This window comes from Tardiphaga sp. P4_G1, from assembly GCF_056401215.1.
Genome location: NZ_JBFUJU010000009.1, coordinates 50,325 through 104,744 on the forward strand (window position 1 = coordinate 50,325; position 54,420 = coordinate 104,744).

60 protein-coding genes and 1 tRNA gene (2 of these 61 running past the window's edge) are annotated in these 54,420 nt (G+C 59.1%); 37 read left to right on the forward strand and 24 right to left on the reverse strand.

The features are described from left to right. Positions 1-469, reverse strand: partial view of a 23S rRNA (guanosine(2251)-2'-O)-methyltransferase RlmB gene (gene rlmB / locus AC1DUY_RS21690; RefSeq protein WP_478116965.1) — the 5' portion only. The gene continues 383 nt to the left of window position 1, outside the view; 469 of the gene's 852 nt are visible here — the first part of the coding sequence; its start codon is at positions 467-469; the stop codon falls past the left edge of the window. 244 nt (positions 470-713) lie between these two features. Between rlmB and AC1DUY_RS21695 the strand changes: the two genes are divergently transcribed. From AC1DUY_RS21695 to AC1DUY_RS21710, 4 genes are all read left to right on the forward strand, one after another. Beyond that, positions 714-799, forward strand: a tRNA-Tyr gene (locus AC1DUY_RS21695). Between the two features lie 84 nt (positions 800-883). Next, positions 884-1,615, forward strand: a complete 732-nt coding sequence (locus AC1DUY_RS21700) for a hypothetical protein (RefSeq protein WP_478116967.1) — start codon at positions 884-886, stop codon at positions 1,613-1,615. Positions 1,616-1,620: 5 nt separating this feature from the next. Continuing rightward, a complete protein-coding gene (locus AC1DUY_RS21705) occupies positions 1,621-2,457 on the forward strand; it encodes a hypothetical protein (RefSeq protein WP_478116969.1) in 837 nt (278 codons plus the stop codon). A gap of 339 nt (positions 2,458-2,796) precedes the next feature. Next, positions 2,797-2,988: a hypothetical protein gene (locus AC1DUY_RS21710; RefSeq protein ID WP_478116971.1), complete on the forward strand. Its 192-nt coding sequence runs from the start codon at positions 2,797-2,799 to the stop codon at positions 2,986-2,988. Positions 2,989-3,351: 363 nt separating this feature from the next. Here the strand turns inward: AC1DUY_RS21710 and AC1DUY_RS21715 are convergent, their stop codons facing one another. Beyond that, positions 3,352-3,570: a hypothetical protein gene (locus AC1DUY_RS21715; protein WP_478116973.1), complete on the reverse strand. Its 219-nt coding sequence runs from the start codon at positions 3,568-3,570 to the stop codon at positions 3,352-3,354. Between the two features lie 196 nt (positions 3,571-3,766). On the opposite strand from AC1DUY_RS21715, the gene AC1DUY_RS21720 reads away from it, so the two are divergent. Continuing rightward, on the forward strand, positions 3,767-4,054 hold the full coding sequence (locus tag AC1DUY_RS21720) for a hypothetical protein (RefSeq protein ID WP_478116975.1): 288 nt from the start codon (positions 3,767-3,769) through the stop codon (positions 4,052-4,054). Positions 4,055-4,222: 168 nt separating this feature from the next. On the opposite strand, the gene AC1DUY_RS21725 is transcribed toward AC1DUY_RS21720, so the two are convergent. Both AC1DUY_RS21725 and AC1DUY_RS21730 read right to left on the reverse strand, forming a co-directional pair. Next, on the reverse strand, positions 4,223-5,239 hold the full coding sequence (locus AC1DUY_RS21725; RefSeq protein ID WP_478116976.1) for a hypothetical protein: 1,017 nt from the start codon (positions 5,237-5,239) through the stop codon (positions 4,223-4,225). 123 nt (positions 5,240-5,362) lie between these two features. Further along, a complete protein-coding gene (locus tag AC1DUY_RS21730) occupies positions 5,363-6,004 on the reverse strand; it encodes a hypothetical protein (RefSeq protein ID WP_478116978.1) in 642 nt (213 codons plus the stop codon). 366 nt (positions 6,005-6,370) lie between these two features. On the opposite strand from AC1DUY_RS21730, the gene AC1DUY_RS21735 reads away from it, so the two are divergent. Continuing rightward, on the forward strand, positions 6,371-10,324 hold the full coding sequence (locus tag AC1DUY_RS21735) for an NACHT domain-containing protein (RefSeq protein WP_478116980.1): 3,954 nt from the start codon (positions 6,371-6,373) through the stop codon (positions 10,322-10,324). A gap of 178 nt (positions 10,325-10,502) precedes the next feature. Here the strand turns inward: AC1DUY_RS21735 and AC1DUY_RS21740 are convergent, their stop codons facing one another. The 8 genes from AC1DUY_RS21740 to AC1DUY_RS21775 all read right to left on the reverse strand — a co-directional run bounded on the left by AC1DUY_RS21740 (position 10,503) and on the right by AC1DUY_RS21775 (position 18,823). Continuing rightward, positions 10,503-11,609 carry a phage major capsid protein gene (locus AC1DUY_RS21740; protein ID WP_478116983.1) on the reverse strand — a complete coding sequence of 369 codons (1,107 nt, stop codon included), beginning with the start codon at positions 11,607-11,609 and terminating at the stop codon, positions 10,503-10,505. 19 nt (positions 11,610-11,628) lie between these two features. Further along, on the reverse strand, positions 11,629-12,183 hold the full coding sequence (locus AC1DUY_RS21745) for an HK97 family phage prohead protease (RefSeq protein ID WP_478116985.1): 555 nt from the start codon (positions 12,181-12,183) through the stop codon (positions 11,629-11,631). 7 nt (positions 12,184-12,190) lie between these two features. Then, positions 12,191-12,676 carry a hypothetical protein gene (locus AC1DUY_RS21750; RefSeq protein ID WP_478116987.1) on the reverse strand — a complete coding sequence of 162 codons (486 nt, stop codon included), beginning with the start codon at positions 12,674-12,676 and terminating at the stop codon, positions 12,191-12,193. 151 nt (positions 12,677-12,827) lie between these two features. After that, positions 12,828-13,877, reverse strand: coding sequence for a hypothetical protein (locus tag AC1DUY_RS21755; RefSeq protein ID WP_478116989.1), 1,050 nt, complete (start codon positions 13,875-13,877; stop codon positions 12,828-12,830). A 436-nt stretch (positions 13,878-14,313) separates the two neighbouring features. Next, positions 14,314-15,777 (reverse strand): AAA family ATPase, encoded by a 1,464-nt coding sequence (locus AC1DUY_RS21760; RefSeq protein ID WP_478116991.1) that lies wholly within the window; start codon positions 15,775-15,777, stop codon positions 14,314-14,316. Positions 15,778-15,824: 47 nt separating this feature from the next. Further along, entirely contained in the window at positions 15,825-16,151 is a 327-nt protein-coding gene (locus tag AC1DUY_RS21765) for a hypothetical protein (RefSeq protein WP_478116993.1), read from the reverse strand. A gap of 451 nt (positions 16,152-16,602) precedes the next feature. Further along, positions 16,603-17,763, reverse strand: a complete 1,161-nt coding sequence (locus tag AC1DUY_RS21770) for a tyrosine-type recombinase/integrase (protein WP_478116995.1) — start codon at positions 17,761-17,763, stop codon at positions 16,603-16,605. Between the two features lie 694 nt (positions 17,764-18,457). Then, the gene (locus AC1DUY_RS21775; RefSeq protein ID WP_478116997.1) at positions 18,458-18,823 is read right to left on the reverse strand and encodes a hypothetical protein; all 366 of its coding nucleotides are present in this window, start codon (positions 18,821-18,823) and stop codon (positions 18,458-18,460) included. 471 nt (positions 18,824-19,294) lie between these two features. Here AC1DUY_RS21775 and AC1DUY_RS21780 point away from each other — a divergent pair, with 471 nt between their 5' ends. From AC1DUY_RS21780 to AC1DUY_RS21790, 3 genes are all read left to right on the forward strand, one after another. Beyond that, positions 19,295-20,344 (forward strand): YeeE/YedE family protein, encoded by a 1,050-nt coding sequence (locus AC1DUY_RS21780; RefSeq protein ID WP_478116999.1) that lies wholly within the window; start codon positions 19,295-19,297, stop codon positions 20,342-20,344. A gap of 88 nt (positions 20,345-20,432) precedes the next feature. Further along, positions 20,433-20,906 carry a DsrE family protein gene (locus tag AC1DUY_RS21785; protein ID WP_478117001.1) on the forward strand — a complete coding sequence of 158 codons (474 nt, stop codon included), beginning with the start codon at positions 20,433-20,435 and terminating at the stop codon, positions 20,904-20,906. A 30-nt stretch (positions 20,907-20,936) separates the two neighbouring features. Next, a complete protein-coding gene (locus tag AC1DUY_RS21790; protein WP_184518027.1) occupies positions 20,937-21,389 on the forward strand; it encodes a DsrE family protein in 453 nt (150 codons plus the stop codon). Between the two features lie 9 nt (positions 21,390-21,398). Here the strand turns inward: AC1DUY_RS21790 and AC1DUY_RS21795 are convergent, their stop codons facing one another. The 3 genes from AC1DUY_RS21795 to AC1DUY_RS21805 form a co-directional block, all read right to left on the reverse strand. Then, positions 21,399-22,508, reverse strand: a complete 1,110-nt coding sequence (locus tag AC1DUY_RS21795; protein WP_478117004.1) for a YeeE/YedE family protein — start codon at positions 22,506-22,508, stop codon at positions 21,399-21,401. Positions 22,509-22,577: 69 nt separating this feature from the next. Beyond that, positions 22,578-22,955 carry an ArsR/SmtB family transcription factor gene (locus tag AC1DUY_RS21800; protein WP_068731992.1) on the reverse strand — a complete coding sequence of 126 codons (378 nt, stop codon included), beginning with the start codon at positions 22,953-22,955 and terminating at the stop codon, positions 22,578-22,580. A gap of 35 nt (positions 22,956-22,990) precedes the next feature. After that, entirely contained in the window at positions 22,991-23,389 is a 399-nt protein-coding gene (locus AC1DUY_RS21805) for a thioredoxin fold domain-containing protein (RefSeq protein ID WP_441230048.1), read from the reverse strand. A 49-nt stretch (positions 23,390-23,438) separates the two neighbouring features. Between AC1DUY_RS21805 and AC1DUY_RS21810 the strand changes: the two genes are divergently transcribed. Next, positions 23,439-24,182, forward strand: coding sequence for a cytochrome c biogenesis CcdA family protein (locus tag AC1DUY_RS21810; protein ID WP_441230047.1), 744 nt, complete (start codon positions 23,439-23,441; stop codon positions 24,180-24,182). Positions 24,183-24,203: 21 nt separating this feature from the next. Next, positions 24,204-24,791: a SoxW family protein gene (locus AC1DUY_RS21815; RefSeq protein ID WP_441230046.1), complete on the forward strand. Its 588-nt coding sequence runs from the start codon at positions 24,204-24,206 to the stop codon at positions 24,789-24,791. Positions 24,792-24,804: 13 nt separating this feature from the next. Here the strand turns inward: AC1DUY_RS21815 and AC1DUY_RS21820 are convergent, their stop codons facing one another. The 3 genes from AC1DUY_RS21820 to soxA are packed head-to-tail and all read right to left on the reverse strand — an operon-like array spanning position 24,805 to position 26,789. Next, entirely contained in the window at positions 24,805-25,305 is a 501-nt protein-coding gene (locus AC1DUY_RS21820; RefSeq protein ID WP_478117008.1) for a GlcG/HbpS family heme-binding protein, read from the reverse strand. Positions 25,306-25,327: 22 nt separating this feature from the next. Further along, on the reverse strand, positions 25,328-25,954 hold the full coding sequence (gene soxX, locus AC1DUY_RS21825; protein ID WP_441230044.1) for a sulfur oxidation c-type cytochrome SoxX: 627 nt from the start codon (positions 25,952-25,954) through the stop codon (positions 25,328-25,330). Between the two features lie 10 nt (positions 25,955-25,964). Then, positions 25,965-26,789 (reverse strand): sulfur oxidation c-type cytochrome SoxA, encoded by an 825-nt coding sequence (soxA, locus tag AC1DUY_RS21830; protein ID WP_089264797.1) that lies wholly within the window; start codon positions 26,787-26,789, stop codon positions 25,965-25,967. Positions 26,790-26,954: 165 nt separating this feature from the next. On the opposite strand from soxA, the gene soxY reads away from it, so the two are divergent. From soxY to AC1DUY_RS21860, 6 genes are all read left to right on the forward strand, one after another. Next, entirely contained in the window at positions 26,955-27,419 is a 465-nt protein-coding gene (gene soxY, locus AC1DUY_RS21835) for a thiosulfate oxidation carrier protein SoxY (RefSeq protein WP_068732003.1), read from the forward strand. A gap of 48 nt (positions 27,420-27,467) precedes the next feature. After that, the gene (gene soxZ / locus AC1DUY_RS21840; protein WP_089264796.1) at positions 27,468-27,797 is read left to right on the forward strand and encodes a thiosulfate oxidation carrier complex protein SoxZ; all 330 of its coding nucleotides are present in this window, start codon (positions 27,468-27,470) and stop codon (positions 27,795-27,797) included. Between the two features lie 102 nt (positions 27,798-27,899). Beyond that, complete coding sequence (soxB, locus tag AC1DUY_RS21845; RefSeq protein WP_478117011.1) at positions 27,900-29,597, forward strand: thiosulfohydrolase SoxB; 1,698 nt, start codon at positions 27,900-27,902, stop codon at positions 29,595-29,597. A gap of 41 nt (positions 29,598-29,638) precedes the next feature. Next, entirely contained in the window at positions 29,639-30,919 is a 1,281-nt protein-coding gene (gene soxC / locus AC1DUY_RS21850; protein ID WP_478117013.1) for a sulfite dehydrogenase, read from the forward strand. After that, positions 30,903-31,604, forward strand: coding sequence for a c-type cytochrome (locus AC1DUY_RS21855; RefSeq protein WP_478117015.1), 702 nt, complete (start codon positions 30,903-30,905; stop codon positions 31,602-31,604). The genes soxC and AC1DUY_RS21855 overlap by 17 nt, the downstream gene beginning before the upstream one ends. Positions 31,605-31,677: 73 nt before the next feature. Beyond that, the gene (locus AC1DUY_RS21860) at positions 31,678-32,067 is read left to right on the forward strand and encodes a c-type cytochrome (protein ID WP_478117017.1); all 390 of its coding nucleotides are present in this window, start codon (positions 31,678-31,680) and stop codon (positions 32,065-32,067) included. A gap of 14 nt (positions 32,068-32,081) precedes the next feature. Here AC1DUY_RS21860 and AC1DUY_RS21865 read toward each other — a convergent pair whose 3' ends face one another. Further along, complete coding sequence (locus AC1DUY_RS21865) at positions 32,082-34,049, reverse strand: methyl-accepting chemotaxis protein (RefSeq protein WP_439064257.1); 1,968 nt, start codon at positions 34,047-34,049, stop codon at positions 32,082-32,084. Between the two features lie 383 nt (positions 34,050-34,432). Between AC1DUY_RS21865 and AC1DUY_RS21870 the strand changes: the two genes are divergently transcribed. The 3 genes from AC1DUY_RS21870 to AC1DUY_RS21880 all read left to right on the forward strand — a co-directional run bounded on the left by AC1DUY_RS21870 (position 34,433) and on the right by AC1DUY_RS21880 (position 36,343). Then, positions 34,433-34,726, forward strand: a complete 294-nt coding sequence (locus tag AC1DUY_RS21870; RefSeq protein ID WP_478117019.1) for a hypothetical protein — start codon at positions 34,433-34,435, stop codon at positions 34,724-34,726. A 235-nt stretch (positions 34,727-34,961) separates the two neighbouring features. Further along, a complete protein-coding gene (locus AC1DUY_RS21875) occupies positions 34,962-35,417 on the forward strand; it encodes a type II 3-dehydroquinate dehydratase (protein ID WP_439064256.1) in 456 nt (151 codons plus the stop codon). Continuing rightward, complete coding sequence (locus AC1DUY_RS21880; RefSeq protein WP_478117022.1) at positions 35,414-36,343, forward strand: 2-hydroxyacid dehydrogenase; 930 nt, start codon at positions 35,414-35,416, stop codon at positions 36,341-36,343. The genes AC1DUY_RS21875 and AC1DUY_RS21880 overlap by 4 nt, the downstream gene beginning before the upstream one ends. Here the strand turns inward: AC1DUY_RS21880 and AC1DUY_RS21885 are convergent. Next, positions 36,311-37,258, reverse strand: coding sequence for a LysR family transcriptional regulator (locus tag AC1DUY_RS21885; RefSeq protein ID WP_478117024.1), 948 nt, complete (start codon positions 37,256-37,258; stop codon positions 36,311-36,313). The genes AC1DUY_RS21880 and AC1DUY_RS21885 overlap by 33 nt on opposite strands. Positions 37,259-37,348: 90 nt before the next feature. On the opposite strand from AC1DUY_RS21885, the gene AC1DUY_RS21890 reads away from it, so the two are divergent. From AC1DUY_RS21890 to AC1DUY_RS21920, 7 genes are all read left to right on the forward strand, one after another. Further along, on the forward strand, positions 37,349-38,809 hold the full coding sequence (locus AC1DUY_RS21890) for a 4-hydroxyphenylacetate 3-hydroxylase family protein (protein ID WP_478117026.1): 1,461 nt from the start codon (positions 37,349-37,351) through the stop codon (positions 38,807-38,809). Next, positions 38,806-39,309: a flavin reductase family protein gene (locus tag AC1DUY_RS21895; protein ID WP_478117028.1), complete on the forward strand. Its 504-nt coding sequence runs from the start codon at positions 38,806-38,808 to the stop codon at positions 39,307-39,309. Before AC1DUY_RS21890 ends, AC1DUY_RS21895 begins: the two co-directional genes overlap by 4 nt. 11 nt (positions 39,310-39,320) lie before the next feature. Then, on the forward strand, positions 39,321-39,731 hold the full coding sequence (locus AC1DUY_RS21900; protein WP_089264770.1) for a RidA family protein: 411 nt from the start codon (positions 39,321-39,323) through the stop codon (positions 39,729-39,731). A gap of 175 nt (positions 39,732-39,906) precedes the next feature. Further along, positions 39,907-40,944, forward strand: a complete 1,038-nt coding sequence (locus AC1DUY_RS21905) for an ABC transporter substrate-binding protein (protein ID WP_478117030.1) — start codon at positions 39,907-39,909, stop codon at positions 40,942-40,944. 78 nt (positions 40,945-41,022) lie between these two features. Beyond that, positions 41,023-41,877 (forward strand): ABC transporter permease, encoded by an 855-nt coding sequence (locus tag AC1DUY_RS21910; RefSeq protein WP_093762116.1) that lies wholly within the window; start codon positions 41,023-41,025, stop codon positions 41,875-41,877. Beyond that, positions 41,874-42,689 carry an ABC transporter permease gene (locus tag AC1DUY_RS21915; protein ID WP_478117033.1) on the forward strand — a complete coding sequence of 272 codons (816 nt, stop codon included), beginning with the start codon at positions 41,874-41,876 and terminating at the stop codon, positions 42,687-42,689. The genes AC1DUY_RS21910 and AC1DUY_RS21915 overlap by 4 nt, the downstream gene beginning before the upstream one ends. After that, a complete protein-coding gene (locus AC1DUY_RS21920) occupies positions 42,673-43,821 on the forward strand; it encodes an ABC transporter ATP-binding protein (RefSeq protein WP_478117035.1) in 1,149 nt (382 codons plus the stop codon). Before AC1DUY_RS21915 ends, AC1DUY_RS21920 begins: the two co-directional genes overlap by 17 nt. Before the next feature lie 11 nt (positions 43,822-43,832). Here AC1DUY_RS21920 and AC1DUY_RS21925 read toward each other — a convergent pair whose 3' ends face one another. Further along, positions 43,833-44,486 carry a DUF1028 domain-containing protein gene (locus AC1DUY_RS21925; RefSeq protein ID WP_478117037.1) on the reverse strand — a complete coding sequence of 218 codons (654 nt, stop codon included), beginning with the start codon at positions 44,484-44,486 and terminating at the stop codon, positions 43,833-43,835. Positions 44,487-44,525: 39 nt separating this feature from the next. Here AC1DUY_RS21925 and argE point away from each other — a divergent pair, with 39 nt between their 5' ends. From argE to AC1DUY_RS21945, 4 genes are read left to right on the forward strand one after another with little or no spacing between them, the layout of a single operon-like run. After that, positions 44,526-45,704, forward strand: a complete 1,179-nt coding sequence (gene argE, locus AC1DUY_RS21930; RefSeq protein ID WP_478117038.1) for an acetylornithine deacetylase — start codon at positions 44,526-44,528, stop codon at positions 45,702-45,704. Next, the gene (locus AC1DUY_RS21935) at positions 45,701-46,711 is read left to right on the forward strand and encodes an NAD(P)H-quinone oxidoreductase (RefSeq protein WP_478117040.1); all 1,011 of its coding nucleotides are present in this window, start codon (positions 45,701-45,703) and stop codon (positions 46,709-46,711) included. Before argE ends, AC1DUY_RS21935 begins: the two co-directional genes overlap by 4 nt. Before the next feature lie 48 nt (positions 46,712-46,759). After that, positions 46,760-47,185 (forward strand): GlcG/HbpS family heme-binding protein, encoded by a 426-nt coding sequence (locus tag AC1DUY_RS21940; RefSeq protein WP_439072230.1) that lies wholly within the window; start codon positions 46,760-46,762, stop codon positions 47,183-47,185. A gap of 8 nt (positions 47,186-47,193) precedes the next feature. Beyond that, positions 47,194-47,802 carry a glutathione S-transferase gene (locus AC1DUY_RS21945; protein ID WP_309946245.1) on the forward strand — a complete coding sequence of 203 codons (609 nt, stop codon included), beginning with the start codon at positions 47,194-47,196 and terminating at the stop codon, positions 47,800-47,802. An 8-nt stretch (positions 47,803-47,810) separates the two neighbouring features. On the opposite strand, the gene AC1DUY_RS21950 is transcribed toward AC1DUY_RS21945, so the two are convergent. Both AC1DUY_RS21950 and AC1DUY_RS21955 read right to left on the reverse strand, forming a co-directional pair. Beyond that, complete coding sequence (locus AC1DUY_RS21950) at positions 47,811-48,230, reverse strand: hypothetical protein (RefSeq protein WP_478117274.1); 420 nt, start codon at positions 48,228-48,230, stop codon at positions 47,811-47,813. Next, positions 48,157-49,302: a GGDEF domain-containing protein gene (locus tag AC1DUY_RS21955; RefSeq protein ID WP_478117043.1), complete on the reverse strand. Its 1,146-nt coding sequence runs from the start codon at positions 49,300-49,302 to the stop codon at positions 48,157-48,159. The genes AC1DUY_RS21950 and AC1DUY_RS21955 overlap by 74 nt, the downstream gene beginning before the upstream one ends. A gap of 220 nt (positions 49,303-49,522) precedes the next feature. On the opposite strand from AC1DUY_RS21955, the gene AC1DUY_RS21960 reads away from it, so the two are divergent. After that, positions 49,523-49,771: a hypothetical protein gene (locus AC1DUY_RS21960; RefSeq protein ID WP_089264761.1), complete on the forward strand. Its 249-nt coding sequence runs from the start codon at positions 49,523-49,525 to the stop codon at positions 49,769-49,771. 117 nt (positions 49,772-49,888) lie between these two features. Next, the gene (locus AC1DUY_RS21965; protein WP_477720933.1) at positions 49,889-50,212 is read left to right on the forward strand and encodes a hypothetical protein; all 324 of its coding nucleotides are present in this window, start codon (positions 49,889-49,891) and stop codon (positions 50,210-50,212) included. Between the two features lie 9 nt (positions 50,213-50,221). Here the strand turns inward: AC1DUY_RS21965 and AC1DUY_RS21970 are convergent, their stop codons facing one another. Further along, the gene (locus tag AC1DUY_RS21970) at positions 50,222-50,635 is read right to left on the reverse strand and encodes a hypothetical protein (RefSeq protein WP_478117046.1); all 414 of its coding nucleotides are present in this window, start codon (positions 50,633-50,635) and stop codon (positions 50,222-50,224) included. Positions 50,636-50,845: 210 nt separating this feature from the next. Between AC1DUY_RS21970 and AC1DUY_RS21975 the strand changes: the two genes are divergently transcribed. The 4 genes in view from AC1DUY_RS21975 to AC1DUY_RS21990 are tightly spaced (at most 42 nt apart) and all read left to right on the forward strand, a layout consistent with a single transcriptional unit that may run on beyond the window. Then, positions 50,846-51,853: an ABC transporter substrate-binding protein gene (locus AC1DUY_RS21975; protein ID WP_231080252.1), complete on the forward strand. Its 1,008-nt coding sequence runs from the start codon at positions 50,846-50,848 to the stop codon at positions 51,851-51,853. Between the two features lie 42 nt (positions 51,854-51,895). Continuing rightward, positions 51,896-52,711, forward strand: coding sequence for an ABC transporter permease (locus tag AC1DUY_RS21980; RefSeq protein WP_089264758.1), 816 nt, complete (start codon positions 51,896-51,898; stop codon positions 52,709-52,711). A gap of 3 nt (positions 52,712-52,714) precedes the next feature. Further along, positions 52,715-53,500 (forward strand): ABC transporter permease, encoded by a 786-nt coding sequence (locus tag AC1DUY_RS21985; protein WP_149533874.1) that lies wholly within the window; start codon positions 52,715-52,717, stop codon positions 53,498-53,500. After that, on the forward strand, positions 53,497-54,420 hold the 5' portion of the coding sequence (locus AC1DUY_RS21990) for an ABC transporter ATP-binding protein (RefSeq protein WP_478117049.1). The gene runs 138 nt beyond the window's last position; 924 of the gene's 1,062 nt are visible here — the first part of the coding sequence; the start codon lies at positions 53,497-53,499; the stop codon falls past the right edge of the window. Before AC1DUY_RS21985 ends, AC1DUY_RS21990 begins: the two co-directional genes overlap by 4 nt.

The window sequence follows — 54,420 nt, forward strand, 5'->3', positions numbered from 1 at the left end:
CAAAGGCCGCAGCCGAGCGCAGGATGGCGCCGACATTGTGCGGATCGGTGATCTGGTCGAGCACCAGCACGATGCCATCCTGGGACAGGCTGTCCAGATCGGGCGATTCCAGCGGCTCGACCTCGGCCAAGAGGCCCTGATGGACGGCATCGGGCCCCAGCCGGCGGTCGATCTCGTCCGGACGGACCAGGACCGGTGCCACGCGGGTATCGATCTTCTCCTCGGCAAGACGCCGGGCGGCGTTTTCGGTCAGAATCAGCTTGAGGATTTTCCGCTGCGGATTGGCCAGCGCCATGGTGACGGTATGCCAGCCATAGAGAATGGCCGGGCCATCGCCGCCGGATTCCCGGCCCCGTCGGGGCGGCCGCCGGCCCTGATCGCGCGGTTTGTCCCGGTTTTGACCGCTTTGGCCATCGCGGCCTCTATCGGGTCCACGCTGGAATCGCTGTTTTCGTTCTCGATCGCTCATGCCTGGCTTGTCTCACGCATGCCGAATAATGGCAATTTGGGGCCCCCGGAAAGAGGTCGGGAAGGGCGGATATTCCTGCCAGGGTCGGTTGACTTTGCCCCATGGCTTCCGTCATAAACGCGCCAACCGGGAGCCCGTTTACGGGCGCGCGTTTTAACGTCATCCATGGCCGTCCAGCCACTTATTCGGTGGGACTGCCGTGTTGGGCCAAGGTCTTGTTGGCTTGGGTCCGATGGCGTCAGGCGGGGGAGTGTCCCGAGTGGCAAAGGGAGCTGACTGTAAATCAGCCGTCTTATGACTTCGAAGGTTCGAGTCCTTCTTCCCCCACCATCAATTTCAATAACTTAGCTGGATAGTGCTTCCCAGCTTCCCGATCTTCAGTGGATTTGGGAAGCGTATGGGAAGCGCTGGTTTATGTCAGGCCGCGAAGCGCAACTCAGCGCGAGCGTGAAGCCAGTTATCAATTTCGGCTTCGATCCAACCAATTCGATTATCTCCTATCGCGACTCGGATCGGAAACTTGCCGCGTGCCTCCAAATTATAGAGGTGACGATATGTGTACGTTATGCCGCGTGCCCGCAGATCGCTGTAAGTCAGGAGTTTGATTGGCCTTCGGTTATCGTTCGCTGGGATAGGCAGTTTCAATTTAAGGTTTCCTTTCTTATATCATACGCATTCACGCAGTGGGTTGTTTGGTCGTGTCACCCTCGGCGCCATCGGGCGGATCGGTCGGGAGGGGAAGTGGCGGGGAAGTTGACGCACAAGGCATGCTTTGAATTTTTCGGCACCGTGCCGAAGAATCCAAGATGGAGCTGGTCTGGCCGCAGCCCTGACGGGAAGGTCGTTTCGGTGACCTTCTGGCAAGATCAATTCGAAGATCGCGGTCGAATTTACCGGAGCAAGTTACGTCCGGGCGAAAAGGCGATGCCTAAAGCCGGCAGAACCGAACTGCTTGAAAACCTTAAATGGGCGTATGAGCACTGCGACGGCGTTCTTCACATCATCATAGCTATTGCCAAAGACACGAAGGCCGAACCGCGATCAATTCTGGAATGCTTTCCTCAAAAAACATTGCGAATGAAGCTGACGCATTTTGACGAAGGCACGGGACAGTACGTCGCCGAACGGATCGAAGGAGCAGTGTAGTCAGGATGCAACAGTTCAATGGCGGCCGCTTGTTTGTTCACATTACCGGTCTTTCTAACATGGCCCATAGCACTAATCCCGCAAATGCGCATGTGATACCAATTAGCAATCACGAAGATATCAAATCCAACATCGATTTTGTTTGCGCGGAACTTGCGCGGATTGAACTGCCGCATTCGTTAGCCTCAGCTACCGAGTTGAGAAAAATAATTCATAACGAAAGCGAAATCAAAACGAGCGAAGAACTGCAGTTGTCAAGCGACGTGGCGACGATGAGTGAACGTTGGTCATTCATGACGCCGCTCGTACTGGGTAGATACCGATACTACGCCGGCGATCTTACGAATCGGTTCAAGGACGAATTGGCCTCTCGGGTTGTTCTTGCCATTGCTGCGCGTCACTCGGCATACTTCAGTGCCGAAACCCCACTTTTCGGCGATGAAGTTTTTGCCAAATTCGAGCGCGCCCGCGATGATATTGAAGAAGCAGGCAAGTGTCTTGCCTGCGGAAGGGCAACTGCAACTGTCTTCCATCTAATGAGAGCCTTAGAGAGCGCGGTTCGCATAATTGGTACTAAACTGGGGGCGACGACCGAAGACGTGCATGGTCGCGGGCTGGCATGGGGTGTGGTGGCTGGAAACATGCGTCCTATTATTGACGCGATGCCGGTAGGAAGTGACCAACAAACGAAATGGTACCGCGTTCAGCAGGATTTGGTTGCCGTCAATCGCGCGTGGAGAGTGCCGACGAACCATCCAAAGGAAACTTACACAGAAGAGCAAGCGCAAGAAGTATTTGATGCCACCCGAGCATTTATGAGGGAGCTTGCGCCATTAGTATAGCGCGACCGATTTCTACCAGCCGCGCCATTCCTTCGCACCATTCAAACTTGTCGTGGTCGCCGTGGCGCTCTCATCGCTTGCATAATCTTTTGGTCCCGATCAAATTCTTTCTGGACAGGAAATAAACTGCTCCTCGGTCCGTTCTGAAGTTCGCCCGTATCGCTTGCCGTTGCTACTAAAAGTAATTCAATTCTAAATTTAGTGGCGCGCGCTGGCACATCTGCATTTTAGCAGTTGGATATTTTCGCGCGTAGTCCATTCAACCGTTGTTCAATGGCGCATTTTTTCGTTGAGTTTATGGTCAGCCTTAAATCAGACTCGTGCATGAGGAATGCTGACATGAAGTCGTTAGATGATGTAATGCGCGCCGCATTTATTGATAATCCAAGTGGGGACCGAGAGGAAATTCGTGCCGATTGCTTGAAGCGCTTCGGCTTGAAACCAAACGTTATCGAGGCCGAACTGTTCTCGTTTTGGTTTAACAAAGAGTATCCCGGCTTCGTAATAGACAGCGGTTGCCAGAGTCTGTGAAGAAGGAACAAGCCAAGCAGCGGCGCGAAGTCATTGTCGAGAATCGGATTGCACGGGATAAGATAGTGAAGGAAATGACAGCCGCGCTGCATGAGAGCTTTCGCAGGAAGTATGAAAAAAAGCAGTAGCGGTTGCTATGTGTTAGCAGACCGCGCCATGCCTTCCATCCATTCATACGCGTCGTGATCGCCTTAGCGATCCCAAAGCTCGCGTAGCTGCTGTTCCGGCAAGAACTCTACGAAGCCGCAACGGCTTCCGCTCCGCAGCCACGCCTCTTGATCGTCATCACGCCGCGCGCGCCTACTAGAGGAATGATGGTTCGCGCGAATTTGTGCATTGGGGTTAAAGCTAACACAGCCCAACTTACCTTACTTTCGATGGCTTTACCTCCTGTAGATCAGGCCGCGCGCTTGCGTTGAAGCAAACCATTTTATGCTCCGGGTTGTCGCGGTGCCAAATCTGCACGGCCTTGCCGAGCGCTTCGTCACGGCTAGTCGCCATCACCGTACCAAAACCGCTTTGAACGTTGACCACGCCGTGGTCCAACGTGCGGCAGCCCGTGACGACGTAAAGGTAGATCATTCAGGACTCCGGGCGGGTACGCGAATTCAGATGCCCGCAAACGCAGACGACGGCCTGTCCGTGTCAGAGAAAGCGCAAAGCGCTTCAAACGCTGCTGAACTGCGTTCTGCTCAAATACACGCAACTTTAACCCCAGCGTGAGCCGGCGCTTTCTCTCTCCCGTCGCAACGTTAGAGTGCGCGAAAGGGAGCGCACGATGACCTGGATCAAGGCAAATGTATCATACCCGATGTTCTTAGCGTGCTTCGGTGCTGCGATTTTTGGCCTCTTCGAGTTCTTTTTCAAAAGGTTCTTCGGCCAACCGAATATGGCGAGCATAGGTCTGTTCATTGAAGACCGCAGGCTTGCTTTTCTCGCGGCGGCTCTCTTGGGGGCTGCGCCAATGTTTCTGCTCGGTTGGTTTGTGAGCCGGAAGGCCGGGCTTGGCCTAAGCGCAACGATGAATGAGGTGGACGCGGCTCATCGGTCACGGACCAAAACTTAGATCAGGGACTTGCAGCAAGTTCGCGCTCGCCTCTATGCATCCGAACACTGGCGCTAGATTGTCCGGGAAGATCGCGGGCATGGATGGTTGCCGGCGCTGTCGCGCGTCGCCGTAAACAGATTGCGAATAGCGGCTTGGTTCGTTGTGATGCTGTAAAGGTTGCACATGCTAATCTTTGTTATCAACATCATGCCTGGACACGCCAACAAGATATGACACACCGTGCTTGCGACTCAACTTTCGTCTTTCCTTAAAAAAATCCACAATGGGCGGAACCGCTGCGGTCGCCGTGAATGCTGCAATGGCGGCACCAAAGCCGAGAGTGCTAAACGTAGCAAGAGACACAGCGGGTGGCTTGAAATTGAGAACGCCTTTTAAGAGACCGGCAAAAAGCTCGTCTCGCGTCGCCGCCATGTCAGTGCGATAGGCCGCCAGCTTAGGCATCAGTTCTGATGCAATCAATTTAGGAATCTTCGTTTGAGCTTCAGCGCTTGTCAGTTCGTCGATCTTCGTGGCGACTTGGTTTACTTCGGCCGACCATGCCGCGTACTGGTCGATAGTTTTCGCTCGGTACTTGATCACGTCGTCCAACGAAAGACGCTGTAGAGCCTCGTCCGGTATTGCCGCTCGCGCGAATTCCATTCCAACAAGCCAAGAGTTACTTGGGGTGCCGCCAATGTAAGCCTTGTTCGTCGTCCGCTGCGCAAGAAGATCAAGAAGATGGGGCTCATCAGAAACCGGAAATGCGTCCAAGGCATCTGCAACGAGCAGGGCACTTGTGACTTGGACGGAAGCCTCTTCAACCAAAGAATGCAACGTTGCGCGCAATCCGCGAGTGCTATCAATCTTAAAAAGATACTTGGGATCGAATTCATCATACCAATGCGCAGATACGAGATCATCTGCACGAACAAGCGCGTTGCGCACTAATCTACCTGTGATGCCGTCCCCATAGTTCGCACCAAGTTGCAAAAACTTCGCGGCGAACAGGTCGTCGTTCAACCCATTTAATATGATGTTCGCGATTTCGCCGTTGCGAATGTCCGCGTTGAGGTAATGCGAATATACATCGTTTTTCGCGTGGTCCTGCGGTGCATGCGCTGCTATAGCAACGGGCGAGTCGTCCCAATTGAAGCGTCGGATCATCGACTCATGACCAACGGTGCCTCTGTTGTGGCCGGTCATGACAGACGGTCTGTCCATAAACGATAAGCGTGACGCGACCAACAGCAATCGCTTCAACGTTCGCTCATCGCAATGGCTTGCGCCGGAATACAAGAGGTGCATTTGAGACCTTCTGCCCGTGGGCTACCGCCGCGCCTTCTTTGGATCAAACGCCGGCCATCCCTTAAGCTCTTTCATCGGTGGCAAGTCATTCGGTCGCTCGGGATAGATAAACTCTTCACCGCACAGCCAGCGGCCTTCGAACCTAGCCCAAAACTGAATGGCGTGAAGCTGCAAAGCAAACTCGTACACACGCCACAGGCCACCGCGCTCAATATGTTCTCCCGTGGCATCCAGGGGGACACCGTTAAGGGCGCAGAGCGCGTTGATTTCGTCCCATCGCTCCCGCAAATACATATCCGCAATGGCCACGTGATACGGGCGGTCCGGCTTCCAACCGGAATGGCCACCCCCGCGCGGACGGAATCCCCTCCGCTGCATCAGAAGATCAGGCAAACGGGCGATGGCTGTTGCAATGCGGCGCGCCTCGTCGCTGCTTAGATGGTCTCTGCCGAATGACCATTGTTGCAGGTCGTCCCGACAGTAAATCGTCGCCAGTAAGAAGCCGCTAGCGTCCCGGACGCAGTAGCGTTCATCGCCATCCCGCTCGATCCGCCAAGGCGGGGGAAAACGTCTTTTGGGGTCTGGTCTGTCGCTTGACGGCATGAGAACAAAATGAGAACATTCTGACTGTCCGGTCAAGCCGAAGAATGGGAATTCCGCCATGTCCACAGCGCCACAAATCGAAGTCGATGCCTATGACGCCGCTTGTTCGGCAATCATCGCCCAATGCGGCGGGGATGCGCGGGGCGCGGTCAAAGCGCTGCTGTGTGCCAACGAACTGTTGGAAGCCGACTTGGCGCGTGCATCAACGCTAAGATTTGCGGCTTCTACACGCAGCGATCATTCGAATGACGTTGTGAAGCGAGCTGGGTAGGCTGACCGTCTGATACGGAAGTCTCGGTGCTCAAACTTGGATGCTTAGTATGGTAGAGCACTTGTTCGCCCCGCGATAAATTTCGCAACTCTTTACAACCATAGGCAGCCCGAGAATTATCAATCGGTTTGGTCGCTCTCCGATTCGGGACAGATATGGCAGTTCATTTCGATAATTTTTCGCCTCAAGCTTTTGAATGTTTGGTTCAGGCACTCTGCGTTCACACCTTTGGGCCAGGCACCATCGTGTTCGGAGCTGGTCCCGACGGCGCGAGAGAAGCCACCTTTGAGGGGGAGATCCCTTTCCCAAGTACGGTAGATCGATGGAAAGGATACACCGTCGTTCAAGCAAAATGTCGCGAGCATTTGAGACACAATTCTGACGATGCAAAGTGGCTCGCGGATCAATTGGCGCACGATCTCGAAAAATTCCTTGATCCAGCACGATCCCTACGTGCTCCCGAGTTCTATCTTTTGGTATCGAACGTGACACTCTCGTCGGTCGCCGATAAAGGAGGGAAGGCTAAGATTGAAAAAGTATTCGAGGATTACCGTAGTATAATTGGTATCAAGCGATACGCCGTCTGGGCTGCTGATGAACTTCGCGCCCTTTTGGAAGATGCTGAGGACATTCGTCGGGCTTATACCGCTTGGCTAACCCCTAGCGATGTGCTTGCTAACTTGGTCGAGCGGCTCGGTCGTCCCAATTTGACGAAGTTGCTTCCCCTTGCCCTTGCAAGAGACTTGAGAAATGAGCGCGACGTCAGATTGAAAGATGCCGGTCAAGAGCCGGAGAAAGCCATCTATCTTGAAGACGTTTTCGTTGATTTGCCAATCGTGGCGGAAGCCTCACAACACCCTAATTTATTTGACGAAGACGAAGTAACAAAGCATGACGCTGCCTCGCTGAACGTCGTTCGCAAAGTCTTGATCAGAGCTTCCGACAAATTAGAACCGGCCTTGATTCACGCCAATCGAAGGAAGGGAATTCCCTTACGTAACAGGATCGTCATTTTAGGCGGCCCGGGCCAAGGGAAATCGACCTTAACTCAGTTTATCATGCAGCTTGAGCGGGGACGACTGCTGCAAGCTCATCAGCCGTCGGCGATCAATCCGAAAGTCTCTGACTTGATCCCACCTATTTTGGCGCGAGCCGAAATTGAGGAACTGACCTTTAATCGTCCGACGCGCTTCCCAATGCGCGTTAATCTTCCTGACTTCGCCGATGCGATTCAGCGAACATTGGATCAAGGGGGGACGCTATCGCTTATAGCGTTCTTGTGTGATCGACTAGTTCAGAAGATCGACACCCGCATAACGCCGAGTGATGTTCGCGACTGGCTTGGCACATGTCCGTCTTTGATTGTGCTAGATGGCTTGGACGAAGTTCCCCAGACTGCGAATAGACGGCAATTGATCGACAGTATCGAAGCCTTTTGGGACGATCTACATTTGGCGAACGCCGATACCTTAGTCATCGTTACGACGCGGCCGCAGGGTTACAACAACGACTTGGACCCCATCTACTGGGAACATTGGGAGTTAGCGGGTCTCGAAAAGCCGCATATCAGTAAATTATCGCAGCGCCTGTCAGAAGTCCGACTGTCGAACCCCGCTTCTCGCCAAGATGTCGTCGATGCTATTAGTGTAGCAGCGAACGAGGAAGCGACAAAGTCTCTTCTAACTAGTCCATTGCAGATCGCGATCCTCTTTGGAATTGTCCTTTTAAAGGGAGCCGTTCCGAAAGATCGGTGGGAACTCTTTGACCGATACTATACTCTTTTGAGAGATCGAGAAGCGCAGAAGCCGCATTCTATTGTTCGGGATTATAAGCAGCAGATAGACCTTTTGCACAAAAGAGTCGGCTTTCTCCTCCACGTGGAGGCGGAGAAAGAGGGCAAATCCGTCTCGTATTTTTCACCCGACCAGCTTAAACAAATCATCAAACAGATTCTGACCGATGATGAATTTCCCGAGACTGATGTCGAGCGGATTGCGGACCTGCTTAAGACGGCTGCGACTGACCGGCTCGTATTTCTGGCAGCGCGGGTAGCCGATCAAATCGCGTTTGACGTCCGATCACTACAAGAATTCATGGCAGCCGGGCAGATAACGACCGCTTCGCCAGCGAACTTGGTTGAGAGGCTTCGCGAGATATCAACAGGCTCTCATTGGCGAAACGTGCTCAGGATTGCGGCAAGCAAAGTCTTTTCAGACACTGACTTTGGCTACTATAGAGATGACATTGTCGCGCTCTGTCATAGTTTGGATGCGGGCGACCTTGGTGACGAGTACCGGATTGTTCGGGCAGGCGGCCGCCTTGCTCTGGAACTGCTGACCGACGGCATCTCGCTATCAGCGCCAAAATATCGCAAAAGTCTACTCCGCCGTGCCTTCACCGTAATTGATCTCTGCCCAGACGTTGTTCCGGCTGCCCTCGTGGATCAGTTTTCAGGCGCAACGCGTGATATCTTCGAAGAGCAACTGCGTGATCGCCTCAGGCAAGGGACGACTTTAGCAGCGCAGGGCGCATTTAAGTTGGCCTTTGAACTCCTCAAAAACGCCCGCGAATGGTCGGAGGCTCTTATTATTGAACACTGGCCGACTGATCCAATAAAAGCATTAGTTCTAGTTCCGTTGCTGAATTTGCGCCACTGCACGGATCGCCTGCGTTCGAAGATACGAGATGACCAATGGCGAGCGGGACCAATCGAAGCACTTCGGCTAACGCAATCTCGGCAGACTGCAATCCTGTCGATGAATGGGTCGGAATTCATTGAGACAATTTCTGTCCTCCCCTTAGCTTATTCTGCGGTCCGAGAGCACCGCAGTCGCTTGCAAAGAATTACAATTGTTCCCACCGCAGAGGACGGTGCGCACGGGCTAACCAGCGCGTTGATGCCGATTGCGGACGGTCATCTTTACGAGTTTCGACGCACTCCACCAGCAGGCTCTGGTTGGGAGCCGCTTCAAAAGGTGTCAGAGCTGGCTCGTAAGCCGACTAAGAAGTCGTTGGCAGACGCTCTAGAAGCGCTCGGTTCTTTCGATCAATATCGCGCCTTCGTGAACTATTTTCCCTGGATATTGCAGTCTGCAATCGCTCTCAAGACTGGGACAAATACGTTCGCGTCAATCGCCGAGCTTGTATTAAACAATGCATTCGGCGGCCCGGATGATTGGCTTCGTACCGAACGGAGATGGTCTAAAGGATTAACAAAAACGGATTTAGTCGCGTCGAACCGAAAGATATCGATTGGCGGAGGAATTGGAAAGCTGGGCATCCCTCCCTTAACTCGACTCCAACTCTCACATTCGCCTCTCGACACAAAGCGCGCTCGTGATTTGATCGAAGCGACTTGCGAAGTTCTTGATGACGAACCCCGATCTCGTTTGCTAAATGCGACATTCTTCATGCTGCACAACCCAACGCTCACCGAAGACTCGGTCGGCGTCAAGAGGCTATTGGATCAGATAGTGCAAGAGGTCTGTGACGCATCTGCGCCCCCTGATACAAACACGCTTCGGGAGCTGCTTGAGACTGGATGGACTCCCTTAGATAACGAGAAGTATCTCGCATATCTGGATAACCTCGCGCGAAGCAATGACTTTCAGTTTATTTCTTTGAATTTTACATTTGGTAAGTCGCCTGCCGTTGGAATGGTCGCCACGTTCGTAAAGAACAGCGATCTTCGGGGGCTGCTGGTCTTTATCGCGAAGTACGTTTTGCTGTCGAAGGTCGATCTCACTTCTATCGAAATCTCTCATTTGACCGGTTACCCAAATGACAGCGACTCCATTCGTGTTTCGTTGGCCATTCTGCAATTGGCAACCGATCGTTGGGCTGCGAGCGATATTCCAAATCTCGTGGAGCAATTGGCGCCCCGAATGTCGCTTGGCTTAAATCTAAAGACTCTTTATCAGCGCATCGCCAAGCATCCGAATGGGCTTGACCTTCTAATCGCGATGGGAGCGCACGCAGATGGTTTTGAGCCCCAGAGGCACAATGACTATATTGACGCACTTCTACGACAAATTAATGCCCGACCGTCGAGGCTGGGAGACAGTAGCGTTAGAGTTCATCTTAGGTTACCGAACATAGCGGTCAACTAATTGTGCCGCAGATTCGTAAGCCTATTTGGTCTCCGTTTGGGTGCCGCAGCGAAGAACGTCTATTCGTTGGAATCCCATTTTGCGGATACGCGAAATTTTCCTTCGGCCGCTGCGAACCCTTCAATTGCCAGAGATCAAATGCCCCCCGGCCGGCGTTTATCGCCGGCCGGTGCATTCGTTAGCTGGTTGTCATTCTGAGCTTCTTAACGGCATTGGCCTGAACGACGCCACCGCCGACGCGTCGGCTGGCATGCATTCGGGTCGTTGAGTTTGTTGCCAGCAGGTATGGATTGACGAGGACCGACAGGTCGGTGCGATCTATGATGCGATATGCCGTCCCGATGTCGCCGAAGAGGACGGGAAATGCCCCGGACGCTACGTCGTCCATATCCACGGCTTCCGCCACAGGTCGGCCCAAAATCGTTTCCGGCTGACCCGCCTGATAGGCCGGCTGCCATAGGTACTGGCCAGTCGTGTCTTTCAACTTGCGAATGGCCGCCAGCGTAGAGCCGTTGAGTACGAACGTGCCGCGATTGCGGTAGAACGCCGGCAACGCATAGACCATGTTGATCAGCGCGTCGGCCGAAAGGTTTGTCGCGTGACCGTTGGGTACGTAGCCGACGCCTGCGTCGGTCATGATGCCAGCCGGCTGGGTCACGCCGTCGCCCTTGACGAAGGCCACGGCTTCTTTCTGGCCAAAGTCCTCGGCCAGTGCCAACCGTACCTCGGAATCAATGTCAACGACCGCATCCTGCAAGACTTGATTGGACAAATCCACATAGGTGTTCAGTTCACGTGCAACGATCTCAAGCTGGCCGAACGACGGTTCGCTACCTTCCTGTGTCGCAGCTTCGCCTTTCCATTTGGCGTTTGTGATGCCAGTCCTCTTCTGCAACGTCACGGACCCGTGCGAGGTCTGCTTGACGGTTGCAAGGGCACGAACTGGCGAGAACAGCGTAAGGTCGCGAATAAACTCTGTTGTGAACTCGGCGGGCGCAAGATAACCGCCCTGCGGTGCCACGCCTGCTCGGAGCATTTTTGCTTCGTCAGCGCCAACGCCATTGTCTCCACGCCGCAGATAGCTATTGAAGGACTTTGCTTCGGTTGGCGCTCCATTGTCGTTTGCCGCGACCGGATAAAAATTGTCATTCGCGGCGACGGGCCGACGAGCTTTCGCTTCGAGCTTATCAAGCCGCGTTGTCAAGGTGTCGAACGCGGAAGTCGTCGTCTTGGTCAGAGTATCGAGTGCGTCGGTAACGTCGAAGTCAGTGGCTTCGTGTGCCATGGGCATTAAGTGCAAATCCTTAGATTGAATTGTCGATCTCTCGCGATGCTGCGATGATCTGGTGAAATAGAACGTTGGCAGCGATTGCCGCATTAACGCGACGGATATGGTCTGCATCCGTGGCGTGGCTTTTGACTGAGATTATCTTTGCGTTGACGTTAGCCGGCATGGCCACCGCGCTGACTTCTGAAAGCTTGATAGCTTCCAGGCGGCGACCGCGCTTGCCCATTGGCGAGAACCGGGTCGCGCTGTAGCCAATCGACATCGAAAGAGCGTCAACCTTCATCAAGGCGTAAGCGTCGTCGCCCAGCGATGAGCCGATGGCGAGGACTCCATCTATGCGAAGTCCCTTTTTGTCTTCGAAGAGGCTGGTAATCTTGCCGATTGGAGCGGACGTGTCGTGATGCCATAACAACGCGGGCATCGTTCCTGCCGCGCGGTGTTCGGCAATCGACGCGGAGAATGCACCGGGTGCGATCACATCGCCGTAGGTGTCGGGCGCGCCGTCGAACGTCGAGGCATATGCGCTAAACTGGCCGGCGCCCGCTGACTTGACCGCGAGCGGGAGATACAATCGCTTCTCAGGCAACGGTGGCGCTCAACGATAGATAGGCGACGATGTCAAACAGCGTTGTTCCTGCCATGATTGAGTATCGGTGCGAGCCGCTGTTCTCCCAGCCGTCGCGGCAGTACAGCGTCTCAAAGTCGCCTTCGTGGCATTTCGTGTGAATGCGCACAGCGGGGACGTTCGTGAATACCTCAATCCGCGACCAGTAGGCGTATAGCGAGAGCAGCCGGCGTTCTTTTCGGAGGAATACTTCAACCATCGAATCGACAAGCTCGCCAAGCGTATGCTCGTCATCGCCTGGAAGGTGATAGTAATGCCGAGCCACGGAAGTTGCGGTCTTCGGCGTCGCTTCTGCCATCACTGCGAGAAGCAGGTAAGTTAGTGGATGATCAGGTTCATCCCATGCGCCGGAGGCAATCAGCGCGTTCGCGATGCCTTCGACCTTTTCCAGGGGCGTTCCAGTGTAGAGGGCCAACGCTCGTGTAATAGCTGACACCATTAAGTGCAGACTCCTTGGTTGCGGTGGAGGGGCAGAATGGCCCCTCACTATCAATCCTCGGCACGCGGTTTGGTGTGCAAGCCGAGTGAAGAGACGCCATCGCGTCCCTTCACTCTCTATCCGTAGCGACCGTTTTGGCGTGCAAGCCGCTCTAGGCGGCAAGCCGCACGCCGCGTTTGGGCGATACCGGAAGGCCGCTCTTGCTCACGTATTCCCGGTAATTCGCTGCGGTGTGCTTTGCCTCGATTGCGGCATGTGCGGCTTCCAATGCCTCCCACACCAATACGGAACCTTCGCCCGGACGCTTGTAACCTTTCTTCGCGGCAATCTCCGCGAATGTTAGGTTGTGGCAACAAGCGTCAACCAGCGGCCCCCAAAGCGGACCAACTGCCGCAAGAATGTCGCGCAGATCGTTCTGCGCATCGATCTTCCGTTGCGGAAACAGGTCGTCGTGTATCGCGTTAAAGGGGGTGTCCACGGGTGGCTTTTTTACCCTGCGGGCAAAACCGTCGTGCCTGATCGCACCTTCTTCGCCATCCTTTGCGGACGGTCGGGGTTTGCCTCGCTTCGATAGGCGGCCATCGTAGGCTCTCCTTTTCCGATCCAGCGTTCGGCCGTGTTCATAGAGGACTTCGCCGGATGCACTGCGCTGCACGCCGAAGTCAGGTGTGGACACCTTACCGGGGCGGTGGATGGCGTCCGCAAGCGGGTCGGCAAACGCCGCATCATACACGTCGCGGACGAAATGGGCGGTCCCCAGCAATTCCGGGGCATTAGCTTTGCCCGAGCGTTTGATGGCCTCTTCAAGCGGCCATGACTCCGTGTTCTTGAAACCGACCGAGTTATCATTGGCGGGGACAAGTAGCGTGGCTGGCACTGCGCAGAGTTCGTTTAGCTGTGTCATGTCAAATGCCCTCTTTGCCGACGCTAACCTTGTCGCGTCCTGTTGCTTGCGGGTGTCGTCATCGACGTTGCGAACCAAAGGGTTGGGCGAATCCGATGTCGTCGTGGATGGGATTTCTTCGAAGACATGGGCAAGCGGGTTAATGTCGGTTTCGCGTTCCGTTGCCGCATCGTCCACGGTCCGACCGTACCGCTTTTTCAGAGCGGCTTTGCCTCTGATGCGGTGGCTGTGATCGCCTTCGTGCAAGTCCACGGAGGCATTGTCGCTGTCGAGCTGATCGTCGTCGTCAAAATCCATGAGTCATCCTTCGGCGCGAATGGCGTTCGCGCACGTTGTGAAGAAAAGGCCACGCAATCATGACGTGGCCGAACATGCCGCGCGTTTCTGCGGCGGAGATTTAGAGTTGCGTAAGGGAAGATCGAATTCGGTGTGGTAGTATCAGCCGTAACGTCCACCGCCTCGATGTCAGAACGTTACGGGTCACTGGCATGCGTCTACCCTTAACGGGCAACGCTCGCAACTTCGCTACAGTTAAAAGTACTATTTGAAATCGCGTTTTGCTTCAACTCTGTCAGGCCAATTCTTGATTGGTTGGCCTCGATCGTTCTTACTATCAAAGGCTGCTGTGACCGGCCGATCCGCGAAAGTCTGTTCAATACTATCTGCGTGCGTTGGTGGGTGGTGTCCCCTAAGGGGGGACACCACCCGTAACGCACGCATGCGCGTCAGTGCGTTACTCTGCGTCAGTGTCTTCTGATCCTGGCGCCGCAACTTCCAGATACGGCTTTTCGTGCCGTGTCTTGTCAGCGCGATGCACGATCTTGAAATGACCTTCCGCAACGAGACGCTGAATGGTGGCATCCAGCCGGCGTTTGGCCACGTTGTCGCGCAGTTCGATGCCCATGACGGCCGCGAAGACGAACCCCGCCCAATCGGTCGCAAGCCAATGCGCCTTGAACTGGCCGGCAGCAATGCGCCGCTTGATCTCAGCAAGCTGATCGGCCGGCACGTCTGTGACCGTCTCGGATGGCCATCGCCATGGCGTGGCGACTCCAACGCTGTCGCCCGGCGTGTAGAAGTTGCCACCGTTGCCTAGATCGATCGAGATGAGCCGGCGCCAATCGGAATGGCCTGTGCGACGGGCCAGATTGGACTTGCCGTTGTTCACACGGAAGTAGTCAAATCGGTCGTTCGCATCAATTCCCGCTTTTTCCGCTTCTTGCGCCGTCATGCCGTTTATTGTGTGGACGCTGCGCGCCTTGTCCTTGAGAGCGCCGGCACCACGACCGGACTCGGCAGTTACTTCGGCCCTGCCGTCCCCGGCGCTCTTGTTGATGTGATGGATCAGTTCAACAGCGGCGTTGGTGGCATTCGCCACACGAACCCACTGTTCGGCGACTTGCTGGATTTGAGAATTGGCGTTTTCCTCAACCGAATGGGTCGATACAAAGGGATCGACGATTAGAACGTCGATCTCCTTGTCGATGATTTCGTTGATGATCGCCGATACGACAGGTTCGACAATCGTCGTGCCCTTGCCGTCGTTCTTGACCACACAGAACGATTGCTCACGGCCGCTATCGACGAAAAGGTTATCGCCAAGCTCTTCGGCAGTAACGCGGAAGTGCTTCATGGCCGCGACCAGCTTTCGTTGCGTCTCGTCCAGGGGGTCTTCCAGATTCACAATCCAACATTTTAAGGGTCGTTCAACCGCATGGCCGAGCAACGGCTTGCCCGTCGCCATGGCCAATGCGTCGCTGATCTTCGCGGTAGATTTGCCGCTACCGCCAGCGCCGAAGGTGGCCGATAGATATTTTCGGTACAGGTGGCCACCATAGAGGCATTCCCGCTTTGGGATGGCCTTGGGGTCCACGTAGACAAACGGCGTGGCTTTGACGGTCGGGCTTTTGCTGGCGCCTTTGGCTTGATAGCGGCGGGTTAGGTTGTCCCGCCCGATATCGGTGGCGCGACCGGCCGAGAAGGACAGGTGAATATCACGCCAATGATCTTCACCTATGTCCCGAATTCGCAGGTGGAATTCCTGCGACCTCTTGGTCCGTTCGTAATCTGCAACGTTGTTGCCGACCAACGTTCCCAATTCAAATGCCACCATGTGCGCGTCAGCTAGGCTGTCGGTATGTGCCCATCCGGCGAAGACGTGCCGAAGCGCGGCTTCGCGCATTTCGGCTTTAGACATGTTGTCGTTATCGTGGGCTTGGTCTTCTGGCTTTTTCTTGGCGTTTATCAAGCTGCCACCTCAACCCGAAGCAGTCCGGTCAGGACGGCGACAAACCCGGCAACGGTCATGGTGGCCGGCTGAAAGCCAACGAGGCGGCTGGCGTCGTTGACTGCCACGGCCCATTTTTCACTGGCCCAAGAGTAATGCTCTTCGAGCCGGCACCATTGCGCATCGGAAAGGTCCATGATGGCCGTGGCGAGGCCGTCCAGAGCTTCGGCGGCGCGAACGTTGCGAGGGTCGCCGGGGAATTTGGCGGCGATAGACCGGCGCCAAGATGCCGTCCGGCGCAGGTGTGCGGATAGAGATTTCACGCAATCAGTTTTTTGATTCATTAGCTTTCTGGGGTGGAAATGCCGGCTACCGGCCGAAACGGGTGGAGCGGCAATGGCGGCTCCTACTATCCATCCGCGAGGGATGGCTTGGCATGCATGCCGGGCTAGCCGTTGGACCCAATCGCACGCTTGGATTGCGTGCAGTCCGTTCCTATATCTTTGGAAAGTCAAACAGGAGCGTGCAACGCCGGTCCAGCAGGCGATGGTTACAACATCCGAAATTCTGGAAGCGATGGAGCAGGGCGCGCGCCTGCAATACGGACAAATGGACCGAAGTCTATTGGTCATGCCGGACAGACGGAGTGCGCGGTTCCGTACGCGCAGTTTGCCGCGCTAGAAGAAGGCCGTACGATCAAGGCGCGACATATGCGCCAAGGCGAATGGGTCGTCGTCTGAATGGATAGCCGCCGTGCCCAATAGCCGGCGGCGTTTTATTAGCGGCGAAGGGCGATCACGCGGCCTGTCCGACGATTGCCATGACGTGAGCTTCCCAGCGAGTCAACGCGTCGAGCTTCTGCTTAAGATAGTTCGCGTTGTTATAGACGCGATCCATGTCTTTTTTTGAATGATTGAGAATCGACTCAGACACCTCACCAATTACGTCGAGGTCTTCGCTCATGGCGGTTTTCCCCGTGCGCCGCAAATCGTGCAGAACCCAATGCTCGTTAAGTTTAGCTATAGCGTCGATTTTCTCTTTCATATGACTGTAATTTGCAAAACCCGTGTCCCATCGACCGAAAACCATTGTCCGATTTGTAACGTCAATCGACGACAACAGCGCGAACGCCAGCGGTCCCAAAGGGATTATGTGCTTGCCGCCTTTCTTGTTCTTGACCCGCTGTCGTTTGAATTCCAGACGGCGTTCTTCAAAGTTTACTTCGTCAACTCTCAACGAGCCGATTTGATCTTCACGTTGGAGCGTCAAAACCATGAGTTGAAAGACGTTCCGTTCGTCCGTAGGTAGTGCTTCAACTGCGTTCCACACCTTCTGTAGCTCGGCGGGAGATAGCGCACGGTCTCGTTGAGTTTCTGTGTTCTTGTTCGTTTTCTCGACGGGGTTGTATTCGCAGACGCCCTCACCGATAGCCCAGTTGAAGAATTTTGACAGGACAGCGCGGGAGCGGTTCATGGTCGTTTTGCCGATTAAATTGATCGCGGCAAGCTCGGTGGCAACGTCGGCGCGGGTGATGGTTTTGATTGGCTTGGCGTGTAAATTCTTGAAATGCACTTTTATGGCGCGAACGTTGTCGCTGTAATATTTGGTGGCCCATTCCGCTTTAAAATTTTCGAGAAAACGGTCCACATATCGGCCGAATGTGTCCGAGACCTGCGCAGCCTTTTCGGCCCGCGAGGCAGCAGGGTCGATCTTAGCGGCCACTTGGTCGAACACCTTTTTGGCGTGAATTTTCGCATCGGCTAGGCTGACCTTCGCGACATTTCCCAAAGTCGTCCGGCCGGATTTCGAGCCAACGCGGTACTGTGCAATGTAGTATTTGTTCCCGCTTTCCCGAACCCTTAAGCCGAAACCCGGCATGGCATCGTCAAATTCGATATGGTCGGCTTTACCGGCGGGGGCATTGAAAGCCTTGACGTTCGCTTCCGTAAATTTCATGGGCTGCCTCATATGGAATTGGGAAGCACATGGGAAGCGCTGCGAAGGCGTTTCACTTCATTCCCGTTCCTATTAATCAGCCATCAAATGCTAATAAGCGCCATAAATCAACAAGAATGCTTCCCATTTCATGCCAGTTCATATGATTGAGCTGACTGTAAATCAGCCGTCTTATGACTTCGAAGGTTCGAGTCCTTCTTCCCCCACCATTTTCACATCGTTGACGAATTGGCCCTGCGGGGCGGCGGCTTGTCAGTAATCCTGTAAGCAATTGTATTTTCGGTGTTTGTTCGCTTCAAGCAGCGCATATTTGCCTGGTTCCGAACGCGCCTGCCTAATTCGATTTGGGGTCCGACGGCGGCTTCCGCAGGTTGGCGGTCTCGGGATCGAAGCCAATAGCGTAGACGTCCAAGACGCCAGCTTCACGCAGCTTCCGTAGCTCGCTCGCCGTCTGATCGAGGGTCTGTACGGTTCCGTAGCAGACCTTCTCCGGCTGCCCGTGAGGGGTCCCGTAGATATTGTAGGCCACGACTGAAACACACCCCGTGATTGCTGCGAAAGGCTTGCAAACGCTACCGCAGTCATTGGCGTGTTGTCTATAAAAATAGACAACTTGGTGGTGGGGCGGCTGCGTCAACACGTGTGGCCGAAGACTTGCGCAGATGGGTCATGACCGTGGTGGTGCTAAGCTCGCTCACGCATGCACGCTTCTCATTGGTTTATCTGACAGCCACGAACACACCGCGGCTGGAACTGCTCCCGCTATCGCAACGGACACATCGAAATATGGCTGGCCCATGTAGCGTGCGACAAGCTCGGCCAGGATAGCCGCCACCGGCATCGTCGCGATGAGCCGCACGTAAAGCGGCTGGGCAGAAAGCGCCCAGTCCACTCCTGCCGTCAACCAAGCAGGAATGACGGCGAGCACATACGCAATTCCCACCAGCCACGCCAGGAACCCGATGTCGGGAAAACCATCGCGCAACAACTGATCGGCTGCGATGTAGACGAACAGCACGAGTGGCGGAAACAGCGTCGTGAAAACGAGCAGTCGCTTCATAAAATCATCTCCAAGATCTCTTGGTCTGACTTGGAAAAGTTTTCGTTCAACTTTCTCAGTCGCATGAACTCAGCGTTGCACGGCCGTGCGACCGATGGGGTGCACCCTTCGCCGAGCCCCGCCGTCCTTATTCGGGAGCGCGGGAGCCTAGCCCTTGGTGTTGCTTTGATCGATGAAGCTTCAGATCCGCTTGCCGCGCCCTCCAAAGAACTGAGCGCTATGCCCGTGTTGAGCCGGGCAAGATCGAAAATGCCGTTTCGAAAATTGGGTGCGAAACACCAGTGTGGCGATCTCTGCCGCTCCCAGAGCGATAGTCATTATGCATCGCGTTCCGCAATCTAATGGAATTATGTTTCCTGTTTTCCGGTGCCTGTAGAACTTCCTCCTTAAATCATGGGTCAACTGGACCGCTTCTGAAACTGCCGGTAGTAATTCGGCTGCATCACCTCAAAATCACGTTCGGATCATTCGATGTTTGCGCTCCCGGTTGTCGCGGGTTTTGCGATTGGCGCCGTTTTCGGCGTGGTCGGTCTGCTGAGTGGCTTCTGCCTCATGAGCAGCCTGCGCGACTGGTGGGCGCATGACGACGGACGCAAGATCCGCAGCTACGCGCTGGCGGTTGCCGTGGCGGTTGTCGGCACACAATTCATTGCCCGCGCTGGGATCGTCGAGATCGCCAAGTCGCTCTATTTGCAGCCGTCATTCTCGGCGCCGTTGATCTTCGTCGGCGGGCTGTTGTTCGGCCTGGGCATGGTGCTGTCGAATGGCTGTGCATCGCGTGCACTGGTGTTGCTCGGCAAGGGGAATCTACGATCGCTGGTCGTGATCGCGATCATCGGCGTCACGGCGCAGATGACCTTGAAGGGCCTGCTCGCGCCGATGCGGCTGTCGATCCTGCAATGGACGCAGACGACGCCCGGGGTGAATTCTCTTCCGTCGCTGTTCGGTACGCTCGGTCTGCCTGACGCAACGGCGCGCGTCGTAGCAACTTTGATTGTCGGCGGTGCGCTGTTGGTGTTTGCACTGTCGCATCGTGCGTTTCGACGTTCGCCGGGGCAACTCGCGGCGGGGTTCGTGATGGGCCTGCTGGTGATCGCCGGCTGGCTGACAACCGGTTGGCTTGGTGCCGATGAGTTCGATCCGATTCCGGTGGCGTCGCTCACATTCGTGTCGCCGGCTGCCGATACGCTGCAATTCATCATGCTGTCGACGGGCATGACGCTGAATTTCGGCATCGCGCTGGTAGCGGGTGTGTTCGTCGGCAGTCTTCTCACGGCCTTGCTGACCGGACGCTTTGAGTTCGAGGGCTATACGTCGGCACGCCATACGGGCCGTTCGATGGCAGGTGCCGCGCTGATGGGGATCGGTGGCGCGATGGCCTATGGCTGCTCGATCGGGCAGGGGCTGACAGGTGTGTCCACGCTCGCACTGCCATCCTTCGTCGCGGCCGCTGGTATCTTTGCGGGTGCTGCAGTTGCGATCCGCGGCCTGGCACTGCGTCCTGTGTTTGCGACGCAATAAATCCTCTCTAGTCCGCTTCGTTAGTTTGATTGCGCTGGCGCAGGGCGATTGCTAATCAATCCCCTGATCGTCAGAGGTTTTGTGCGCAATGAAAAGGCGAGGACTGTTTTTCTGTTTGTCGGTCCTTGCGCTGATGTCATTTGCAACGGGCCCGGTCATTGCGCAGACACGGCCCGCCAAACAGGACGCCGCGCCGGACAAGCCCTTCGCCGAGCATTTCATCGCCTTGCAGCTGTCCGATTCCGATCCGAAGAAAGAACGCCTCGTTCTCAGCGTCGCCAGCAATCTCCTGAAAGCCTATGGACCGGACAAGGTGGCGGTTGAAGTCGTCACCTTCGGCCCCGGCATTGATCTGCTGCGCGACACCAACGAACACCGTGCGCTGGTCGATAGTCTGGTGACCCAGGGCGTGCGCTTCAGCGTCTGTGGCAACACGCTGGATACGATTGAGCGGGACGCCGGCAAGCGGCCGGCGATCAATCCGCATGCGGTTGAAGTGCAGGTCGGCGTCGGCCATCTGCTGGATCTGACTGAGCGCGGTTTTACGATCGTGCGTCCCTGAAATTGTATGTCCCTGAAAAGGAATTTTGAGATGCGATCATTGTTGAGATCGATTGCCGGAGCCGTCCTGTTGTCGCTGATCGCGTTGTCCGCTTATGCAGCAGGCGCGAAGGAGCATCGCGTCGCCATTCAGGTCAATCAGAACGATCCGGCTCTGATGAATCTGGCTTTGAACAACGCGACAAACGTCATGGAATTCTACAAGGCGAAGGGTGAGGACGTTCAGATCGAGATCGTCACTTATGGGCCAGGTCTGCACATGCTGCGCGACGACACCTCGCCGGTGAAGGACCGCATCAAGCAGATTGTCGATGCCAGCTTCCCGTCCAGCGTCAAATTCATCGCCTGCGGAAATACCAAAGAGGGCATGGAGAAGCGCGAGGGCAAGGCTATCAGTGTTGTATCCGAGGCGACGGTGGTGCCATCGGGCGCGGTTCGGCTGATTGAGTTGCAGGAAGCCGGCTGGAGCTACCTCAAGCCTTGATGCCGGCGGTTACTTGGATGGCGGCGCTTTCCGCGCCAGCAGCATCCAGTTGCGTTGAATGAGGTCGCGCGGCGAGCCATCGACCAGGATAGCGATGCCGATCCGCGCGCCGAGCACCATGCCGCCGACGGCGATCGGCCAGGACAGCGCCAGCATCGATCCTGCGGTAATGCCCTGACCGATGGTGCAGCCGCCGGCCAGAATGCCGCCGACACCCATCAGGCAGGCGCCGATGAGATGGCGGCGCATTTCGTGATCGTCGTCGAAGGCTTCCCAGCGCAGTTCCGCGGCGAACCACGCTGCAGCCCATGCACCGGCAATGACGCCGAACACGCTGCCGACGCCGAAATCGGCGAAGTTCGCGACATTCAGGACCCCGGCATACAGTGCTTTTCCGATGGTCGACACGAATGTCAGGCTTTGCGGGCGCGGCGGACCCGCGAAATCGTCGTTCAATCCCACCGTGACAATCCAGCCGGCAATCGTGAGTAATCCGAGTGCGACACCGGCAGTGAGCAGGCGCGGCGCGCGGCGCAGGCGTTTGTCGCTGAGTGCCAGCCAACAAAGGCCGCTGCCGACAATGATGGCGAGCGGCACGCGCAGATCGCGGCCGGTCGCTTGCGTCAGCAGTGATGCAAAGTCGGAGCGTATGCCGTCCGGCATGCGGATCGCTAGCTGCTCAAGCACGCCAATGCGAAGATCGGCGAACAGTCCGCGCAGAGTGGCATAGGCCGTCGCACCCAGCACGAGGATCACGATCAGGCTCCTGAGATCGCCGGTGCCGAGCCGGACCAGCGAGCCGAAGCCGCACGTGCCGACCATTGCCATGCCGGTGCCGAACATGATGCTGCCGATGACGATCGCAATGAGGGGCAATGCGGTGGGAACGTAAGTGGTGTGTTCGGGCGCGAGAAAGCCGGACAGGATCAGCGCCTGCGTGCCGAGCACGGCGATACCCAGAGCCAGCCCAAAGATCTTCAGGCGGCGATTGTCACCGCCCATCAACGCATCTTCGATCGCGCCAAATGTGCAAAGGCGCGCGCGTCGCACGGCAAATCCCGCAGCAGCACCGATGGCAAAGCCAGCCAGCGCCGATAACCAGGCAGACATGTTCTGCATGGGTTTCCTCCCGATGTGAGGCGCGCTGGCCTTACGGGCCGCGCGCCTCCGCCTGCCAGATCGGCGGCGTTATTTTTTCTTGGTCGGCGCCGGCGTGGCGCAGAAGATATCGTAGATGACCGAGATGACGCTTCGCACGTCGTCATTGGCCAGGCTGTAATAGATCGTCTTGCCGTCGCGGCGGGTCTCGACCATGCCGTCGTAGCGCAGACGCGCGAGTTGCTGGGACACGGCTGACTGCCGCAGCGACAGGATGTTTTCCAGTTCGGACACCGACCGTTCCCGCTCCGCCAGCAGACACAACAGCAGCAGGCGGTTTTCGTGCGAGATCGCTTTGAGGAAATTGCTGGCCTTGCGGGCCTTGCGCATCAACTGATCGAGTTCGGGCGAATATTCCGCACCGTCGCGCAGTTCGTCTTCGAGTTCGGATGGGATGATAGAAGCCATGGCAGCGTGCGTGTCCCGCGAATGTTTGAAGAGGATCAGGAACGATTGGCGTTGGGCTGTGAGTTGGTCAGTCTGGCAGCATACTTCCCGAGCAGGCTCCAGAAAGATTCGTCGTTCATGTAGCCGGTGATGCGACCGACCTCGCGGCCGTTGTCGACGATCAGAAAGGTCGGCGTGAAACGCACCGGCGACGCCAGTACGATGCCGGGCGATTTGTCGCGATCCATATCGATGCGGCGCAGCGGAAGAAGCTTGGCTTCGTCGGTCTTGTCATAGACCGGCGCGATCTCGCGATTCCAGCGCGCGCACCAGACGCAGCCATCGCGCTCGAACATCAGGAGTTCGGACGCATCAGCGATGCGCGGCGACAGCGCCGCAGTCATCACCAACAAAGTCGCGATCAACGAGGTTTTCAGAGGCAATTTCCACGTCATGTGTTACACATACACGAATTCGAATATTTATGCCAGAACCGGATCCGCCGTGGTGTCCTCAATCTCGTTCCTTGGTGCGCTGGGCGCAGGGCTGTTGTCGTTCCTGTCGCCATGCGTTCTGCCGCTGGTCCCGCCCTATCTCTGCTTTCTGGCAGGCGTCAGCCTGGACGAACTCGACGATCGCGGTGGTCAGGCCGGCTGGCGCCCGAACGGACGCGTGGTCGCATTGTCCTTCGCGTTCGTGCTGGGTTTCGCCACGGTCTTTGTTGCGCTGGGGGCGTCGGCATCGCTCATCGGCAAGGCGATCACGGCGCATTTCGAGACACTGGGCATCATCGCCGGAGTGTTGATCGTCATTCTCGGACTTCACTTTCTCGGCGTCTTCCGGATCGGGCTGTTGTTTCGCGAAGCGCGCTTTCAAGCGGTGCGCAGACCGGCGGGCTTTCTTGGCGCCTATCTGGTCGGCCTCGCATTCGCCTTCGGCTGGACGCCATGCGTCGGGCCGGTGCTGGCGGCTATTCTGATGGTCGCAGGTGCCGAAGGCGCGCCGGCGCAGGGTGCACTTCTGCTCGCGGCCTATGCGATGGGGATCGGCATTCCCTTCATGCTGGCTTCGCTGTTTTCGGGGCCTTTCATGCGGCTGATGGCGCGGCTGCGTCAGCATATGCTGGCTATCGAGAAGGTGATCGGCGCCGGCCTTGTCCTGACAGGCGTTCTGTTTTTGACTGGTGCCATGCCGCGGATTTCAGGTTGGATGCTGGAGACCTTTCCGGCCTTCGGCACGATCGGATGATGTGTGGCTCGGGAGGATCGAATGTCTGAGGTAACTGGCGTGATCACCAGACGGCATGCGCTCGCGGCCATCGGTTTCGGCGTGGTCGGGTTACGCGCTGCACCGGCGTCGGCAAAGGCGACGCTCGGTGATGACGGGCTCTATCAGATGGACTGGTATCTTGAGAGCTTTCTCGATCTCTCCGAAGATCTGGCGGGCGCGATCGCCAAGGGCAAGCGCTTCGCCATCATGTGGGGGCTCAAGGGCTGTCCGGCCTGCAAGCGCATGCATGAGAGCTACATGACCGATCCGAAGATCGAGACCTATATCCGCGACAATTTCGAGATCCTGCATCTCAATCATATCGGCGCGCGGGAGGTGACCGATTTTGATGGTCGCAAGCGCGGCGAGAAGGCCTTTGGCGAAGCCTATGGCATTCGCTTCACGCCGACGATCCAGTTCTTTCCGGAGACCGTGGCGGGACTGGCATCGAAAAGCGGGCAGGCGCGGGAAGTCGCGCGCATGCCTGGACTTTTGGAACCGACAGAATTTCTGGCGATGTTCCGCTATGTGCGCCAGAAGGGTTACGAGACGGCGCCATTTCCGGAATGGCTGAAGAAGCAGGCGTAGTCGCGCGGGCGAACTAGAAATCAAGCTTGTCCTGGATCGCGGCAATGCCTGCCTTCGCGCAGGCCTCGTCCRCATCGCCACCGGGGGCGCCCGAGACGCCGATGGCGCCCAGCATCGCGCCGCCGCCTTCGATCATCATGCCGCCACCGATGATCACGACACCAGGCAGGTTGCGCAGTCCGGCCTGCATCATGCCGGGCTGGCTGATCGCATTGAGTTCGGTGGTGCTGTTACGGAAACTCGCTGATGTCCATGCCTTGCCGGTCGCGGTCGGCGGCGTGTGCGGCCCGGCAAAGCGGTCGCGCAACAGGACTTGCGGCGTGCCAAAGCGATCAACCACGGCAACGGCGACCTGATAGCCGCGCTTCTGGCACTCCTTTAGCGCCGCACGCGCGGCGTCGAGCGCCAGTTCAAGTCCGAGGGTCTTGTAACTGACGACGGCTTCTTCCGCCTTTACTGCAGATGACGCGAGCATCGACAGGACAATGGCAATCCATGCGTTTCGCATCGTCATGTCGATCCCCTCTCAGCTTCGGTTACTTGTTGACCGGCGATTCCGGATCGAACAGGAAAGCCACAATATCCCTGATCTGCTGTTCGCTTAGCACCTTGTTGACGCCGAAGCGCGGCATGTTGGAGCAGGCGAACATGGCTTGCGAGTCGTAGACCTTGGTGAAGGCGTTCTTGATTTCCTGCGGATCGTATTTGCGGTCCTTGCCGTAATTGGTCAGGCTCGGGCCGAGCGTGCCGTAGCTGACTTCCTTCTGTTCCATCTGGTGACAGGCGTAGCAGTTGCCGCCGGCAACGGTGTCAGGCGGATCCGAGAACTGGCCGCCGCGGCCGTTATTGGCGATCTTCGCGCCTTCCTTCCAGTTGCCAAGGAATTTGCCGTCGGCGGGATAGACCACCCGCGCCATTTCGCGCGCGGTGATCTTCTCGGCCTCGGCGCTGGGCACCTCGTTGTGATAGGCATTGCAAGTCTTCAGCGTTTCGTCCGGCTCGATGCGCGCCTGCCACTCCGGCGGCGCCTTGCCGAAGGTGGATTTCATATAGGCATCGACGAGCGCTGGATCCGGCGCCTTGGCGGCGGTCTGCGCGTATGTGGTCGTGGTGAGCGAGCCTGCTGCGAGAACGAGCGCGGCGAGTGTCAAAACGCGTTTCATCCCGGGCTCCTTATCGCTTGATCGACGGAACGTTGAGTTCGCCGGCCGCCGCTTGTTTTTGCAGGAAAGAGGTGAGGGCGGTCAGTGCGTCCGAGCCGTATTCCGGCACGGGCCAGCGCTGCTGGCGGAAGCAATCCCACAGACGATGCTGCATGGTGCGCAGCGCGCCCTGCGAGACGCGATAGGTCGGCCAGCCGCCCATGGTTTCCTGCGCCGGCTTGCCGGGCTTGGAGAAGTTCGGCAGTCCCTGCAGCCGGATGCGCTTGCCTTCGTCGGCATGGCAGGTGGCGCAGGAGAAATCATTGACGCCGCCGCGGCGGTAGAACAGCGCTTCGCCGACCGCCACCATCTCCTGCTCCTTGGGATGACTCAGCGGAATGTCGATCTTCATGCCATTCGATTTGTTGGCGATGTAAGCGACGAGGTCTTCCATGTCCGACGCACGGCCCGGGCCTGAAAAGCGCCGCGCGACGACATCCTTGGTATCGAGTCCCTGAATGTTCTGCATGCACCACAACAGGCGCTGCTCAAGGTCCATGACCTTGTCGGCATCTGCAAAGTAGCGCGGCAATTGCGCGAAGGCGCCTTCGAGCTTGCCGGCGCCGAGACCGAGATTGCAGGTTTCCAGCGAGACGTTCTTGCTGCCGCGGGCTTCGCCCCACAGCGCTTCGCCGCGATCGACGGCGAGATAACCGGGATTGGACATCGGGTCCGAGATCATCTCGCGATAGCGTTCAATCTCTTTCTCGCTGGCGTCTTGCGCATGACTGCCGAAGCTCCCCGCGCAGAGTACCAGAATGGCCGCTGCTGCTGACCGAATGACGGTCTTCCTCATCTGTCCCCTCCCACATCGCCGTCTCTGCGGCACTTGTGCATTTCAGATCTTTACATTCAAGAAAAAGAATATAATGATATGTCCCAGATAAGATAGATCAGACTTGGAATCGTCAAGCGATACTATTGTAAAGGGATTGCTCAAATCCCGCAGGAGGAAGCACTCATGATTTTGAAGTCGGTCGAGAAGACCCGTCGCGAAACGCTGGCCATGGCCGCGATCGCTGGTCTCGCAGCAATCCTTGCTCCCAGACTATCGCTGGCCGATGAGCAGGCCGTCGCCGCCGAAATCAAGAAGCTGTACGGCGACAAGAAATTCGAAAGCGGCAAGATCAAGCTCGACGTGCCCGAGATCGCCGAAAACGGCCTCGTGGTCCCGGTCAATGTCGATATTGAAAGCCCGATGACCGATGCCGACTACGTCAAGTCGGTGCATGTGTTTGCCGAAGGCAATCCGTTGCCGGCCGTCGTCAGCTACCGTTTCACGCCGGCTTGCGGCAAGGCCTCGGCCTCGACGCGCATGCGTCTTGCGGAAACCCAGAACATCGTCTGCATCGCCGAAATGTCCAACGGCAAGCTGCACATGGCGAAGGCCAATGTGAAAGTCACGATCGGCGGTTGCGGCGGCTAGTCGCGCAGCTTCGTTCACAGAACAGATTTATCAGGCGAGGACTTTCCCATGGCAACCAAACCAACCCCGCGCGTTCGCGTTCCGACCCAGGCCAAGCCGGGTGAACTGATCGAGATCAAGACGCTGATCTCTCACGAAATGGAATCCGGCCAGCGCAAGGATGCGGCCGGCAAGGTCGTGCCGCGCAAGATCATCAACAAGTTCACCGCCGCCTTCAACGGCAAGACGGTGTTCGAGGCCGACTGGAATCCTGCGATCTCGGCCAATCCCTATCAGTCGTTTTTCTACAAGGCTGCCGAGTCCGGCGAATTCACCTTCACCTGGAAGGATGACGACGGCTCCGATTATGTTGCGACCAACAAGCTGACCGTGGCCTGACGGATTGCAGACTTTGTATTGCAGATCCTGAATTGAAGATCCTGGATCTGACGTTCTTCTGAACATTCACCCTTCCATACCGGAAGGGATCATAGGTGGATCATGATATCGAGGCGGGATTTCCTGCAAGCGACGGCGGCTGCGTCTGCGCTCACGATCGGAAGCGGCCTTGGCCCGCTCGGCCGCGCGGCGGCACAGCAACGCCTGACACAGGCCGACATCCTGCGGTTCGATCCGCTGGGCACGGTGACGATCCTCTATGTTGCCGATACACACGCGCAGCTGATGCCGCTGCACTTCCGCGAGCCGTCGGTCAATCTCGGCGTCGGCGAAGTGAAAGGCATGCCGCCGCATCTCACGGATGCCGAGTTTCGCAACTACTTCAAGATCGCAGCCGGCACCGCCGATGCCTTCGCGCTGACGGCGGATGACTTCGTCGCGCTTGCGAAGAACTATGGCCGCATGGGTGGCATGGACCGCATCGCCACGCTGATCGGCGCCGTGCGCGCCGAGCGCGGCGATGACAAGGTGCTGCTGCTGGATGGTGGCGATAGCTGGCAGGGTAGCTGGACGTCACTGCAGACCAAGGCGCAGGATATGGTCGACGTCATGTCGGCGCTGAAGCTGGATGCCATGGTCGGCCATTGGGAATTCACCTACGGCGCCGAGCGCGTCAAGCAGATCGCTGACTCCGCCCCCTTCGCCTTCCTCGCGCAGAATATTCGCGACAACGAATGGCAGGAGCCGGTATTCGAGGCGCGCAAGATGTTCGAGCGCGGCGGCGCCACCGTCGCCGTGATCGGTCAGGCGCTGCCGCGCACGGCCGTCGCCAATCCGCGCTGGATGTTCCCGAACTGGGAATTCGGCATTCGCGAGGAGGATATCCAGAAGCAGGTGGATGAAGCCCGCGCTGCCGGTGCGTCCATTGTGGTGCTGCTGTCGCATAACGGCTTCGATGTCGACCGCAAGCTGGCCGGCCGCGTGAAGGGGCTCGATGTCATCCTGACGGCGCACACCCATGACGCGATGCCAGGCCTGATCAAGGTCGGCAATACGGTGCTCGTCGCCACCGGCTCGCACGGCAAGTTCGTGTCGCGTCTCGATATCGAGGTGAAGGACAAGAAAGTTGCGGATATCCGCTTCAAGCTGATGCCGGTCTTCTCCGATGCCATCAAACCCGATCCGGCAATGACCGCGCTGGTGGAAAAGGTGAGGGCACCTTTCGCGGGGGATCTGGCGCGCGAGATCGGCAAGACGGATTCGCTGCTGTATCGCCGCGGCAATTTCAACGGCACTTTCGACGATCTGATCTGCAACGCGATGATGTCCGAGCGCGATGCGGAGATCGTGCTGTCGCCCGGCTTCCGCTGGGGCGGCACGCTGATCCCCGGTGATGCGATCACCTGGGAGCAGATCACCAACGCCACCGCGATCACCTATCCGAACTGTTATCGCAACCAAATGACCGGCACCCAGATCAAGGAAGTGCTGGAAGACGTTGCCGACAATATTTTCCACCCCGACCCGTATTTCCAGGGCGGCGGCGACATGGTCCGTATGGGCGGCATGGGCTACGCGATCGATATCTCCAAGCCGATGGGATCGCGCATTTCCGGGATGACTCATCTGAAGTCCGGCAAGCCGATCGAGGCCAGCAAGACCTACACGGTCTCGGGCTGGGCCAGCGTCAACGAGAACACGCAGGGACCGCCGATCTGGGACGTGGTCGCGGCGCATGTAGCGAAGGTCTCAACCGTCAGGATCGAACCTAACACCGCGGTCAAGGTGACCGGTTCCTGATTCAGGCGTCGTTGCATTGCAGAGACAGGAAAGCTTGTCGCATGACTGATCGAACCTCAGCGGAAACGCTCAATCGCCGCCGCTTTCTCGGCGCAGCGGGTCTGGCCGGTGCCGGCGCGGCATTGTCGGCGATTCCGGCGCTCGCGGGCGAGACGGCAAAATCCGAAGCACTCATTACGGATGTGCAGGACTGGCAGCGCTATCTCGGCGATGGCGTCGATAAACATCCTTACGGCGTACCCTCGAAGTTCGAGAAGAATGTGATCCGGCGCGACGTGCCGTGGTTGACGGCGTCTGCTGAATCGTCGGTGAATTTCACGCCATTGCACGACCTCGACGGCATCATCACGCCGTCCGGCCTGTGCTTCGAGCGTCATCACGGCGGCGTCGCCGAGATCAATCCTGCCGATTATCGCCTGATGATCAACGGGCTGGTGGACAAGCCGCTGGTGTTCACCATGGACGACATCAAGCGCATGCCGCGTGTCAACAAGGTGTACTTCCTCGAATGCGCGGCCAATTCCGGCATGGAATGGCGCGGCAGCCAGCTCAATGGCTGCCAGTTCACGCACGGCATGATCCACAACGTGATGTATACCGGCGTGCCGCTGAAGGTGCTGCTCGACGAGGCCGGGCTGAAGCCGAATGCGAAGTGGCTGATGCTGGAAGGCGCTGACTCCGCCGGCATGAATCGTTCGCTGCCGATCGAGAAGGCGCTGAACGATGTCATGCTGGCCTTTGCCATGAATGGCGAGGCGCTACGGCCGGAACAGGGCTATCCACTGCGCGCCGTCATTCCCGGCTGGGAAGGCAATCTGTGGGTCAAGTGGCTGCGCCGCATCGAAGCCGGCGACCAGCCGTGGCAGACCCGCGAGGAGACGTCGAAATACACGGATCTGCTGGCTGACGGAAATTCCCGCAAACATACATTCGTGATGGACGCAAAGTCGGTGGTGACCAATCCGTCGCCGCAGGCGCCCTTGAAGCACAAGGGCCGCAATGTGCTGAGCGGACTGGCATGGTCCGGCCGTGGCACGGTAAAGCGCGTCGACGTGTCGATGGATGGCGGGCGCAACTGGCAGACCGCGCGCATCGATGGCCCGGTCTTCGACAAGTCCGTGGTGCGCTTCTATGTGGATTTCGACTGGAACGGACAGGAGCTGATGATCCAGTCCCGCGCCATCGACTCCACCGGCTATGTGCAGCCGTCGAAGGACGATCTGCGCAAGGTGCGCGGCGTCAATTCGATCTACCACAATAACGGCATTCAGACCTGGCTGGTGCGTTCGGGCGGGGAGACTGAAAATGTCGAAATCGGCTAATGCCCTGACACTAATGCTGGCGGCATGTCTGCTCGGCGGCACGAGTGCGCCAAGCGCTGCCCAGCAGATGGCGGGCCGCGACGTGGTCAAGCCCTCTGCGAAGCTCGGGCTGGGGCGGGCGGCCACTGCTGAGGAAATCGCGGCTTGGGACACCGACGTGCGGCCGGACGGGCGCGGTCTTCCGGTCGGCAAGGGCACTGTGAAGCAGGGTGACGATCTGTTTCAGGAGAAGTGCGCGTCCTGTCACGGCGAATTCGGACAGGGCGTCGGTCGATGGCCGGTGCTTGCCGGCGGCGCCGGGACATTGAAGGCGGATCGGCCGGACAAGACCGTCGGCTCGTTCTGGCCCGATCTTTCCACCGTGTTCGACTACATCAAGCGCGCGATGCCCTATGGTAATGCGCAGTCGCTGACCAATGACGAGGTCTATGCGCTGACGGCCTACATTCTCAGCATGAACGATATCGTCAAGAACGAGACATTCGAACTCAACGAGAAGAATTTTACGTCGATCAAGATGCCTAATGCAGCGGCGTTCTTCGAGGATGATCGCGAGACGTCCGAGAAACATTTCTGGAACAAGACCCCATGCATGAAGGATTGCCGGCCGGCGCCGAAGGTCACCGGGCGGGCTATGGCCATCGACGTCACGCCTGACGGCAAGTCCGGCCCCAAGGTCGAGTAGCAGGCGAGGGCACTCGTCTTTGGCACGATGGCTCACACACCATAACCATCACTACATTTGAGGTTTGACCAGGATGACGTTCCGCTTTCCGCTGCTCGCTCTGTCGCTCGTACTGATGACAACGGATGCCATGGCGCAGGATGTTGCAGCCGGGGAGAAGTCCTTCAACAAGTGCCGCGCCTGTCATCAGGTCGGCGAGACCGCGAAGAACACCGTGGGGCCGATCCTGAACGGGTTGTTCGGGCGTAAATCCGGCACTATTGCGGGCTATAATTATTCCGACGCCAACAAGAATTCCGGCCTGACCTGGGATGAGCAGGTGTTCACCGACTACATCAAGGACCCGAAGGGCAAGATCCCCGGCACCAAGATGAGCTTTGCCGGCATCAAGAACGAGCAGGAGATCAAGGATCTCACCGCGTTCCTGAAGCAGTTCGCGGCGGACGGCAAGAAGGGCGGCTAAAGCGCTGTCGCTTCTTACGCGGCCCTGATGCTCGCCAGGAAGCGGTCGACTTCGTTTCGCAGCACTTCCGATTGCGATGCGAGTTTTGTTGCCGAGCCCAGCACCTCCTGCGCCGCAGAGCCGGTCGTGGAAATGCCCGACGTCACGCTGGAGATGTTGCGAGACACGTCGTCGGTACGCGCCGCTGCTTGATTGACATTGCGGGCAATCTCCTGGGTTGCAGCACCCTGTTCTTCAATAGCTGCGGCAATAGCCGACGAGATCTTGTCGACCTCGTCGATGGTGGCGCAGACCGCCTGGATCTCCTCCACCGCGGCGTTGGTCTCGCCCTGGATTGACGCGATCTGGGCGCGGATTTCCTCGGTGGCCTTGGCGGTCTGGGTCGCCAGCGATTTGACTTCACCCGCCACGACCGCAAATCCCTTGCCAGCCTCGCCGGCGCGCGCCGACTCGATGGTGGCATTCAGCGCCAGAAGATTGGTCTGGCTGGCGATGTGATTGATCAAGGCGACGACCTCGCCGATCTTCTGGGCCGCTGCGGCCAGACTCTGCATGCGCGCATTGGAGCGCCGTCCGCTGTCGGCGGCCTTTCCGACCGCAGCGGAAGATTGCGCCAGTTGCCGGTTGATCTCGCCGATCGAGGACGACAGCTCTTCCGACGCTGCAGCGACGGTCTGCACATTGTCGGTCGCCGACAATGACGCATCGGAAACTTCGTTGGACTGGATTCGGCACTGTTCGACCACTGACGACATCGACTGCGCCGTGTTCTGCATGTCTGCCGCAGCCGATGAGACGTGGTCGACGACCTTGCGGACATTTCCCTCGAAGCTGTCGGCGAGCGAGGCGAAGATCGCACGTTTTTCCTGCTCGGCGCGTGCAGCGCTCGCATCCTGGTCGGCCTGAAAGTGACTGACCCGGATTGCGTTCTGCTTGAAGACCTCGACCGCCTGCGCCATCTGGCCGACTTCGTCCTTGCCGCGATGTTGCGGCAGGGCGACCGACAGATTTCCTTCGGCGAGTTCGCGCATCGCCTGCGTGATGGCAAGAATTGGTCGCGAAATGCCGCGGGCAATCAGAAGGCCCCCGGCGGCAGCTAGCACCAGACAGATCGCTGCGATACTGGCGGCCAGCAGACGCGCGTGCGCGATGGACGCCGCATATTCGCTGTTGTCCATGACGATCTCGACGGCGCCGATGGATTGACCGGAGAAGTCCTTGATTGGTCCCAGCAGGGCGACCACGGGTGTCGTCTTCATCTCGCCCTGCCGGACGATGAAACTGCCGTTCGTGGCGTTGCGATAGGCGTCGGCATCGAAGAAACTCGTGCTGCCCAGCGTACCGCCGAAGGTTTTGAAGCCGTCATTCCCTGCGAGATAGAACGCGACGTCGACGCTGCGCGCGCGCTTGAACTCGTCGAAGAAGCCCTGTCCGAACGTCAACCCGAACTCGACAGTGCCGAGATGTTTGCCTTTCTGTGCAACCGGCACGACGCCGCGAATGCCGAGGCCGGCGACGCCGCCTTCCAGGCCGACAACGGGTTTCATTGTCGAATTGGCCACGACCACGGTCTTGCGGAAGCCGGTCAGATCATCGCCGAACTTGGCAGGCTGATGCACCCGGAACTGGGACAATCCCGATGGCGTATGGAACTGAAATTGGTCGACGCCGTAGTCCGACTTGAGCTGGGCGAAGCCCGGTCCGAACAACTGCAACAGCGCGTCACGATCGTTACGTGCGACCGCGTCCTGCACCGCCGGAATGGTTGCTACCACGGCGCTCATGGCCGCCGCCCGGCGGGATTCCTGCATCAATCGCGACTGCAGGGCATCGTAGTTGCTTTGCAGTTCACTGCGATCGGCCCGATCGACGATGCCACCGATGATCCACATGGCCCCGAAAAGCACGGCGAGGGCGGTTGCTGCCGCAGACACTGCAAGTGCTGCTGTAATGCGGGCCTTCAGGCTCAGATTTGCAAGCATGTCTTGTTCCGTCTGGCGGCGTCGCGCCGAACTACTCAACTTCTGACGAGTCTTTGATCAACTGTAGATTGAATAGGTTAAAATACAGTCGAGCTGTCAGATGCTTGCAGATTCGTCGCGGCGACCCGCGCAAAGGGGCCGCTTACGGCGATGGCAACGGCGTTCCACCCTCGCGCAGTCAGACGACGAGCGTGATCGAAAAGGCCAAGCAGCTATAATTTGAACGGTGCCGCTCAGTGCCGCGGTATGCTGGATGATGAATAGAATGCAGGCCACTGGAGGAGGCGCGCTGCCACGTTAGTTTACATCCGCCGCCGCTCTCTTAGTACTGCTGTTGGCACAACTCTTGCTGGCCGCAATAAAGAGATAGGGCAGTAGCGGGAGTGAATCTTGAAAAACGTGTTGACCCAAAGAGCGAGAAATTGGGGTGTGAGCATCTGGCGCGAAATCAGGGATTCCTTGAAACACGCGCCAATGCACTAGAGCCTTTCGGTTCTGATCGAAGCAGAACCGAGTTCGCTAGAAAACGCTCTAACCGGATGCCGACCGGGCACCGCATGTCATCCGGACCGATTTTTTCGGCCGGTTTCCTTCAATTGATCGGCTTGCATATTTTTTACCGGGCGACGAACGGCGCCGCTTCCGGGCTTTTCACCTGCGGCAAGAGCAACCTCTGAACCATACTGAAATCCGTCGAACCGCATAGGTTCTTTCGATTTCTGCAACGAAGCGGGTCTCTCTAAGGTTCAAATTGCGGATGCGCTGCGTCGATGCGTAGCTGCATGCGCCCTGTTGGCGAAGGGTTGAGCATCTGGGATCATCCGACGTCACTCGTTCGTTGGTATTTTCTCCCGGTTCGGTCTTGCCTCTCAAGAATACCCGATTGCCCTCCAGACAGATGAAAGCGCGGCCATGACGTCTCCAGTTGTCTATTTCCTCAATGGTCCCAATGCCAATCTTTATGGGCTGGACAAAAGCGGCACCTATGGCCGTGAAAGTTTCGTCTCGATCAAGAAGCGCTGCGAAGACCATGCAGTTTCGCTCGGCTTGACGGTCGACTTCCGCCAATCCAACCACGAGGGCGTTCTGGTTGACTGGATTCAGGAGGCGAGGGAGAGGGCCGAGGGGATCGTCATCAATGCCGCCGGTCTCACTTACTCGTCGGTCCCGATCCTTGATGCGTTGCTCGCTTTCGAGGGACCGATCATCGAGGCGCATATGAGCAATATCTGGAAGCGAGAGCCGTTTCGCCATCACTCCTATGTGTCGCGTGCTGCAACGGGAGTCATCGCCGGGCTCGGCGCGCTCGGCTACGAACTGGCGCTGACTGCAGTGTCGCGTCTGATCGCCGAAAAGGCCGCGCAATGACGTCGGAGGTGATGGCGTTCTACAGCGTCTTGGATGACTTCGAAACGTGGCGCGTGGTGCTGGCAGCAGAGGGGATCGATCTTCGTCAGGCTGACGATATCGCTGACCCCGCCAGCGTGCGGCAGGCACTTGTCTGGAAGCCGCCGCATGACTTCTTTGCGCGCTTTCCCAATCTCGGGCTCGTCGTCAATCTGGGCGCCGGTGTCGACGCGTTGGTCGGGCGTGACGACCTGCCGGAGGTTCCGATCACGCGCCTGTCCGATCCGAAGATGGCGCGGATGATGGCTGGCTACGTGTTGTTCGCGGTGATGCGGCACGCACGGGACATCCCCGCGTTCGAGCGGGCGCAGCGTGAGCACCGCTGGCATTATATTCATCCACGCGATCCAGAGACCATTACCGTCGGCGTACTCGGCCTCGGCGAACTCGGACTGACAGCGGCGCTCGAATGCGCCCGGCAAGGCTATCGCGTGCGCGGCTGGTCCAACACCTTGAAGTCGGTGGAGGGCATCGAGACGTCGGCTGGTCTGACCGCTTTGCCGGATATCCTGGGCGATAGTGACATTCTCGTCTGCATGCTGCCGCAGACGCCACAGACGCGCGGGCTGCTGAACATCGAGCGCCTGGCGCAGATGAAGCGTGGCGCGGTCTTCATCAATGTCTCGCGCGGCAGCATCGTCGATGAGCCGGCGCTGATCGAGGCGCTGCGTTCGGGCCATATCGCGGAGGCCACGCTGGATGTGTTTGCCTCCGAGCCACTGTCGCCCGAAAGTCCGCTCTGGGCGATGGACAATGTTCTGATCACGCCGCATCTGGCATCGGTGGCGCTGCCGGGTTCCGCGGCACAGCAGATCGGCGAGAATGTACGCCGGCTGCGCTCCGGGCAGGAGCTGCTAAGCCGCGTCGATCCGCGCCGGGGCTATTGAGCCCGGCGCAAACTGGCCGCCAACGGCAAAGGCGTCGCGCGCGTAGTCGGCAAATGTCTGTACCGCCGGTCGCAGCGCGTGGCGCTTCAGACGCAGCGCCATCACATGCGTGGCCGGCAGTTTTTCGGTGATGGGCACCACGGCGACGCGGCTGCCATCATAGCCGATGGTGGTGCGCGGCACGGCATTGTGGATCGAATATCCCTGGCAATTCCCGATCAGTCCGCGGATCAGCTCGAATGATCGGGTCCGGAAGGAAATGCGCGGCTCGATACCGGATGCCGTAAACAGGCTGGCGAAGTAGTCGCGCGAATGCGGCAGGTCCAGCAGGATGAACGGCTCGTCGCGCATTTCGGTCAGGCTGATCGACGACCGGTTCGCCAAAGGGTGATCCGCCGACAGCACGATATAGGGCGGCAGCTCGCAGAATTTCTCACCGACGATCTCGTCGGGAACGGCGAAGGAGTAGGACAGCGCGAGTTCGGTCCGTCCAGAGACCAGCCCGTCGATGATCTCCTGCTGGTCGCCTTCCTCAAGTTTTACAGAGATGCCCGGCTGGCGTTCGCGAAAGCCGGACAGCAGCCCCGGCATGAAGCGTGTGGCGAGGGTCGAGAAGCTGCCGACCACGATCTCGCCGTGCAGGGTGCTGCCAAGCGACTGGGCGCTCTGGGCAAAATCGCGCGCATGCGCGAGCAGCAGTCTCGCGTCGTTTACCAGCCGCTGGCCGGCGGGGGAGAGCGTCACGCCCTTGGCGAGATGGCGGATGAAGATCTGGACGCCGAGTTCGGCCTCCAGCTGGCTGAGTGCGGCCGAAATCGAGGGCTGCGACACGTTCAGGCGCTTGGCGGCTTCTGTCACGCTGCCCGCATCGGCCGTCTCAACCACATAACGCAGGGCCCGGAGCGAGAACCTCATCGTCTTTTCCTATGCATCTCCAAACATAAAAATATTTTCCTTATGATAGGCCCTTCGGCACCCTGTCGTCCAGTCGAACAGGAGCGATCAATGATCCGCACGGGTGAAGAATACAAACAGGGCATTCGCGATGGCCGCGAGGTCTGGATCGATGGCGAGCGCGTCAAGGACGTAACCACGCACCCGGCGCTGAAGCCGATCATCGACGTCAAGGCCCGCATGTATGACATGGCGCGTGAAGAGCGTTACGCCGCCGACCTCACTTACGTTGAAGTCAACGAGACACATTCGGTCTTCTACAAGCCGCCGACGGAACAGAAGGACTGGCACGACAAGATCAAGGCCGTCGATCACGTGATGAAGGACATCGGCGGCGTGGTCACCCGCGTCGGCGACGAGACCATCGGCGAGATGTGGTCGCTCACCGACGGGCGCGACGTGCTGGCCGAGATCGACCCGCGCTTCGCCGCCAATATCGATCATCACATCCGTGCCGTGATCGAGAAGGACATCTTCCACGTCTCGGCCAACACCGATCCGAAGGGCGACCGTTCGCTGCCGCCGCAGCAGCAGGATCCGGATCTCATGGTTCACGTCACGCGTGAGACCGATGCCGGCATCATCATCCGCGGAGCGAAATACGAGACCGCTGCGGCCTATGCCGATCAGGCCTATCTGAAGCCGACTGTCGGCGCTTGGGCCAATGAGAAGCTGTCCGACTATGCGGTGGGCTGCATCGTCAAGATGGGTGCGCCGGGCGTAAAACATATCTGCCGCGGCGGCTTCGCCAATCGCAGCAGCGCCAATGCCAAGGACTATCCGCTTGCAAATCGCTTCGATGAGGTCGAGGCGCTGGTGGTGTTCGACGACGTGCTGATCCCGTGGGAAGACGTGTTCTTCTATCGCCATACCCGCGCTGCGCAGTTCGTCCGTTCGACGCTGCATCGTTACTCGGCATTCCCTTATGTGCTGCGTCTGCTCTACACCGCCGACATGATGATCGGTGCGGCGATGTGGAACGCCAAGCAGACCGGTCTCGACAAGCTGCAGTCGGTGCGCGAGAAGCTGGCCGATCTCGTTTGCTACCGCGAAGGCATCAATGCGCATCTCACCGCCTCGATCGCCATGGCGGAGAAGAGCCCGGGCGGCCTTCTGATGCCGCAGCAGTCGATGCTCTATGCCGGTCGCGTATTCGCCTGTTCGCAGCTCCCGGCGATGATGCACATCGCCCGCGAGCTGTGCGGCGGCCAGATCTGCATCACCCCGAATGCCGATGCATTCGAGGCTGAGGGATCAGGCAAGTGGCTCAACAAGTTCTATTCGCTGAACGATCAGTGGCAGGCTGATGATCGCCGCAAGCTGCTCGCCTTTGCGCGCGATCTCTTGAACTCCGACTATGCCGGTCATCGCCTGACCTTCGTGCAGTTCGCGCAGGCGCCACACTTCAATCATCTGGCGGCTGTCTATAACAGCTTCGACTTCGCGGGGCCGCTGGACTTCGTGAAGAAGTCGGCCGGGTTGTCGGACCGTATCGACGGGGTAAAGTCATGAGCGCTACGGCGCATCCCCTGGTCGAGGTCGATGTCTTCCGCGACGCCATGCGGATGACGGCCTCGGGCGTGGCGGTGGTGACAACGGATGGCGAAGCGGGCCGCGCGGGCGTTACGGTGTCGTCACTGTGTTCACTGTCAATGGAGCCGCCATCGGTTGTATTCAGCGTTCACCGCGACAATCGCCATCTCGAAAAGCTGCTGGCCAATGGCGTGTTCGTCGCCAACATTCTGTCTGATACGCAGGAGCGTGTTGCCAACAGCTTCGCCGGGTTGATCCCTGAACTGCGCGACAACCGTTTTCTTGCCGGTGACTGGTCGGAACTGCTGACCGGCGCGCCTGCGCTCGATGGCGCGTTGTGCAATTTCGATTGCCGCGTCGCCAGCGTGTTCGATTTCGGCTCGCATCGCATCGTCGCGGGCGAGGTGCTGAACGTTCGCAACCAAGCTGCGCTGCCCCTGATCTTTTCCGATCGCACATTCCGTCGTCTCGCCGCCTGAGGATTTGCTCTATGACCACCCATCAGCGTTTTCGCAAGTTCAACACCAAGGAAGCCTATCCCGAGCAGTCGCTCGACAACGATGTCTGCATGGTCGTGCGCGCCAACAACACCGTTTATGTGCGCGGCCAGACGGCCATGGATCTCGACGGCAAGATCGTCGGTATCGGCGATGCCGCTGCGCAGACCGAGAATGCCATGACATGCGCCAAGGTGCTGCTTGAAGAGGCAGGCTCCAAGCTCGAGGACGTGGTGAAGATCGTCATCTACATCACCGATCGCGCCTATCGCGAGCCGGTCTATCGCGTCGTCGGCAAATGGCTGAAGGGCGTCTATCCGGTTTCGACGGGGATTATCGTTCAGGGCCTCGCCAAGCCTGAATACCTGATGGAAATCGACATCATCGCGGAAATTCCGGCGTAACGACGCGTTTTTCGCCGGCACTACAGAGATCAATCGGACGTTTGCGGCTTCATCTTTCGCATGATCGATGAGTGCGGTTGCACGCGGCTGTTCGGCGGAAATTCCTGAGATTTATCAATCGTCTGGCACGATGCTTGCTTTTCTTTCTGGGTCATAATCCTTGTGAGGTTTCGAGATGAAGCGCGCCTTGAAGTTTACTGCATTGATGTTGCTGTCGACGCTCGCGATTGGCGGGCAGGCATCCGCTCAGGAGAAGCTGGTGGTCAGCACCTGGGGTGGAAGTTTCCGCGATCTGATCGATGAAGCGATCGCCAAGAAATTCACCGCCGACACCGGCGTGAAGGTCGAATACATCACCGGCGGCACGATCGACCGTCTCAATCAGGCCAAGCTCGCTGCTGCCAAGCCCGAGAGCGACGTCACCTTCACGACGGCCCATGTTGGCTGGCTCTATGCCAACGACAATCTGTTCGAGAAGCTCGACATGGCGAAGATCCCGAATGCCAGTCATCTCGTCGAGCAGGCCAAGATCAGTCCGTATCACATCGGCGCCTGGGCCTATGTCTACACCATCGGCTATCTGCCCGATCAGTTGCCGAAGGGCGTGAGCTTCGAGAGCTGGGAAGGTCTGTGGAATCCAGCGCTCAAGGGCATGATCTCGTCGCCCGATTTCGATCCGAGCCATGTGATGGTCGTTGCGGCCAAGCTCTCTGGCGGCGACGCATCGAATTGGGAAGTCGGCGAAGCCAAGATGAAAGCGCTGAAGCCGAACTACAAGGCGTTCTATACCAACGATGCCAACAGTCAGCAGCTGTTTGCGACTGGTGAGACGCCGGTGCAGGTCGTGCTGTCGATGAACGCCTATTACATGCAGGCCCAGGGCGTTCCGATTAAGCTGGCGATTCCGAAGGAAGGCGCCGTGCTCGGCGTCGATACGATGGGCATCACCAAGGGCTCGACCAAGGCGGAGCTGGCCTACAAGTTCATCAACACCGCGCTCGACCCCGACGTGCAGGCGAAGATCGCCGAACTGAAGAAGGGCAGCCCGGTGGTGGACAACGCCAAGGTCAAGCCCGAGATCGCAGCACTGCCGGGCGTGTTCACGACCGCGGATCAGTGGGCGAAGCAGACGCTGGTGATCGACGCCAAGCTGCGTGCCGAGAAGACCGGTACCTGGCGCAAGTGGTTCACCGAAAACATCATGGCTCCGTAAACGAGCCCCGGTCGCGATCCGGCTGCTACCGCCGGATCGCGGTCCATGACGTCACGTTCGCCCACTTCGAGTTTGTCCATGAACACACGTCCATTTCTGGGATGGTTTGTCTCGCCGGCCGGCCTCGTTGCTGTGGGGCTGATCGCGGCGATGCTGGCTGTGTTTCAGTACAGCGTGCGGGCCTATATTCCAGGCACGCTCGAAGTCGGTGGCTTCACCTGGGCCAATTTCGAAGCCATGCTGCGGCCGCTTTACGCACTGGCATTCTGGAATACGGTGCTGATCTGTTTCGAGACGGCGGTGTTCACGCTGCTTCTTGCCTATCCGCTAGCGTATGCGTTGACGCGCACCAACAGCTCCGCGCTGCGCTCCTTCATCCTGATCGTGTCGGTCACGCCGCTGTTTCTCGGCGAGGTGGTGCGGACCTATTCCTGGATGATCGTGCTCGGCAATAACGGCTTCCTGAACACGCTGCTGCTCAAGCTCGGCCTGGTGGATCGCCCGTTGCGCATGATGTTTACCTCGGGCGGCGTGATTGCGGCCTTGGTGCATGTGACCATGCCGATCATGGTCATCATGCTGGCCGCGGCGCTGTCGCATATCGATCGCAATTACGAGAAGGCGGCCGAAAGTCTCGGCGCGGGTCCGATCCGTATCTTCATGACCATCACGCTGCCGCTGTCGATGCCCGGCATCGTTGCCGGCTTCTCGACCGCCTTTGCCTGGACCTTCAGCGCGTTTGCGACGCCGCAGCTGATCGGCGGCGGCCGCGTCGCCACCGTGTCGACGCTGATCTATCAGCTTGGCTTCTCGTCGTTCAACTTTCCCTTTGCCGCCAGCCTCTCCATCATCGGCCTCGCATTGTCGTTGGCTGTGATCGCGCTGCTGAAGAAAGCCGCGAGCCCGCTCGAACGTATGGCGGGCACCACATGAAGCGCTCACCTGCAACCCTCGCGCTGCGCTGGTCGGGCCGCGTCCTCGTCGCCGCCATTCTCCTATTCGTGCTGTTGCCCGGCGTTGTCGTAGCGATCTCGGCATTCAACGATCGTGCGATCCTGCAATTTCCGCCACAGTCATGGTCGCTACGCTGGTTCTATCGTGCGTTTTCCTATGCCGATTTCGCGAAGGGGTTCTGGAATGGCCTGACGGTGACGGTCTGGGCATCCAGCATCGCGGTGGTCGTGGGATCGGCCTTTGCCTTTGCCATTCATCGCTACAAATTCGCGCTCAGGGATTTTCTCGAAGGCATTCTGCTGTCGCCGCTGATCATCCCGCATTACACCGTCGGTCTTGGTATTCTCATCCTCGCCTCGCAGACGGGGATCGGCCGCGGCTTTCCGCTCGTCATCTTCGCCCATGTGGTGATGGTGCTGCCTTTCGTGATGCGCAGCACTTACATCTCGCTGGAAAATCTTGATACGCGCCTGGAGCTGGCGGCGTCCAGTCTCGGTGCCACGCCGCTGCGGATCCTGTTCACGGTGACGACCCCCCTGTTGATTCCGGGCTTGCTCAGCGGCTGGCTGTTCGCGGCGATCCTGTCCTTCAACGAATTCACGGCTACTTTGTTCGTCAGCAGCCAGGCCACGCAGACGCTACCGGTCGCCATGTATAATTATGTCCGCGAATTCGCGGACCCTACGCTGGCCGCGCTGTCGGTCATCTACATCGTCGTGACCGCAACCTTGCTCACGATCGCCAATTCCTTCCTGGGCCTCGGGAAAATCCTGAATGTTGATGCGCACTGATCCAATGACGGCACACACGCCAGCCGCGGCGAGCGACAAGATTCGTCCGGCGGTGCAGCTCGACGGCGTCACCAAGCGCTTCGGCGATTCCATGGCGCTGCATGAGGCCTGGCTGAAGATCCGGCCGAGCGAGTTCATGACTCTGCTGGGCCCATCCGGCTGCGGAAAGACGACGCTGCTCAATCTGGTTGCCGGCTTCCTCGAAGCCGATAATGGCGAGATCTTCATCGACGGCGATCTGGTCACGGAGACGCCCGCGCATATGCGTGAGATCGGCATCGTGTTCCAGAACTATGCGCTGTTCCCGCATATGAGCGTCGCCAAGAACGTGGCTTACGGATTGAAGACCCGTGGCGTCGAAAAGAAGGAGATCGCGCGCCGCGTCGACGAGGCGCTGGCGCTGGTCAAGCTCACAGGTTTTGCCGATCGCAAGCCCAAGCAATTGTCCGGCGGCCAGCAGCAGCGCGTCGCGCTTGCGCGGGCCCTGGTGATCAAGCCGAAGGTGCTGTTGCTCGACGAGCCGTTCTCGGCGCTCGACAAGAATCTGCGCGGCTCGATGCAGGTCGAGCTCAAGCAGATCCAGCGCGAGCTCGGCGTCACCACGATCTTCGTGACGCATGATCAGGGCGAGGCGCTGTCGATGTCGGATCGTATCGCGGTGATGTCGGCCGGGCGCATCCGCCAGATCGCGGCACCCGACGATATCTATCGCCGTCCGGCCGATCGCTTCGTCGCGTCCTTTGTCGGCGATGCCAATATCCTCAACGGGCGCCTTGTCGAGAAGCGCGGCGATGTCGCGGTCGTTTCGGTCGGCGACATCAGCGCCGACGTTCCTGCGGCGCCGATTGCCGCGCTTTCGATCGGCGATGCCGTGGATGTCTTCGTGCGGCCGGAGCATCTCGCCGTCACGGCGCGCGGCGCTTCGGGATCGCTGCCCGGCACCGTGACGACGCAAGTGTTTCAAGGCGGTCATGTCGATCTCTATATCGACGCGCCCGGCAGTGCGCGCGAGCGCATCCTGCTGCGTTCGCCGGGCATTGCGGCGCTGTCGTCCTGTCCGGTCGGAGCCGAGATCGGATTGACCATCGGCTCCGACGATATCGTGGCGTTTCCGCCGGGTGAGGCGGCGTGAGGCGGTCGCGTCTAGAACGACGGCGCAGCGCCCGGATTCATCGCGCGCGCGACATAGTCCTTCTGCTGCGGCCGGTAGCGCTCCCACAGCGCGCGGAGTTCACCGATCGGAGCGTCGTGCCAGTCGACACGCAGGTCGACCACCGGCCAGTCAAACATGTGGGCGACATGCAGGCCCGCCGCATGTTCGTCGTCGGTCTCGCCGCCGGCGTCGAGACCGGCTTCCAGCGCCGACAGCAATCGCTCCGCCAGCGGCTGTCCGGCCGTAGCTTCGAACTTTGCGATCATCACGCTCGGGACTTTTTCATCGACCAGCAGATTGCCCATCGCGAGACAACCATTGCCCTGCGCAATGCCAACGATCGGCAGCGCCTGCGCGCCGGAATGCCACGCCACCTGGCCGTAGCGATCGATCACGCCGACTTGTCGCCATGCGGGCTGCGGCGTGCCTTGCGTCAGATTGCTCAGCACCGCACCGGCGCCAAGGCCCTGACGCAGCAGTGCGAGGCCAGTCGGGCCAAGCGACGGATCAGTGACATTCTGCGACACCACGAGGCCGAGCGGTCCCACCCAGGCGCAGCGCGCCGGCACGGCAATGCTGGACGACGTAATGGCAATGCCGAACGCGCCGGTCTCCGGACAACGTGCCGAGATGGAATAGGTCATCGTGATGCTCCCGCAATCGTAAAAGTATTTGGAGTATAGATGATCGATCGAATAGCTCAAATACTTTGCGAGATGGTCAGTATTGAAAGTATAAGTGCGAATTCCAATCTCGATATCATCGAGTATATCGAGCGGATACTAGCGTCGGCGGGCGTGTCTTCGCGCCGCGTGCCGTCGCCTGATGGCCGCAAGGCCTCGCTGCTCGCGACTATCGGTCCCGTGGATCGTCCTGGCGTGGTCCTGTCAGCGCATACGGACGTGGTGCCGGTGGAGGGGCAGGCCTGGACCGTGCCGCCATTCGCCGGCGTGATCCGCGATGAGCGCGTCTATGGCCGCGGTGCGACCGACATGAAGGGCTTTCTTGCTGTCGTTCTCGCGGCCGTGCCGCGCTTCAAGGAGGCCACAACTGCTGCGCCCCTGCATCTGGCATTTTCCTATGACGAGGAAGTCGGATGTCGCGGCGCCCCCGATCTCGTGTGTGCGCTCATGCAGTCCGTCGTGCCACCGGTGCTCGCCATCGTGGGTGAGCCCACCACGATGCGCGTCGTTCGCGCGCACAAGGGCAAGGTCGCGCGTCGCCTGACGGTCACCGGTCGCACCGGTCATTCGGCGATGCCGCATCGTGCGGCCAATGCGGTCGATGCGGGCGTTGCGATCGCGCATGCGCTGCGTGGCTTCGCTGATGAGGAAGTCGCGCGCGGCGGCGATGCGGCATTCGATCCGCCATACACGACCATTCACGTTGGCTCGCTGCATGGCGGCAGCATGGTCAATCTGGTGCCGGAACGGGCCGTGCTGGAATACGAGATCCGCACCATGCCAGGCCGTGACGCGGGCGAGATTCTTGCGCGGGTCGATGAGGTGGTCGCGCGCGAGCGTGATCGGCTGCGCGCCAGTGCGCCGGAGGCTGACATCGTCTCCGAGGAACTGTCGGCCTATCCCGGGCTCGATACTGCTGCCGATGCCTCCATGACGCGTCTGGTCGCAGAAATGGCAGGCGATACGCAACCCGCAACCACAGTCGCCTTCGGCACTGAGGCCGGCCTCTACGCAGAGGCGGGGATCCCGACGCTGGTCTGCGGACCCGGCGATATGGCGCGCGGGCACAAAGCCGACGAGTGGATCGGCTTCGACGAACTCGCAGCCGCAAACGTGATGATGGACAGGCTGGCGGATTTGCTGCGTCGGCCGAGTGAAGAGTGGATACGCGTATCATGAAGAACGAAGTGTCGACGATCATGTCGACCATGCAGGCGATCATCGCGACGCAAGCAGGCGGTCCTGACGTTCTAACCCAAGTCGAACGACCAGTGCCGGTGCCCGGTCCTGGCGAAGTGTTGATCGAGGTCGCAGCAGCCGGCGTCAATCGCCCTGATCTGATGCAGCGGAGCGGTGCCGTGCCGCTGCCGCCGGGTGTCACTGACGTGCTCGGGCTCGAAGTCGCCGGCCGCGTGATCGGTGGCGATGCGGCCTTACAGGGGCAGACGGTGATGGCGCTCGTGAAGGGCGGCGGCTACGCGCGCTATTGCATCGCCAAAGCATCTCACTGTCTCGTGGTGCCCGAGGGGCTGACGATGGAGCAGGCGGCGGCATTGCCCGAAGCGCTGTTCACCGTCTGGCACAATCTGTTCGAACGCGGCCGGTTGTCGAAGGGCGAGACCGTGTTGGTGCATGGCGGTGCCAGTGGCGTCGGCACCATCGCGATCCGCATGGCCATCGCTCGCGGTGCGACGGCGATCGCGACCGTGGGCAGCGATGCCAAGAAGAAGGCGGTGGAAGCGCTCGGCGCCATCGCCATCAACTATCGTACCGACGACTTCGTTGTCGCAGCGCGCAACGCCACCGCGGGGCGCGGCGTCGATGTCGTGCTCGACATCGTCGGTGGCTCCTATGTGGCGCGCAATCTCGATGCGCTGGCATCCGGCGGACGGCACGTCAGCCTGTCCTTCATGGAAGGCGGCGTGGTGCCGATCGATCTCGGACTGGTGATGCGGAAGGGATTGTATCTGACGTCGTCGACGCTGCGGCCGAAGTCCGATGAGGAGAAGACCGCAATCGCTGCCGCGCTCCGCGCCGAGGTGCTGCCGCTGGTCGCATCCGGCGTAGTGAGGCCGCTGATCTGGCGCCAGTTGCCTCTCGGAGATGCAGCGCAAGCTCACCGCATTCTGGAAGCCAATGAAAACATCGGCAAAGTGCTGCTGCTGCCGGCCGCCGCCGCCGCATGAGCTGCTATATCGAGCACAAAGGCCGCATATCGATACAGGAGCAGTCCCATGGCGACGACTAAACCCTCTCTCAAGCTGACACATGAAGGCGCGCTCAAAGCGCTGGCGGGTGCCGTCGCCAAGGCAGAAGAGTTGGGCGTGGCGCAGAACATCACGATCGTCGACGACGGCGGCAATCTGCTGGCTTTCGTCCGCATGGACGGCGCCAAATTGCTGTCGCGGGAAACATCGATGTCCAAGGCCATCACGGCCGCGTCGCATCGGCAGCCGACATCACGACTCAATCCCGCCGACGAGATCAAGCTGGCTATCGCAGGCGGCGGCCGCCTGACCAATCTCGAAGGCGGATTGCCGATCGTGATTGCCGGCCAATGTATCGGGGCGGTCGGCGTCGGGTCGGGCACCGGCGCGCAGGATGTCGAAGTCGCGCGTGCCGCGCTGGCGGCCATCGACGCGGAGGATCAGAAGCCATGATTGACAAGATCGAACTGTTCTACGCGCCGACATCGCCTTATGTGCGCAAGGTGATGGCCTGCGCCATCGAACTGGGGTTGGCCGATCGCATCGTGCGGCTGCCGAGTGCGGCGCATCCGCTCAAGCGGGACGCGCGGATCGCAAGTTTCAACCCGCTGGCCAAGGTGCCCGCGGCGAAGCTGGCGGATGGCACGCTGCTGTTCGACAGCCGGGTGATTTGCGAATATCTCGACGACCTCGGACACGGTTCGCTGTTTCCGCGCGGCGCCGAGCGCTGGCAGGTGCTCACCGAGCAGGCGCTCGGAGATGGCTTGCTCGATGCGGCGCTGCTCACGCGCTATGAAAATACCTGCCGTAGCGACGAGATCAGATCGGCGGAGTGGATCGATGGTCAGATGACCAAGATCGCCGCGGCGCTGGATGAGATGGACAAGACCGTTGCCGTGTTCGGCGCGCGCATCAGCATCGGCAGCCTCACCATCGCCTGCGCGCTCGGCTACCTGGATTTTCGTTTTGCATCATTCGACTGGCGCAGCTCGCGGCCGGCCCTGACCGACTGGTTCGCAACCGTGTCGGAGCGGCCGTCATTGCAAGATACGGTTCCGGTCGAGGGATAATTTTGTCGTCAGCTTTCTGCCTCGACCCAGTTCAGCGTCATTCGCATGGCATGGTTGTGCCGCGCGTCGATCAGCCATTGTTCTTCGCGATAACAGATCGAGCGTAGCAGGCTTTCGATGGCGAAGGAGGCAAAGAACCGCGGCGTGACTTGCTCGACCTCAATAGGACCGAGCGGAAATGCGATAATCGACGCCGCCTTGAGGTGGCTGTCGTTCGGGAGCGGTTCTGAGGCGCGCAGCAGATTGAGCGTCTCTATGGCGATGGTTTTCTGACCGGGCATCGGGGCATTCTGCCGAAAAACCTTACGCTGCCAGCCAGTGCTTAATTTTTCGTGGAACCAGGCGCCGCGCGGCTCAGGCGGCCAGATGAAAATCAGAAATCTGCACGCGATTTCGGCCTGCCGCCTTGGCTTGGTAGAGCGCCGCATCGGCCCGGCTAAGCAAGGCCTGCAGCGTTTCAGGTTCGGTTGACCGGATCGCGATTCCCACGCTGACCGTGGCGTGGATAACACCGGCGGATGTCGGGAAGGTCTTAGCTTCGAGCGTCGATCGAATGCGCTCGGCGACAGCGGCCGCCGCTTTTGGGCTCGACGCGGCTAGGACAATGCAGAATTCCTCGCCGCCCAGACGCGCGGCAACATCTTCGGCGCGAATGTTCGAGAAGATGACTTCGGCAAAGGCGCGCAGCACGCGGTCGCCGGCGGCGTGGCCGAACTGATCGTTGATCGTTTTGAAGTGATCGAGATCCATCACCAGAATTGCAGTGTTGGATGCTGTCTCCGTTACCTTTTCGCCAAACAGCGCGCGCCGATTGAGCAGGCCTGTCAGAGGATCGGTCATGGCATCGGATTTATGCCGGTTCGACGTCCGGATCTGGTTGATCGTCAGTGACAGCGCACCGATTCCGGTCAGACCGACGATCACCATCAGTGAATTGAACTGTTCTGCCCAATTCATCGGTCGATCGGTCAGCACGAATTGCCCGGTACGCAAGAGTTCGGCACCGCAAGCCACGAACGATGCGGCCGTGACGAGATAGAGTAGCGCATTTGCGACCATCAGCAGCGGTGCTTCGGCGCGCGCGTGCCAATATTGCGCAGCCGAGAGCGCAACGAGAAGGCCCGTGCCAAAATTCGCGGCCATCGTGCCGGCGCCGGTGTAACCAAGCGCAAAGCCGATGATCATCGGAACGAGCCCTGCAGTGGTGACGAGGGCGGCGCGGATCCAATGGGCCTGGTTCGAGCAGAATTGCGTGGTGCCCGCATAGATCACCCCGAAGCCGACAAGCAGCAATATGAATGCAGCGAGCTGTAGCCTCGAATCATACTGCTCGAAGCCTGCATAGATGATGACGGCAACGACCGTGGTCGCGAGACCGATCGACCAAGTCAGCAGATAGGTCTCGGATCGCGCGACGAGCCAGGTGGCGAGCAATGTGAGCGCGAGCGCCGCGCTCGAGAGTCCGATCGCTGCGAAGATGGAGGACTGATCTAGCAACATGATGTCCGAACGCGGTGTAATTTATTTGATGCGCAATAAGCAGCACCCACTTACCACCGATCGCGGTCGGGGCCACCCATTTTGTATGGTGAGCAAAGCGTTACCAGGCCTGTGGACGGGATGTCCGGAGATCGTCGTAAGGCCGTTTTTTGCGACGATTTGTGCCGGAACGAGACGCAGCCGTCGGCGTTTTCTTGCAGGGTGTCACAGAGGGTTGAACATGAAAAAGATTCTGGCGACGGCGGCAGCTGCACTGATGATCGCGAGTTTCACGGCGACGGCAGCGTCTGCGAAGAAAGTCCATCGTGGCTACAAGGCGCACCACGGATATTACGGGGCCTATGGCCAGATGCGAGGTCCCGCGATCTTTCGTGGCAATGCGGCGATGAGCGGCAATCACGGCAATTCTGCCTATGGCAGCAACTCGCTCGGCCATATCAAGGGCGGCAATATCGGGGGCGGCAAGTAGCGCGGCATTACATTGGGGAAGGCGAGATCGATCGTTTCAATGCGACCGATCTGGTTAAGGTCTTTCTGATGGGTTGGTGGTAATTGGCTATACCGCAACTTACAGTTCAGGTTTGTCATGCTCCCGGATGGCCGTTATTCGGCGTGGTTTCGTATTCCCGAGAAGGAAGGCATGGGGATTATCACGCTCGCTGATGGTCGATTGTCGGGCGGCGATACGGTGATTGCCTATAGCGGTTCCTATATCCAGAACGGCGATGCTTTCACGGCGACGATTGCGACCCGCCGGCATGCGGACGGCCAGCCAACGATCTTCGGCATCGACGAGGTCGAGATTGATCTGGTCGGGACATCCAAGACCACGACGGCGTCCTGCAGAGGTGTCGTCAAGCAACGCCCCGACGTGCCGTTTCAGGTCGTGCTGGTGCGCATGGAAGGCTAGACCTCCGGTCTATTCGCGCAACTCGTATTGATGTCGCAACAGCTGAACCATGTCCTGGACCCGCTGGCGCCACGCACGCGCGTCAGACACCGCGCCGGCGGCCGGCGTGATGCGCAACATGGCGTTCCATGGGCGCGTGCCATAGACGACCACCTCGAAGCCGGCTGTCGGACAGCCATCGATACCCCTTAGCGCGCGCAGGATCACATCCGCGATTTCCGACCGGTCAAGCGTGCGGGTGCTCTCGACCGCAAGTTGCGGCTCCAGCGATGCCGCTGGATTCTCCTCTGCGACGACCGGATCGAAACCGTCTCTGGTGTCCGCGTCTGGCTCAGGCCTGATCGGTTCGGGATCGCCTGGCCTCCTCATGAGTCGTTCGACCAGACCGAGCAGGCCTCGATCGCGTTCGGGCGTCTCTTTCACATCAACGGTCCAATATCAGCGGCGACACGTGATTTCACATCCTCCGCGGGGTGTTGTCGATGGGCTTCGCGGTCATTGCGGTGCACAAATGCGCTGCGGGTTGGCTTTGTCGCAAAAGTTTCATCCGCGGCCTATAGTGGGGCGTCACGCATTCCCCTCAGACTTCTATGCGCCGGCCTTAAAGCCTGCGTCAGGATGGAGACGATCGCCGTGAAACCGTTCCGCTTGGTATTTGCTCTGTCCGCGCTGGCGCTCGCCGCCCTATCGCAGCCCGCCCGTGCTGCGGATGTCATCTGCTACAACTGTCCGCCGGAATGGGCCGACTGGGCGTCGATGATCAAGGCGGTGAAGACCGACCTCAGCATCGAGATGCCGCATGACAACAAGAATTCCGGCCAGGCGCTGGCTCAGATCCTCGCCGAGAAGGCCAATCCGGTTGGCGACATCGGCTATTTTGGCGTCACTTTCGGTATGAAGGCCAAGGCGCAGGATGCACTCGAACCCTACAAGCCCGCTGGCTGGGATCAGGTCGATGCCGGCCTGAAGGACTCCGAAGGCTACTGGACCACGATCCATTCCGGTACGCTCGGCTTCTTCGTCAACAAGGATGCCCTCGCTGGCAAGCCGGTGCCGAAGTGCTGGAAGGATCTCGCCAAGCCCGACTACAAGGGCATGGTCGGCTATCTCGATCCGACCTCGGCCGCCGTCGGCTATGTCGGCGCTGTTGCGGTCAATCTCGCGCTCGGCGGTTCGGACCAGAATTTCGATCCGGCCATCGCGTTCTTCAAGGAGCTGAAGAAGAACGACGCGATCGTGCCTAAGCAGACATCCTACGCACGGGTTGTATCCGGCGAAATGCCGATCCTGTTGGACTATGATTTCAATGCCTATCGCGCCAAGTATTCCGAGAAGGGCAGTTTCGAATTCGTCATTCCCTGCGAAGGCTCGGTCGTGTTTCCGTATGTGGTCGGTCTCGTGAAGAACGCGCCGCACAAGGACAAGGCCAAGAAGGTCATGGATTATCTGCTGTCCGACAAGGGTCAGGCGATCTGGACCAATGCTTACCTCCGTCCGGCCCGCAAGATTGAACTGCCGGAAGCCGTGAAGGCCAAGTTCCTGCCGGACAGCGAATATGCCCGCGCCAAGAGCGTGGACTGGGGCAAGATGGAGCTGGCGCAGAAAGGCTTCAGCGACCGCTATCTCGCCGAAGTCCGTTGATGCACAATGGTGCCCCGGCGGGGGCAGGGGCACCATAATTTCATGTCGCATCGTAATTTCATCTGGATCTGCCTGCTGCCGCTCGTGGTGGTGACAGCAGCCTTCTTCCTCTTGCCGATGGCGCAATTGCTCGCCGTCGGTGCCGGTGGATCGCGCGGCGTGTCCGCCTATCTCGCGATCATCACCGAGCCGCGCTATCGCGCCACGCTGATCAATACGGTCGTACTCGCTGCGGCGACGACCGTCGCCACGCTGGTGATTGCCACCATCGCCGGCCTCTTTCTGCAGCGTCATCGGTTTCCCGGCCGCGCCGTGCTGATCGCGATGCTGACATTCCCGCTGGCATTTCCCGGGGTCGTGGTCGGCTTCCTGATCATTCTGCTGGCCGGACGTCAGGGTCTGATCGGTGCCATCACCGCCGCGGTGACGGGCGAGAAAGTCGTGTTCGCTTATTCGATTTTCGGTCTGTTTCTCGGCTATCTCTATTTCTCGATCCCGCGCGTGATCCTCACGGTGATGGCCGCGGTGCAGAAGCTCGATATCGGGCTGGAGGAGGCTGCGCGTTCACTCGGTGCGAGCCCGTGGGCGGTCCAGCGCGATGTCGTGCTGCCGGCGCTCGGGCCGGCTTTCGTCGCCTCGGGCGCGATTGCCTTCGCGACGGCGATGGGTGCGTTCGGCACGGCCTTCACGCTTGCGACCAATATCGATGTGCTGCCGATGCTGATCTATACCGAGTTCACATTGGCGGCGAATTTTGCGATCTCGGCGGCGCTGTCGATCGGACTCGGCGTGATCGCCTGGGCAATCCTCGCGCTGGCCCGCTCAATGAGCGGCGGCGCTGTCGCGGCGGCGGGGTAAGCCATGCGCGACCGCCTCATCTTCGCTGGCCAGCTCGGATTTACACTGCTCGTTGCGGCGTTTCTCGTCGTGCCCGTTGTGTTGTCGATTTCCGCCGGCGTCACCGTCAACTACTTTCGCGGCATCCAGTCGGGCGTCACACTGCAATGGGTGGTGCAGGTCTGGAACCTCTATGCCGGTGAAATCGGGCTGTCGTTCCTGATCGCCTTCGCGACCCTGGCGGTGACGCTGGTTGTCGGCGTGCCCGCGGCTTATGGACTACACGTGAAGGGCGGGAGGTTGTCGCGCGTGATCGAGGAGATCATCACGCTGCCGCTGGCGATTCCCGGCCTGGCTATCGCGCTGGCGCTGCTACTGACCTATGGCGGTTTCGGTGGCTTCCGGCAGTCGTGGCTGTTCATCCTCACAGGCCATGTGGTCTTCACCATGCCCTTCATGGTGCGCTCGGTGATGGCGGTGTTCGCTTCGGTGGACATTAAGACGCTGGACGAGGGCGCTGCCTCGCTCGGCGCCTCGCCATGGACGCGGTTTTGCAATGTCATCGTGCCGAACGCCATGCCCGGCATTCTCGCCGGATCGCTGATGGTGGTGACGCTGTCGCTCGGCGAGTTCAATCTGACCTGGATGCTGCACACGCCGCTCACCAAGACGCTGCCGGTCGGTCTCGCCGACAGCTACGCGTCGATGCGGCTGGAAGTGGCATCGGCCTACACACTGATCTTTTTCATCATGATTGTGCCTCTTCTGGTGGCGATGCAGATGTTTGCCGAGAAGGGCGAAAAGAAATGAGCGGGATCGCAGGCCACGGCGCGGCCGTCCATATCCAGAACTGCGGCAAGACCTTTCCGGACGGTACGCAGGCTCTGGCGCCGGCTTCGCTGGATATCGTCAGTGGTGAGACGCTGGTGCTGCTCGGTCCCTCCGGCTGCGGCAAGACCACCATGCTGCGGATCATCGCCGGGCTGGAGACGCCCGATGTCGGTGGTCGTGTGCTGTTCGACAAGACCGACATGACCGCGGTGCCGATCGAGCAGCGCCATGTCGGCATGGTGTTCCAGTCCTATGCGCTGTTTCCCAACATGACGGTGGCCGAGAATATCGGCTACGGGCTGAAGATCCGCGGCGTCGACAAGGCTGCGCGCGCGGCGCGTGTCGCCGAGATGGTGGCGCTCACCAATATAGGCGGGCTCGAAAACCGCCGGATCGATCAATTATCTGGCGGCCAGCGTCAGCGCGTTGCGCTGGCGCGCGCGGTGGCCGTGCGGCCGCGCGTGCTGCTGCTGGACGAGCCGTTGACGGCGCTCGATGCGTCGCTACGCGACCGGCTGCGCAGTGAACTCAACAGCCTGCTGCGCTCGCTCGGGATCACCGCGATCTATGTGACTCACGATCAGGCCGAAGCGATGGAACTCGGTGACCGCATTGTGGTGATGCGCAAGGGCGCTATCGCCCAGATCGGCACGCCGCGCGAGATCTACTTTGCTCCCCAGAACCGTTTCGTCGCCGAATTCGTCGGCGCCGCCAATATCGTCGAGGGGCCGGTGAGCGGCGGTCGGCTGACGCTGCCCGGCGGCTGGCTGGCGCTCAATGATGCCGCCGACAACGCTGCGGCAGTGGCGATGATCCGGCCGGAGACCATCGGAATTGTCGCCGAAGCGGACGCCTTCCTGCGCGGCATGGTCGAAAGCGTCGCCTTTATCGGTGATCGC

Coding starts and splice junctions, on each gene's coding strand:
- soxC (WP_478117013.1), top strand. CDS start 29,639: ATGACTGATCGAACCTCAGCGGAAACGCTCAATCGCCGCCGCTTTCTC.
- AC1DUY_RS21910 (WP_093762116.1), top strand. CDS start 41,023: ATGAACACACGTCCATTTCTGGGATGGTTTGTCTCGCCGGCCGGCCTC.
- AC1DUY_RS21960 (WP_089264761.1), top strand. CDS start 49,523: ATGAAAAAGATTCTGGCGACGGCGGCAGCTGCACTGATGATCGCGAGT.
- AC1DUY_RS21935 (WP_478117040.1), top strand. CDS start 45,701: ATGAAGAACGAAGTGTCGACGATCATGTCGACCATGCAGGCGATCATC.
- AC1DUY_RS21885 (WP_478117024.1), bottom strand. CDS start 37,258: ATGAGGTTCTCGCTCCGGGCCCTGCGTTATGTGGTTGAGACGGCCGAT.
- AC1DUY_RS21875 (WP_439064256.1), top strand. CDS start 34,962: ATGACGTCTCCAGTTGTCTATTTCCTCAATGGTCCCAATGCCAATCTT.
- AC1DUY_RS21890 (WP_478117026.1), top strand. CDS start 37,349: ATGATCCGCACGGGTGAAGAATACAAACAGGGCATTCGCGATGGCCGC.
- AC1DUY_RS21880 (WP_478117022.1), top strand. CDS start 35,414: ATGACGTCGGAGGTGATGGCGTTCTACAGCGTCTTGGATGACTTCGAA.
- AC1DUY_RS21705 (WP_478116969.1), top strand. CDS start 1,621: ATGCAACAGTTCAATGGCGGCCGCTTGTTTGTTCACATTACCGGTCTT.
- soxY (WP_068732003.1), top strand. CDS start 26,955: ATGATTTTGAAGTCGGTCGAGAAGACCCGTCGCGAAACGCTGGCCATG.
- AC1DUY_RS21805 (WP_441230048.1), bottom strand. CDS start 23,389: ATGACGTGGAAATTGCCTCTGAAAACCTCGTTGATCGCGACTTTGTTG.
- soxX (WP_441230044.1), bottom strand. CDS start 25,954: ATGAAACGCGTTTTGACACTCGCCGCGCTCGTTCTCGCAGCAGGCTCG.
- AC1DUY_RS21865 (WP_439064257.1), bottom strand. CDS start 34,049: ATGCTTGCAAATCTGAGCCTGAAGGCCCGCATTACAGCAGCACTTGCA.
- AC1DUY_RS21730 (WP_478116978.1), bottom strand. CDS start 6,004: ATGGCGGAATTCCCATTCTTCGGCTTGACCGGACAGTCAGAATGTTCT.
- AC1DUY_RS21715 (WP_478116973.1), bottom strand. CDS start 3,570: ATGATCTACCTTTACGTCGTCACGGGCTGCCGCACGTTGGACCACGGC.
- AC1DUY_RS21860 (WP_478117017.1), top strand. CDS start 31,678: ATGACGTTCCGCTTTCCGCTGCTCGCTCTGTCGCTCGTACTGATGACA.
- AC1DUY_RS21725 (WP_478116976.1), bottom strand. CDS start 5,239: ATGACCGGCCACAACAGAGGCACCGTTGGTCATGAGTCGATGATCCGA.
- AC1DUY_RS21700 (WP_478116967.1), top strand. CDS start 884: ATGTCAGGCCGCGAAGCGCAACTCAGCGCGAGCGTGAAGCCAGTTATC.
- AC1DUY_RS21905 (WP_478117030.1), top strand. CDS start 39,907: ATGAAGCGCGCCTTGAAGTTTACTGCATTGATGTTGCTGTCGACGCTC.
- soxB (WP_478117011.1), top strand. CDS start 27,900: ATGATATCGAGGCGGGATTTCCTGCAAGCGACGGCGGCTGCGTCTGCG.
- argE (WP_478117038.1), top strand. CDS start 44,526: ATGATCGATCGAATAGCTCAAATACTTTGCGAGATGGTCAGTATTGAA.
- AC1DUY_RS21815 (WP_441230046.1), top strand. CDS start 24,204: ATGTCTGAGGTAACTGGCGTGATCACCAGACGGCATGCGCTCGCGGCC.
- AC1DUY_RS21775 (WP_478116997.1), bottom strand. CDS start 18,823: ATGAAGCGACTGCTCGTTTTCACGACGCTGTTTCCGCCACTCGTGCTG.
- AC1DUY_RS21950 (WP_478117274.1), bottom strand. CDS start 48,230: ATGCGGCGCTCTACCAAGCCAAGGCGGCAGGCCGAAATCGCGTGCAGA.
- AC1DUY_RS21855 (WP_478117015.1), top strand. CDS start 30,903: ATGTCGAAATCGGCTAATGCCCTGACACTAATGCTGGCGGCATGTCTG.
- AC1DUY_RS21735 (WP_478116980.1), top strand. CDS start 6,371: ATGGCAGTTCATTTCGATAATTTTTCGCCTCAAGCTTTTGAATGTTTG.
- AC1DUY_RS21800 (WP_068731992.1), bottom strand. CDS start 22,955: ATGGCTTCTATCATCCCATCCGAACTCGAAGACGAACTGCGCGACGGT.
- AC1DUY_RS21920 (WP_478117035.1), top strand. CDS start 42,673: ATGTTGATGCGCACTGATCCAATGACGGCACACACGCCAGCCGCGGCG.
- AC1DUY_RS21710 (WP_478116971.1), top strand. CDS start 2,797: ATGAAGTCGTTAGATGATGTAATGCGCGCCGCATTTATTGATAATCCA.
- AC1DUY_RS21795 (WP_478117004.1), bottom strand. CDS start 22,508: ATGCAGAACATGTCTGCCTGGTTATCGGCGCTGGCTGGCTTTGCCATC.
- AC1DUY_RS21965 (WP_477720933.1), top strand. CDS start 49,889: ATGCTCCCGGATGGCCGTTATTCGGCGTGGTTTCGTATTCCCGAGAAG.
- AC1DUY_RS21755 (WP_478116989.1), bottom strand. CDS start 13,877: ATGGATTTTGACGACGACGATCAGCTCGACAGCGACAATGCCTCCGTG.
- AC1DUY_RS21790 (WP_184518027.1), top strand. CDS start 20,937: ATGCGATCATTGTTGAGATCGATTGCCGGAGCCGTCCTGTTGTCGCTG.
- AC1DUY_RS21940 (WP_439072230.1), top strand. CDS start 46,760: ATGGCGACGACTAAACCCTCTCTCAAGCTGACACATGAAGGCGCGCTC.
- AC1DUY_RS21985 (WP_149533874.1), top strand. CDS start 52,715: ATGCGCGACCGCCTCATCTTCGCTGGCCAGCTCGGATTTACACTGCTC.
- AC1DUY_RS21980 (WP_089264758.1), top strand. CDS start 51,896: ATGTCGCATCGTAATTTCATCTGGATCTGCCTGCTGCCGCTCGTGGTG.
- AC1DUY_RS21770 (WP_478116995.1), bottom strand. CDS start 17,763: ATGAAATTTACGGAAGCGAACGTCAAGGCTTTCAATGCCCCCGCCGGT.
- AC1DUY_RS21895 (WP_478117028.1), top strand. CDS start 38,806: ATGAGCGCTACGGCGCATCCCCTGGTCGAGGTCGATGTCTTCCGCGAC.
- AC1DUY_RS21750 (WP_478116987.1), bottom strand. CDS start 12,676: ATGGTGTCAGCTATTACACGAGCGTTGGCCCTCTACACTGGAACGCCC.
- soxZ (WP_089264796.1), top strand. CDS start 27,468: ATGGCAACCAAACCAACCCCGCGCGTTCGCGTTCCGACCCAGGCCAAG.
- AC1DUY_RS21760 (WP_478116991.1), bottom strand. CDS start 15,777: ATGTCTAAAGCCGAAATGCGCGAAGCCGCGCTTCGGCACGTCTTCGCC.
- AC1DUY_RS21720 (WP_478116975.1), top strand. CDS start 3,767: ATGACCTGGATCAAGGCAAATGTATCATACCCGATGTTCTTAGCGTGC.
- AC1DUY_RS21765 (WP_478116993.1), bottom strand. CDS start 16,151: ATGAATCAAAAAACTGATTGCGTGAAATCTCTATCCGCACACCTGCGC.
- soxA (WP_089264797.1), bottom strand. CDS start 26,789: ATGAGGAAGACCGTCATTCGGTCAGCAGCAGCGGCCATTCTGGTACTC.
- AC1DUY_RS21780 (WP_478116999.1), top strand. CDS start 19,295: ATGTTTGCGCTCCCGGTTGTCGCGGGTTTTGCGATTGGCGCCGTTTTC.
- AC1DUY_RS21740 (WP_478116983.1), bottom strand. CDS start 11,609: ATGGCACACGAAGCCACTGACTTCGACGTTACCGACGCACTCGATACT.
- AC1DUY_RS21915 (WP_478117033.1), top strand. CDS start 41,874: ATGAAGCGCTCACCTGCAACCCTCGCGCTGCGCTGGTCGGGCCGCGTC.
- AC1DUY_RS21925 (WP_478117037.1), bottom strand. CDS start 44,486: ATGACCTATTCCATCTCGGCACGTTGTCCGGAGACCGGCGCGTTCGGC.
- AC1DUY_RS21900 (WP_089264770.1), top strand. CDS start 39,321: ATGACCACCCATCAGCGTTTTCGCAAGTTCAACACCAAGGAAGCCTAT.
- AC1DUY_RS21785 (WP_478117001.1), top strand. CDS start 20,433: ATGAAAAGGCGAGGACTGTTTTTCTGTTTGTCGGTCCTTGCGCTGATG.
- AC1DUY_RS21955 (WP_478117043.1), bottom strand. CDS start 49,302: ATGTTGCTAGATCAGTCCTCCATCTTCGCAGCGATCGGACTCTCGAGC.